At 32.7% G+C, this 51,703-nt stretch carries 39 protein-coding genes and 1 tRNA gene; 25 read left to right on the plus strand and 15 right to left on the minus strand.

Translation table 11 applies throughout. From position 1 onward, the window contains the following. Positions 1-220: 220 nt before the first annotated feature. From YW9_RS0104145 to YW9_RS0104200, 11 genes are all read left to right on the plus strand, one after another. Positions 221-760: a hypothetical protein gene (locus YW9_RS0104145; RefSeq protein WP_018278926.1), complete on the plus strand. Its 540-nt coding sequence runs from the start codon at positions 221-223 to the stop codon at positions 758-760. Positions 761-1,247: 487 nt separating this feature from the next. Then, entirely contained in the window at positions 1,248-4,988 is a 3,741-nt protein-coding gene (locus tag YW9_RS13630) for a YecA family protein (protein ID WP_018278927.1), read from the plus strand. 481 nt (positions 4,989-5,469) lie between these two features. Beyond that, entirely contained in the window at positions 5,470-6,393 is a 924-nt protein-coding gene (locus YW9_RS0104160; RefSeq protein WP_018278929.1) for a DNA adenine methylase, read from the plus strand. Then, positions 6,377-7,210, plus strand: coding sequence for a type II restriction endonuclease (locus tag YW9_RS0104165; RefSeq protein ID WP_018278930.1), 834 nt, complete (start codon positions 6,377-6,379; stop codon positions 7,208-7,210). Before YW9_RS0104160 ends, YW9_RS0104165 begins: the two co-directional genes overlap by 17 nt. A 15-nt stretch (positions 7,211-7,225) precedes the next feature. Continuing rightward, positions 7,226-8,617 (plus strand): reverse transcriptase/maturase family protein, encoded by a 1,392-nt coding sequence (locus tag YW9_RS0104170; protein ID WP_018278931.1) that lies wholly within the window; start codon positions 7,226-7,228, stop codon positions 8,615-8,617. 151 nt (positions 8,618-8,768) lie between these two features. Further along, positions 8,769-9,368 carry an SLATT domain-containing protein gene (locus YW9_RS0104175; RefSeq protein ID WP_018278932.1) on the plus strand — a complete coding sequence of 200 codons (600 nt, stop codon included), beginning with the start codon at positions 8,769-8,771 and terminating at the stop codon, positions 9,366-9,368. A 7-nt stretch (positions 9,369-9,375) separates the two neighbouring features. After that, positions 9,376-10,182, plus strand: coding sequence for a DNA-methyltransferase (locus YW9_RS0104180; protein WP_018278933.1), 807 nt, complete (start codon positions 9,376-9,378; stop codon positions 10,180-10,182). 358 nt (positions 10,183-10,540) lie between these two features. Further along, positions 10,541-12,733 (plus strand): helicase associated domain-containing protein, encoded by a 2,193-nt coding sequence (locus tag YW9_RS0104185; RefSeq protein ID WP_040353733.1) that lies wholly within the window; start codon positions 10,541-10,543, stop codon positions 12,731-12,733. Next, positions 12,730-12,909 (plus strand): DNA modification system-associated small protein, encoded by a 180-nt coding sequence (locus YW9_RS0104190; protein WP_018278935.1) that lies wholly within the window; start codon positions 12,730-12,732, stop codon positions 12,907-12,909. The genes YW9_RS0104185 and YW9_RS0104190 overlap by 4 nt, the downstream gene beginning before the upstream one ends. Beyond that, positions 12,906-15,017, plus strand: coding sequence for a DNA sulfur modification protein DndD (gene dndD, locus YW9_RS0104195; RefSeq protein ID WP_018278936.1), 2,112 nt, complete (start codon positions 12,906-12,908; stop codon positions 15,015-15,017). The genes YW9_RS0104190 and dndD overlap by 4 nt, the downstream gene beginning before the upstream one ends. Continuing rightward, the gene (locus YW9_RS0104200; protein WP_018278937.1) at positions 14,998-16,575 is read left to right on the plus strand and encodes a DndE family protein; all 1,578 of its coding nucleotides are present in this window, start codon (positions 14,998-15,000) and stop codon (positions 16,573-16,575) included. Before dndD ends, YW9_RS0104200 begins: the two co-directional genes overlap by 20 nt. Before the next feature lie 364 nt (positions 16,576-16,939). Here the strand turns inward: YW9_RS0104200 and YW9_RS0104205 are convergent. From YW9_RS0104205 to guaA, 6 genes are all read right to left on the minus strand, one after another. After that, positions 16,940-17,024, minus strand: a tRNA-Ser gene (locus YW9_RS0104205). A 183-nt stretch (positions 17,025-17,207) separates the two neighbouring features. Beyond that, positions 17,208-17,723, minus strand: coding sequence for a hydrolase (locus tag YW9_RS12535; protein ID WP_155848725.1), 516 nt, complete (start codon positions 17,721-17,723; stop codon positions 17,208-17,210). Then, a complete protein-coding gene (locus YW9_RS0104215; protein ID WP_081615887.1) occupies positions 17,716-19,134 on the minus strand; it encodes an exonuclease domain-containing protein in 1,419 nt (472 codons plus the stop codon). The genes YW9_RS12535 and YW9_RS0104215 overlap by 8 nt, the downstream gene beginning before the upstream one ends. Before the next feature lie 200 nt (positions 19,135-19,334). Further along, the gene (gene rplS, locus YW9_RS0104220; RefSeq protein WP_018278940.1) at positions 19,335-19,682 is read right to left on the minus strand and encodes a 50S ribosomal protein L19; all 348 of its coding nucleotides are present in this window, start codon (positions 19,680-19,682) and stop codon (positions 19,335-19,337) included. Between the two features lie 116 nt (positions 19,683-19,798). Further along, on the minus strand, positions 19,799-21,724 hold the full coding sequence (locus tag YW9_RS0104225; RefSeq protein ID WP_018278941.1) for a LysM peptidoglycan-binding domain-containing protein: 1,926 nt from the start codon (positions 21,722-21,724) through the stop codon (positions 19,799-19,801). Between the two features lie 200 nt (positions 21,725-21,924). After that, a complete protein-coding gene (gene guaA / locus YW9_RS0104230) occupies positions 21,925-23,454 on the minus strand; it encodes a glutamine-hydrolyzing GMP synthase (RefSeq protein ID WP_018278942.1) in 1,530 nt (509 codons plus the stop codon). Positions 23,455-24,165: 711 nt separating this feature from the next. Between guaA and YW9_RS0104235 the strand changes: the two genes are divergently transcribed. From YW9_RS0104235 to YW9_RS0104245, 3 genes are all read left to right on the plus strand, one after another. Continuing rightward, positions 24,166-25,524, plus strand: a complete 1,359-nt coding sequence (locus YW9_RS0104235) for a sigma-54-dependent transcriptional regulator (protein ID WP_026193798.1) — start codon at positions 24,166-24,168, stop codon at positions 25,522-25,524. Positions 25,525-25,601: 77 nt separating this feature from the next. Beyond that, the gene (locus YW9_RS0104240; protein ID WP_018278945.1) at positions 25,602-26,153 is read left to right on the plus strand and encodes a thioredoxin family protein; all 552 of its coding nucleotides are present in this window, start codon (positions 25,602-25,604) and stop codon (positions 26,151-26,153) included. 153 nt (positions 26,154-26,306) lie between these two features. Beyond that, on the plus strand, positions 26,307-27,470 hold the full coding sequence (locus YW9_RS0104245) for a sigma-54-dependent transcriptional regulator (RefSeq protein ID WP_018278946.1): 1,164 nt from the start codon (positions 26,307-26,309) through the stop codon (positions 27,468-27,470). 76 nt (positions 27,471-27,546) lie between these two features. On the opposite strand, the gene rodA is transcribed toward YW9_RS0104245, so the two are convergent. The 7 genes from rodA to YW9_RS0104280 form a co-directional block, all read right to left on the minus strand. Continuing rightward, positions 27,547-28,830 carry a rod shape-determining protein RodA gene (gene rodA / locus YW9_RS0104250; RefSeq protein WP_018278947.1) on the minus strand — a complete coding sequence of 428 codons (1,284 nt, stop codon included), beginning with the start codon at positions 28,828-28,830 and terminating at the stop codon, positions 27,547-27,549. A 107-nt stretch (positions 28,831-28,937) separates the two neighbouring features. Further along, a complete protein-coding gene (locus tag YW9_RS0104255) occupies positions 28,938-29,189 on the minus strand; it encodes a DUF6327 family protein (protein WP_018278948.1) in 252 nt (83 codons plus the stop codon). Continuing rightward, complete coding sequence (locus tag YW9_RS0104260; RefSeq protein WP_018278949.1) at positions 29,173-29,547, minus strand: hypothetical protein; 375 nt, start codon at positions 29,545-29,547, stop codon at positions 29,173-29,175. Before YW9_RS0104260 ends, YW9_RS0104255 begins: the two co-directional genes overlap by 17 nt. Positions 29,548-29,649: 102 nt before the next feature. Continuing rightward, positions 29,650-29,976 carry a YtxH domain-containing protein gene (locus YW9_RS0104265; RefSeq protein ID WP_018278950.1) on the minus strand — a complete coding sequence of 109 codons (327 nt, stop codon included), beginning with the start codon at positions 29,974-29,976 and terminating at the stop codon, positions 29,650-29,652. 69 nt (positions 29,977-30,045) lie between these two features. After that, a complete protein-coding gene (locus YW9_RS0104270; protein WP_018278951.1) occupies positions 30,046-30,363 on the minus strand; it encodes a YtxH domain-containing protein in 318 nt (105 codons plus the stop codon). A gap of 65 nt (positions 30,364-30,428) precedes the next feature. Beyond that, positions 30,429-30,746 carry a YtxH domain-containing protein gene (locus YW9_RS0104275; protein WP_018278952.1) on the minus strand — a complete coding sequence of 106 codons (318 nt, stop codon included), beginning with the start codon at positions 30,744-30,746 and terminating at the stop codon, positions 30,429-30,431. Positions 30,747-30,750: 4 nt separating this feature from the next. Further along, positions 30,751-32,211, minus strand: coding sequence for a hypothetical protein (locus YW9_RS0104280; protein WP_018278953.1), 1,461 nt, complete (start codon positions 32,209-32,211; stop codon positions 30,751-30,753). 87 nt (positions 32,212-32,298) lie between these two features. Between YW9_RS0104280 and YW9_RS0104285 the strand changes: the two genes are divergently transcribed. The 5 genes from YW9_RS0104285 to YW9_RS0104305 all read left to right on the plus strand — a co-directional run bounded on the left by YW9_RS0104285 (position 32,299) and on the right by YW9_RS0104305 (position 40,569). After that, complete coding sequence (locus YW9_RS0104285) at positions 32,299-33,063, plus strand: MBL fold metallo-hydrolase (RefSeq protein ID WP_026193800.1); 765 nt, start codon at positions 32,299-32,301, stop codon at positions 33,061-33,063. Between the two features lie 155 nt (positions 33,064-33,218). Continuing rightward, on the plus strand, positions 33,219-34,307 hold the full coding sequence (locus YW9_RS0104290) for an efflux RND transporter periplasmic adaptor subunit (protein ID WP_394356337.1): 1,089 nt from the start codon (positions 33,219-33,221) through the stop codon (positions 34,305-34,307). A 301-nt stretch (positions 34,308-34,608) separates the two neighbouring features. Then, positions 34,609-36,000, plus strand: a complete 1,392-nt coding sequence (locus tag YW9_RS0104295) for an efflux transporter outer membrane subunit (protein WP_026193801.1) — start codon at positions 34,609-34,611, stop codon at positions 35,998-36,000. Between the two features lie 413 nt (positions 36,001-36,413). Further along, positions 36,414-37,181: a DUF6261 family protein gene (locus YW9_RS0104300; protein ID WP_026193802.1), complete on the plus strand. Its 768-nt coding sequence runs from the start codon at positions 36,414-36,416 to the stop codon at positions 37,179-37,181. 259 nt (positions 37,182-37,440) lie between these two features. Then, the gene (locus YW9_RS0104305; protein WP_018278958.1) at positions 37,441-40,569 is read left to right on the plus strand and encodes an efflux RND transporter permease subunit; all 3,129 of its coding nucleotides are present in this window, start codon (positions 37,441-37,443) and stop codon (positions 40,567-40,569) included. A 111-nt stretch (positions 40,570-40,680) separates the two neighbouring features. Here YW9_RS0104305 and YW9_RS0104310 read toward each other — a convergent pair whose 3' ends face one another. Continuing rightward, the gene (locus tag YW9_RS0104310; RefSeq protein ID WP_026193803.1) at positions 40,681-41,259 is read right to left on the minus strand and encodes a porin family protein; all 579 of its coding nucleotides are present in this window, start codon (positions 41,257-41,259) and stop codon (positions 40,681-40,683) included. 216 nt (positions 41,260-41,475) lie between these two features. Here YW9_RS0104310 and YW9_RS0104315 point away from each other — a divergent pair, with 216 nt between their 5' ends. The 4 genes from YW9_RS0104315 to YW9_RS0104330 all read left to right on the plus strand — a co-directional run bounded on the left by YW9_RS0104315 (position 41,476) and on the right by YW9_RS0104330 (position 47,793). After that, entirely contained in the window at positions 41,476-44,598 is a 3,123-nt protein-coding gene (locus YW9_RS0104315; RefSeq protein WP_018278960.1) for a SusC/RagA family TonB-linked outer membrane protein, read from the plus strand. A gap of 18 nt (positions 44,599-44,616) precedes the next feature. Next, on the plus strand, positions 44,617-46,533 hold the full coding sequence (locus tag YW9_RS0104320; RefSeq protein WP_018278961.1) for a SusD/RagB family nutrient-binding outer membrane lipoprotein: 1,917 nt from the start codon (positions 44,617-44,619) through the stop codon (positions 46,531-46,533). 190 nt (positions 46,534-46,723) lie between these two features. Next, positions 46,724-47,050 (plus strand): DMT family transporter, encoded by a 327-nt coding sequence (locus tag YW9_RS0104325; RefSeq protein WP_018278962.1) that lies wholly within the window; start codon positions 46,724-46,726, stop codon positions 47,048-47,050. 47 nt (positions 47,051-47,097) lie between these two features. Further along, positions 47,098-47,793, plus strand: a complete 696-nt coding sequence (locus YW9_RS0104330; protein ID WP_018278963.1) for a metal-dependent hydrolase — start codon at positions 47,098-47,100, stop codon at positions 47,791-47,793. Positions 47,794-47,921: 128 nt separating this feature from the next. Here YW9_RS0104330 and YW9_RS0104335 read toward each other — a convergent pair whose 3' ends face one another. Beyond that, positions 47,922-48,167, minus strand: a complete 246-nt coding sequence (locus YW9_RS0104335; protein ID WP_018278964.1) for a hypothetical protein — start codon at positions 48,165-48,167, stop codon at positions 47,922-47,924. Positions 48,168-48,679: 512 nt separating this feature from the next. Between YW9_RS0104335 and pckA the strand changes: the two genes are divergently transcribed. Further along, a complete protein-coding gene (pckA, locus tag YW9_RS0104340; RefSeq protein WP_018278965.1) occupies positions 48,680-50,260 on the plus strand; it encodes a phosphoenolpyruvate carboxykinase (ATP) in 1,581 nt (526 codons plus the stop codon). A gap of 161 nt (positions 50,261-50,421) precedes the next feature. Continuing rightward, positions 50,422-51,444 (plus strand): hypothetical protein, encoded by a 1,023-nt coding sequence (locus YW9_RS0104345; protein ID WP_018278966.1) that lies wholly within the window; start codon positions 50,422-50,424, stop codon positions 51,442-51,444. Positions 51,445-51,703: the final 259 nt, after the last annotated feature.

A 51,703-nucleotide genomic window follows, 5' to 3' on the forward strand; every position in this document is an offset into this window, starting at 1 on the left:
ACTCCTCATAATTAAAAATATTCTCGATATCTAACCTTTTATACTCTTCTATGGAATCGGCTACTGTCATTTTAAGATTGATGTTTTCAATGTTTGGCAAAGGTAGGGTTTTGGTTTTAATAAATAAAATCATCAGGAAGATTGGTGGAAGATGTGTATGAAATAAGTGAAAGTTGTATATTTGGGTGTTGAAATTATTTACGAAATATCCATATACAAAATGATAAACGAAAAATTTATATCAGACATCAATATCAGGTTAGAGACCATTGCTATAATTAATTCATTTACTAACGACAGCAAGACATATTATATAGCTTTGCTTGACAAAGAAGAAAATAGCATTACGTCAACTCTAAGGAAAAATTTCAATGCCAGCAGTTGGACTTTTGAAATAAGAGAGGTGTTGGATGATTGGAAAACAGTTTTGAAAAATGAATTATTAGGTTATTTTGGGCAATATATTTTGCAAGCAAAAGCACATTATATTAGGAATGAATATGAGGGTAAAAGCAATGATGAATTTGACAAGATTGGCAAAAAAATTATTCTGGAAAGTGATACTAGTTGTGAGTTTTTGCTTGATACTTTTCTCTCTGACATTCAAAAAATTATTGGTGATAAATTTTTATTCAACAAATTGAAAGTCAATTGGGACACGCCAGATGGGTATGAAGTATGGTATGAATGTTATGAAAACGACTATCTGTTTGATTTAGGAGATAAAATTTTGTTTTTACATTTTGGAGGGAGCGATTAAAATTGTATTTAGTTAACTAAAATTTATAAACATTTGAGGGTTAAAAGTCTTTTTTCTATAATTGTTTTTCTCGAAAGAAAATGTCTATATTTGCGTACTCAAAATGGTAAATAAAATCAAAGTTCTTCAGATAAATTAGTTTGGAGAAAACAGTTAAAGTTATTCCTAGTGGAAGCTTATGCTGAAAAGATTAGAGAATTGATTAGTGCTTTTATCGATATGGTTGCTCTGATGACAGAGACAACAAGTGAAATTGGTAGACTTTACTAAAATTTAGCAATGCAATACCTAAAAAGCAATACGTATCATTACAAAAGAGGTAAAATTCAACAAACTAATTGTTAGAAGGTTTTATGAGTACCTTTGAAGAATCATCAAAAGAAACAGATGTTACCTATCATAAAAGGAGATAAGTATTCTGGCTAGCAAAATTTTCGAGACAAAATTTCCCCCTTGAGATAATAACGAATAAACAGCGTAAACGATAGTGAGTAATAAAATTGGCAGAAACGACCCGTGTCCTTGTGGAAGTGGAAAGAAATATAAAGAGTGTTGTATTAATTCTAACAAAAAGTTTGGATTTACTCATCCTAAACCAAACAAAATAGAGAATAAAACCTTTGAATTTATTGAATTAAATAATTCGCACCAATTATTAAATTTTATTATTGGTCTGCAAATGCAACCCAATAATCACGGCAAAAATGTGCGAATGGAAAAATTAGCAGCACACATTGTTACTAATTTTAACAGCAATCCAAATGGAAATTTAAAGTTGTTTAAACAACATCTTGACACAGAATTTGCATCCAATTATTTGGAAGACATTCCCGAAAATCTTTTTAGCGAAACCATAGTTTTCTATGGAGGAAACTATACTGTTTTTTCAGGAATTTGCGGATATGCAATTGAAATATTTAGAAATTTAACCGAAACAATTTTTACACAAGAAAACGATCTGCCCAAAGAATTTAAAAATCACGTTTATAGTGGTGTCGCTCTAATTTTAGAATTAGGAAAAATTCTTTCTACAAAATTTAAAATTGAAGGGAATATTGAAGGAGCGCAAGGCAATAGAAAATTTGTTTATTCATCTAACGAAATTGACACATCTTTTAATAAAGATGATATAATTCAAATTTGTCAAGAACATCAAATTGACCCGCGAGTCATTGATGATTTTATTGTTCAACCGAATGACTCAGGATTTTCAAATAACGACCCAGACAAAAATCCTTTACTGAAAAAGCCAATTATCAAGTTTGAAGACAAATATTATTTTGTTCTTATTTCTAACCAAGTAAATGCTTTGAATGAGTTTATCATAAGATTAGGCAATGAGTATAATTGCAATCAAAAATTGATGGAATTATATCACGCTAAACTATGGCATGAACAATGGGGAGCTTGCGAAAAAATGGGATGGAAATTAACAGATATAGAACTACCTCTAAACAATGTACCAACTATTTTAAAAGAACGTGTTTTTCAATTTGATATAAATAGGCTAGCGTATGTTTGTTATGTTCACAATGATAAAGACGAAGAATATTTTTTGAACAAAAATTTAGATTTAGATAAGCGAATTACTGAAGTAATAACAGAGTTTAAGAAAAACCCATCGATGAAAGACTATAAATTTCTTTCATTAGTTACGTATGATTGTATGGGACGAAAGATGTTTATTGGAATTGATGCACCTCAAAAAGATGAACTTCGTTTATCGTTCTCAATGCATCAATTCAACTTCCTTTGTTCTTCTGAAAAATGGAATAATTTAAGCTTATGGAAATTCGCAAAGTCTTATGAAATTTTTTCTAAGACCACAAATTCGGTATCTACCGATACTTTGGATATGTATTCAATCTACAAAGCCAAAGACGAAAGTTTTTATTTCGGAGACGATACACGACCTAACTTTTTTACAGTTGTTCCAAGTGACGGCAGTCGCTTAATAAAAGAAGCGAAAATTAAAAAAAAGATTCACGGTATTTTAAATCAAATAAATGAACAAAGCGTTTTCATACCCTCTACAAAATATGCCAACTATGCACCGTTATACAAACCATTAAACGATTTGGGATATTATACCATTTGTTTAAAAACTTTTGATTTTCCTATTTGGCTGACCAACCACCAAGTTAAAGACAAATCAATGATAAAGCAAGTGCAAAATTTTGCGGAAGCTATCGGTTTTTGGCTTTATAAACTTCAACCAGAAATCGCTAAAATTTTAAATCGAGCTATTTCAAACTTCTTCGAAATACACATAATTCTTGACCAAAAACTTTTTGAAGACACGCAAACAAAAGATATTGTAGAAAGCAAAGACACTGATAATTATTCTTTCTCATTAAATGAAAACATTTTAGGGTTTTCAATCCCATTTTCAAAAATGAAAACCTTTACAGGGAGCAGTAATTTTGGTGAACGAGAAATGATGAAAGAGATATTAAATGCTTTCAACTTGGTTCAAGGTATTAGTTTTTCGGAACAAGACATAGATTCTTTCATTGATAGATGCATTCCGTTGGGGCAAGCCAAAATGATACTGTCATTAGATTGCCATAAAGACCCTTTAATTGACAATAGATGGCTCATAAAGCCTTTCTATATTAGCGATTCGGAAGTTGATATATTACTAGATGAAGTTCCTTTGTTGATTGAACAAACAACTGAAATTCCTAAAAATATTGACAACGAAGAAGACAAGAAAAAACTTTTTAACACAGCAACTGCACTGTTGTTGGATACATTAAACAAGGAAATTCAAAATTTTGAATTTGAATTTTTGTTGCGCGTTCTCTTAGAATTACACGAAACATTAGTATGGAAAAGAGAACATAACAAAACAATGATTCCTGCTCAAATTCTTTGTTTTGGAGATTTAGAAGGAGAACTAAAAGAAATTTTGGAAAAAGACAACAAACTTGTAAAAACATCATTAGCGACAAGATGTCTAATAGAATACATTGCAGCAAAACCAACAAAAGGCAGTATTAAAGTTAGTCTTGACGATGTTGACAGACTTTTGGTTTTAATGCACGAAATAGTAAATTATGGTTTTTTAAGCGATGCAATTCATTTTAAACTTGCGAATCCAACTGTTGGAAAATTAGACTCAGGCAGAATTGGAATTTCAAGAGAATTTTTTGATGATAAACTCAAACTTTTTGCAGAGGCAAACACAAAAGAAGAAGTTAATAGATACATAGAGAATTTTGACAACAGATTTGAAATTGCAGAGTTTTTGCAGGAAGAAAAAGAACTAGAAGACGATAAAGAAGTTAAAGAAATTGATTCTGCGTTTTTAGAAGATTGGGGAATTGGTTACTTAAATATCTACAAATTCTGCTTTAACTGTTTTATCATTTGTATTGAAAAACAAAGTTCAACCTGCTCAATGAATGAATCTGAATTTATCGAATTAATCAAGGATAAAGCTAAAATTGATGAAAAAGAAATAATCGCAGGTATTGAACGATTTTCAATTACACAAAGAGATGAGTATCTAAAAGCACCTAAAGGCTATATTGACAATGAAGTTTTTCCTTGGAAGTATAATCGTGAATTTAGTTTTGCAAGACGATTTATTGTGAAATATAAAAACGACAAAGATGAAACGATTTTGACTTGGGGTTTTAGAAATGCAATTTCTGCACAAAAACAGTTGAATTATTTGTTGTTTGAAGGAAAGCTAAACAATGGCGGCAAGAAAATAGAAAAACTTCTTGGGGCTTTCCGAGAGAAAAAAGGCAAAATATATCGTAATGAAGTGAAAAATTGGCTCAAAACAAATCCCGATTTAACTGTAATTGATTATGAGGTAAAAATTGATACGAACGGACATCTTGTAGCAGACAAAAATTATGGCGATATTGATGTTTTAGTGCATAACACAAAAACAAATACTGTTTACAGTCTTGAATGTAAAGACACGAACAAGGCAAAGAATATCCACGAAATGAAAAAGGAAATGGATAATTATCTTGGACGCGAAGGACAAAAAGGAATGATTCAAAAGCATGTTGAAAGACATGACTGGCTAGATTCTAATAAAGAAAAACTATGTGCGTTTTTAAAAATTGATAAGGAACCAAAGGTTACATCATTTATGCTAACATCAGAATTGATTCCTGTAACCTATCTAAAAGCAGAAGCATTACCTTTGCCAATAGTTTCTTTTCAGAATTTAAAAAAACAAGGTATAGAATTGTTAGAATCGTAGTTAAAAATTTTGAAAGATCAAAAATGAAAAAAAAATATTTAACTACATAAAAGCGGTCTTAATGTTTATTTATGATAGAACCTATCTTGATTCGCTGAAAAGTTTTTATCCCCAGCAAGTATTAGAATATAAAAAGAGTGAAAAACCAAATCATAAAACAATAACCACAAAAGATATTTTTTCAGAATTTGAGAAAGTTTGAACTGATCTAAAAAATGACACAGAAACGCTAACAAAACTTCTTGATTATTATTTGAAAAAAACTTTGTCAAAGTTTTCGATGAAATAATAGACTGTGGCAAAATTTCTCTTAATTTAATTATTTGACACATAATCAAAAACTTAATATGAAAATATTTGGAAATACTAAATAATGTTTGTAAGAGACCGCACTAGAACTGATGTTATGATAAATCTGGCTTAAGGCGACTTCATTTAAAATAAAATCGTAATTTTGACGCTCGTAAAAAACAATGATTAAATGGCTGATAACAAAACTACCAAACCATTCTTGAAATGGGCAGGAGGAAAAACGCAACTGATTTCGGAGATAGAAAGAAATTTACCTTCAAAACTTGTGCAAGGTAATTTTACCTATGTCGAGCCTTTTGTGGGAAGTGGGGCAGTTTTGTTTTGGATGTTGAACAATTTTCCGAATTTGAAAAAGGTAGTTATCAATGATATTAACCAAGACCTTATCAATACTTATAAAACAATAGCTTTGAATCCTAACGAACTTATTTCTATTCTCGAAATTTTACAAAGTGAGTACCACGATTTAGACGGAAACGACGAAAAGAAAAAACAGTATTATTACGACAAAAGAACCTTGTACAATACTAGAAAGGAAGAAAAAACCAGTCATTCGGCATTGTTTATTTTCTTAAACCGAACTTGTTTCAATGGCTTGTATCGTGTCAATAGGAAAAATGAATTTAATGTACCGATGGGAAGCTACAAAAAGCCAACCATTTGTGATACAGAAAATCTTTTGGCGGTAAGTGAGGCTTTGCAGAAAGTAGAAATTTTATGTGGCGATTTTGAGCAAACACTATCTTATGCAGATGAAAAGTCGTTGTTTTATTTCGATCCTCCCTATAAACCGCTTAGTGAAACTTCGAGTTTCAATTCGTATGCAAAAGACGAATTTAATGATGATGAACAAATTCGTTTGAGAGATTTTTGCAATAGATTAGATGCTTTAAACCATACTTGGATTTTGAGCAATTCGGATGTAAAAGGAAAAAATGCAGAAGATAATTTTTTTGATGACCTTTATGCTGAATTTTCAATCCAAAGAGTAAATGCCAAACGAAGTATAAATGCTAACCCTGAAAAAAGAGGTCTTTTGACTGAATTGTTAATTACAAATCAAATTACACCCGAATATGCGAACACCCTTTAACGAATTTCTTACTCAACTTGCTGAAACGAATGCTACATTGGATTATTTTGTTGCATTTGAAAAAATCAGTAATAATGTAAGCAAAATAGAAATGAAGCTTAATCAATTGAATTATTTGATTGGGAAAGATGACTTAAAAAAGGCTGTTCAAGAACTTTTTGAAGAAAACCCAAAAGCCTTTGAAGTGTTGGATATTTTGATTGCAGTTCGGAATTCCAAATCAGCAAAAACATTTAACAGTAAGGGCGAAATAGTTTTGCTTACCACTTATTTTACTTCTTCTGAACTGATTTTAGAATACATTGAAGAAACAGGATTAGGCGAAATATTCAGAACCAAAAAAATTACTAATTTAGTAGATTATGTTTTTGGTATCGAGGTAGGCTTAGATACCAATGCTCGAAAAAATAGAGGAGGTTCTAATATGTCAAAAGCGGTTGCTTCAATTTTTGACAAGGCAGGGATTTCGTATAGAACGGAAGTTAATCATACAATATTTCCAGAAATTATGAGTTTGGGAACCGATGTAAAACGCTTTGATTTTGTAATTGAAACTCCCGAAAAAACTTATTTGATCGAAACCAATTTTTATAATACAGGCGGTTCAAAACTCAATGAAGTTGCAAGGGCTTACTCCGATGTTGCTATGAAAATTAATCAATATCCGCAATACGAATTTGTTTGGATTACAGACGGACAAGGTTGGCTTTCTGCAAAAAATAAGTTGGAAGAAGCTTATAACATTATTCCGAGTGTGTATAATTTGACCACGCTTGGTGAGTTTGTAGAGAAAGTGAAAAATGAAAGTTTAATTTAAGCTTTAAATTTTGATATGAAAGACATTGTAAGGAAGTATTTTTCACAAGATACATTGAATCATATATTTGATTCTAAAATAGTTAAAAATAAATCAAAAGGGATTGATAAAAAAACTTATAAATTTTACACAGAAAAATCTTGTAAACAAGAATTGATTAGTACTATCGAATCAAAGATAGTTAATGAAAAATATCATTTTAGTCCTTATCTTGAACTTTTGAAAATAAAAAGAAGAAATACCCCCCCAAGAGTGCTTTCAATTCCTACTGTTAGAGATAAAATTGTGCTTCAAATATTGAAAAACTATTTACATGATGTTTTTCCAGAAGTAATAAATAAAGAGCAACCAAACAGTTATATCCGAAAAATAAAAAATTTTATTAGACATCATAAAAACAATAAAATATATTGTTTAAGAACGGATATTAATCAATTTTATGATACCATAAGCAGGAGTAAGCTAAAAAAGGCTGTTAAAATAAAATCTAAAAACAGGTATATAAATAAATTTTTATTTTTATCAATCGAAAATCCTACTGTTCCGCATGATTATAAAAGAAATAATATATCTCAGTATAAGTTAAAAAAAGGTATTCCGCAAGGATTACCTATTTCTAATATTTTAGCTCAAATATATTTACAAAATCTTGATACCTCTATTAATGGAATAATTGATGAAAATACACTTTATTTGAGATATGTAGATGATATCTTAATCCTTTCTACAAAAAATTGCTCTGATTATTTAAATCGTATTAAAACAGAATTAAAAGAATTGGGATTGAAATTGAATTCTGACAAAACTTTTGTTGGTGAACTTTCGGAATCAATATTTTATTTGGGGTACTTAATCAAAGATACAAGTATTTCTGTTTCTAAACAAACAATAGAAAACCAAGTGAACAAAATAGCAGGAAAAGTTACTTGGTTTAAAAAAGGTATTGAAAATACAAACTTTATGCCAGCTAGATATAAGAATAATCCAAAAGAGTTTTCGGAACAATTCATTAAAGAAGTAAACGAAATAATCACAGGTTCTAAAAATGAAAATAAAAATTATGGTTGGTTATTTTACTACATTGAGATTGATGATGTTTCAGCATTATATAAGTTGGATAATATAATTAGAAAGATGATACAGAATATACCTTTTTTCCAAGGAAAAATACCTCATCAATTAAAAAGCTTTGTAAAGGCTTACAATGAAATTAAGTATAAACCAGAAACTAGTGAATATATAAATGATTATACAAAATACAAAACGATGGAACAAAAGAAGGAATTGTTAAAAGAATTTTCTCAGTTGGAAGAACAAAAAGATCATTCGAATGAAGAAATTGATAGCTTATTTGAAGAATTCAAAAATAATAGATTAAACTTTTTAAAAGAGAATATTGTGTATTAAAATATTAGGAGGGTTGACTTTCAAGTTTATCAAACTTGAAGACTTTCGGTAGAACGAAAGTATAAGTAATATAATTAACAATTATGTTTCCTTATTTAGGAAAATTAGATCTAGAATTGTAGCCAGCCCTCCTTTTTAAACATTTTAGGTTATGAGTTACGCTGAAAATTTATATAATAAAATATGGAAAACAAGAGGGAGTAGATTTATTGCTCACAAAAGATTAGAACGCTTAAATGAACTTTCTAATTATTCAATCGCAATTAATTCGATTTATGTAATTGTATTGAGTATTTTATCTCTCGAACAATTCAGAAATTTATCAAAACTAGATGCTAATCATCTGTCTTTAATAACCTTCTTTCTATCAATATTAATACTTGTAATCAGTTTGATAGAAAATTCTAAGGATTATAAAATAAAAGCAGAATCCCACCATCGATGTGGAAAAAAATTAAGCAGAATATACGAAAAACTTATTCAGATAAAAGATAAATCCAACGATCCCAGCATTTTTGCTAAGATTGAAGAATTAGCTACTGAATATCAAAATATAATAGATGAATTTCCATACAATCATTCACCTATTGATTATAAAAAATTTACACTAAAAGAAAATATCGATAACAAAAATATATTTTCTAAAAAAATTAAGCTACTATTCCTTGATATTGAAATTTATTTTATAATTTCAGCATCTATAATAGCTCCATTATTATTTATCCTTATCTATGTAATAAATTTTAACTAAACTAGGGATGCTCACCCCTTACTACATATCAAATAACAAAGACTTTTATCTTCTGCACGGAGATACAATGGAGCTTTTGCCTCAGTTCAATCGTGAGTTTGATATGATATTTGCTGATCCACCTTATTTTTTATCCAATGACGGACTTTCTATCCAAAACGGACAAGTTGTAAGCGTAAATAAAGGTAAGTGGGATAAATCACAAGGATTTGAATTTATCAATGATTTCAATCGTCAGTGGCTTTCTTTGGTTCGCGAAAAAATGAAAGACGACGCCACCATTTGGATTAGCGGAACGATGCACAATATTTTTTCAGTAGGGCAAATCCTTACCGAATTGGGCTTTAAAATCCTCAATATCATTACTTGGGAAAAGACCAATCCGCCACCTAACTTTTCGTGTAGGTATTTTACCCATTCTACCGAGCAAATCATTTGGGCGAGGAAACACGAGAAAGTTCCGCATTATTTTAATTACGAACAGATGAAACAACTCAACGGCGGAAAGCAAATGAAAGATGTTTGGAAACTCCCTGCCATTGCCCCTTGGGAAAAATCGTGTGGTAAACACCCTACACAAAAACCCCTTTCGGTTTTAACGCGACTGATATTGGCTTCTACCCAGCCCAATGCGTGGATTCTCGACCCATTTACGGGAAGTTCTACCACGGGCATTGCGGCAAATCTTTTCGGAAGAAATTTTGTCGGTACCGACAAGGAAAAAGACTTTTTGGAACTCAGCAAAAACAGAAAGGAGGAGATAGAAAATCCTGAAATAGCTATCATTTACAAGCAAAAAATAAATGGCCTTTAATAATAAAAAAGTTAAGTCCTTTTCCAGTCAAAAAATAAGAAGCTGAGTATAAAACTGAAATAAATTTCAAAAACAGAGAGAACAGTTAAAATTTAGACATTAGCTTCATTTTTTTACTTATACAATTTGTTTTTATTTACTTACATTTCTTAACTTTGCGTACAAAAACTTAGTTGGATAAATTAGATTATGACTTTTTTATACACCATTCTATCAATACAAAAATAAGTACAGAAGTTTGTTTTCTTAAAACACAAGACAATGTACAGAATAAGAAGAAAACTACCTTTTTGTGAAAAATAAAAAGTGGTAGCTCAATAATAGAAAAATTAAATTCATTTATTAATTATACCAAGAGATGACTATAGATGAAATTTATAACAATCAAGAAATAAGTGTTCGATCATATAATGTCTGTATGTATAGTGGTCTGAATACTGTTACTGAGCTAATAGAATATTATTTAAGGTACAATAATTTTTGTAAACTACGTAATTGTGGACAAAAGTCCAATGAAGAATTAGTAAGTATTTGTAATAAGTATCAAGCTTTTATCGAAAAAGGTGAAATTATTAGAAATATAAAAAATCCTTTAGAAGAGATACTAGCAAGTTTAACTAGAGTTCAGAGAGAAGTCATAAATAGTTTTATAGTTATAAATGCCAATAACCTTTCAGTAAGAAGCAGGAATGTTATATCGAAATTACTGACAGACAATTTTAACATTAGGAATTTTTCCGATAAAATTTTATTAAATAAAAATTTTACTCTTTCTACTATTGATAACATTGGGAAAAAAACTATTCCAGAACTTGAAATCTATATTGATATAGTAAGAGATTTCATTTTCAATATAAATAAAAATGCTAGTGAAAAACAATTAATTGCATTAAAAAATCATTTTTTAATACAACAAACCTTTTCTATTCCCAAAATTCCAACGGAAATTTTACAATCTGAATCAATTTTTAAAATAGTAGATTTCTTACTCAAAAAGAATGCTTTTTTTAGTGAAACTCATAATTCAATAATCCAAGAAACATTGAATATCTATCAGTGTCATAAAAAAAAGACTCTTGAAGAAGTAGCTATGGAGTACAATTTGTCAAGAGAACGAATAAGACAAATACGAAAAGATTGTATTAATGAATTATCTGAAAGATTATCTTTCATTAAAAATTTTAATGACGATTTATCCTCGAAATATGGTATAGAATCATCTTCAAGTTTGATTAAAATAGACGAAAATCTAGCAAAACAAATTAACATAAGAAATGAAACAGATTTTTCAAAAGAATTTATATCATGCATCCTTGCTGTGTACTTGAATGATAATTTTATTGTCATAGGAAATGTTGAGGATATATTACAGCCAAAATATTCCAATAGTAAAAATCGACACAATTGGAACAATATTTATATCATCAACAAAGAACTTCCAAAAATTGACCTCATATCATTAGCAAATGATATCAATAAAAGAAAAAGTGAAAAAATAGAAGAAACTTATTCTTTTAATTTTAAGAGTTATTTGTCTGTATTTATGGATGATATTAATATAGAATCAATTAATTTAATTTATCCTATTGTAGAAAGGATAGTTAATAGTGAATTTAATTTATCCCTTAACATAGAAGATAATCTGATTTTCAAGAGAAATACTATTAAGCAAGCATTTGAATATTCTTATGAAGCTCTTGAAATATTAGGTAAACCCTCTAGTATTGAAGAAATAGCTCAAAAAGTTTTTGAATTATATCCTGACTACCAAACAGATGAGAACAAAATCCGTGCTTCGATGAGAAGAAAAGACGGTTTTGTGCCAGTAGGGAGAAATAGTGTTTTCGGTTTAAAAAAATGGGAAAAAGAATTGGAAGACTTCAAGGGAGGTACAATAAGAAGTATAACTTATGATTTCCTAGAACAATTCAGCACTCCAAAACATATTACAGAAATTACAGAATACGTATTAAAATACAGACCTAATTCTAATGAAAAAAGTATCTACTATAACCTTAAAATAGATGAATCTGAAACTTTCAGTTTCTTTAAAAGCTCTTATATTGGACTAAATAATAGGATTTATACTGAAGACTTTGAAATACTGAAAGACACTGATATTATTGAGCGAAACTCTTGGGAAGAGAGATATGATGATTTACAAAATTTTCTTTTACTTGAAAATAGATTGCCTTTTTCTAATGGAGTTCCAGAAGAAGAAATACGGCTTTACAGGTGGCTTAATGTTCAAAAAGGAAAACTAAAAACAAAAAAATTGGATGAACAGAAGGGAAAACTAATAATTGAAATTTATGAAAAATTTCCTCCAATAAATGGTAAAAGAAGATTAAACTCAACAGAGAAATATGATGAGCTTATTGAATTCATTAAACGTAATCAAAGATTGCCAAGTGCAGACAAGCAAGGAGAAGAAAATCTTTATAAATTCTTTTACAAACAAAGAAAACTATATAATAATGATGAGCTGAATAATAATGAAAAATCTTATTTTTCAAAAGTATTTGAAATATTGAAAAATCAAAATTTATGAAGGTAAAAGACAACAAAATACACCAAAGTGAAAGACTAAAAGAGATTTGTTCTACTAAAGGGGTTGATTACAAATCGTTGGAATCTTTGTTAGATTCTGTAAAAGCAAAAAAAATAAAACGTATTAATTATCATCAACAAAAAATTGTTGATGTAATCGAAAAAGCTGTGAAATGAAATTTTCCAATATAAAAATCGACAATTTCAGACAGTATTATAATTCTGTTGAATTTGATTTATCTACTAATGAGGATAAGAATATTGTAGTCATTGGTGGTAAAAATGGATATGGTAAAACCAACTTTTTACTATCAGTTGTATGGTGTTTGTATGGTGAAAAAATTTCTCAAATAGACGACAATTTCAAAAAAGAAATTCAAAAAGAGAAAAACTACTCCTCCTTCATACAGCAATCAATAAATTGGTCTGCACAAAAAGAAGGAATTAATACTTTTTCAGTCAGTATTTTGGTTGAAGAAATCGAATTACCCGAAATTTATAAACTATCATCGAATTATGATAAAGTATTAATAACTCGATCAAGAAATACGTCAACAACAGAAGAGAAATTGTCTATAGTTGATCCAATATCAAACATAGAATTTTTTGACAACGAAGAAGATAAATTTAATTTTATTAATGATTATATAATTCCTATAGATGCCGCAAAGTTCGTATTTTTTGATGCTGAAAAAATTGCTGAAATAGCTAATTTATCAATAAAAGATGAAGGAAGTTTTATAAATGATGCACTTGGAAAAATATTAGGGTTAGACAATTACGAAACCTTAATTGAAGATTTTGAGTTTTATATAAATACTTTAAAAAAGGAAGGAGCAACAAGAAATCTTCAGGAGCAAATTATAGATAAAGAAAGAGCTATTGACTTATCAAATTTAGAAATTGAAAAGCTTGAAGAAGAAAATGCAGAAAAACTCAAAGAGATAGATGAGTTAAAAAAGGAAATTAGAAAGTATGATAGTTTAATTTCACAAAATAGTAAACAAGGAAGTTCTAATTTTGACAGAGAAGTTATTCTTACTGAAATTGAGAAACTAAAGACGAAAGAATTAAAACTTAGCGAACGGTTTACTGAACTAAGCGAAATTATTCCTTTGACAATTTTGACAGGAAAACTTGAAGAAGTTAAAAAGCATATTTCAATTCAAGAAACAAACAAAATTTCTCAAAAATCATCAAAAGAAATTTTAGAGAAAATAGAAAATTTCATTGAACTACTTTTCAATAGACCTCCTGACCCAGAAAATTCGACCATGTCTTTTAAAGATAAGGCATTTTATTATGAAAAAGCAAAACGATTAGGAAGTGAACTATACAACATTGAGGATGAATATCAAGAATTAGAATTTGAACACGATCTAAACAATGCTGAAAAGAACTTGATTTTTGATACAATTAGTCTTATAAACTCTCAGTCAAGCGACTTATTTCAAAGTACTATTGAGGAATTTAATATTGTTAATTCAAGAAAGTCTGAATTGATAAAAACCCTTAGCAAAATTGATGCAGATTTAGTTGATGATATAGTCTTAGATTATTTAGCTAAAAAAGAAACCGCCGAAAACAAAACCACTGAATTTAATAGAAGAATCGGAGAAAATTTTCAACTAATAAGCAAAATAAAAAAGGATATAGGTCGGTTCAATCAAGAGCTTGTAACACTTAGAAGTAAAGTTGAAATTAATACCCAAAACAAATTAAAAATTAAAGAAACTGAAAAATATATTGGTGTGCTCAATTCATTTCTGGAAGAGCAAAAGAGTAAGCACAAGGATAGTCTAGAAAAAACTATTCTCACTGAATTAAAAATTTTAATGCATAAACTTTCAAGTAAAGGAAACTACAATAAATTCATAGAAGATGTAAAGGTGACTATTTTGGCTTCAGGGCAAGGAATGAAAATCACCCTACTCGACCAAGATGACAATGAGATTAGGAAAGAAAGTTTATCGTCAGGAGAAAAACAAATTTATATTTCGTGCTTAATTAAAGCCATTCTCAAAGAATCTATTCAAAGTTTACCGATTTTCATCGATACTCCCTTGGGGAGACTTGACGAAGAACACAGAGATACGATTACTAAAAAATATTATCCTACATTATCGGAACAAGTTGTGCTTTTCTCAACAAATAGTGAGATTACACCAAAACGATTTAAAGACATTTCAGAAAATATTGCCAAATCATATCTATTAGAAAATGATGGGGCAAACACTATATTAAAAAACGGCTATTTCCATAATTATGAGAATAACATTAAGTAAAGAAAATGATGAAATTCTATATAAACTGAAAGGGTTATATGGTTTTAAAAATGAGGGAATTGTTCCTCGTATCGCATTTGCATTGAGCCTACAAACAGGAAAATGTTTTAATCTAGAAAATGAAAATATTCCAAAATCCGATGGAAAAGAATTTAGAGATGATAAAGCTCTTTTCGGAACCTTCATAAATAATACACCCAATGTTATTATTTATAAATCAATATTAGATCAACATTATAACAAAAATACTTTTGAAGATGAATTTGTAAAGCTTTTTAAGCTTCACTTGAATCATGGTTTGAAAATATGGGATAAAAATGTGGAAGATGGAGATATTACAAAAGGAAACCACATAAATTTCCTACTAAAAGCAATAAAAGAAGGATTAATCCTAAGATCAAGTGTTACTAATATTTCCGCAAACACTAAAAAATTAGAGGTTAAAGAATTTCAGGAATTATTGTCATTTGAAATTGGACAATCAGATAATAATGAATCTATTGTAATTAAAATCAATGATCTTAGGGAGTTTGATAATAGAAATATTGCAATAGCAGGAATGGCTGGTTCAGGGAAAACCCAATTAATAAAAGACATCCTTTACCAAATTTGTAAAAACTCAAATGGTGAATTGAAGTTTATATTTTTTGATTACAAGGGTGAAGGAAATCCAGAACAATTAAAACCTTTTTTAGAAGCGACAAAAGCTGAATTTGTTGATGTTGTCAATGATGGAGGGATTGATTTCAACCCTTTCCTATCTATTAATTTAGATGAAAGACAAAGACCTTTTAGTATTCGTGCATTTGTTGATACAATCTCTACATTCGTTCCAAAAATGGGAGTCAGTCAAGAAAATATTTTGATAAGTTTAATTAATAGTTTACTTAATAGAAAAAATGGATCATATCCTAGTATTAACGAGTTATTTGAAGATCTAGAAATTTATTATGAAGAAAATTCAATTAAACAAGACACTTTATACTCTGTGATAAGAGACTTATCTACCAATATCTTTGACTGTGTTTCAACTACCCCAGAAGTTTTAAGTAAAAGTTTATATTTAAACTTACCTCCTGCTCTTTCAGATACATTACGTCAATTGATTGTATTTCTCCTGTTGAGATATTTTAATTCATATTTCAGCTCTACAAATGATTGTGAACCAAAGGGTCATATTTTTCCGCTTCGATATGTAATTGTGATTGATGAAGCTCATATTTATTTAAAGAATAAGAATGCTAGAAAGGCATTGGAAGATTTATTAAGGCTTCTAAGATCAAAAGGTGTTATTGTAGTTATGTTATCGCAAGGTGTTGAAGATTATAAAACAAAGGACTTTGATTTTGCTTCACAGGTTAAATTGCCAATATGCCTAAATATTCAAAACAAAGACTACAAGTCAATAAGTAACTTCATAGGGACACCTACTAGCAGATATAAACTTGAATCAGAAATCAAAAAACTAGATTCAGGAAAAGGGCTGGTAAATATTAAAGAACCTAAGACAATTGAACTCAGACAATGGTGGAAAACTAAAAAACATGAAAATTTGTAACAATTTCAATTTTGTATTTTTATATTCAATATTTTAATCTAACAAAAAGTGGAAGAGAGCTATAAGATACCATTCTAAAAAATAGAAAAAGACCTAAAACCATCCTTCTTTGGAAATAATTCTAAAGAGGTTTATTTTTTATTCCAATTCAATATTTCAGTTAAAAGATGATTGTAAAAAGTAGTTTATAAAAATACATCTTTAAAATAAAGAAGATTCGTCTCTCCGTTATTAGGATACTTCCTTAGGCACAGATTGCTCCTATATAAGAGATTTTTTGTAAAGAATGTAGAATGATATTAGCACCTATTTTAGCACCCCAAAAAACAAATCCCTGTAAGTTAATTACTTACAGGGATTTTTGCGGAGAGAGAGGGATTCGAACCCCCGGACCTGTTACAGTCAACGGTTTTCAAGACCGCCGCATTCGACCGCTCTGCCATCTCTCCAATTAATGCATCAGTTATTTCACTTATGCGGTTGCAAATGTACAACAATTTCTGACATCTGCAAATTATTTTTTAAAATTTTTATTTCTTTTTTTATGATTCTTATTCAAAAAATTGTAAATCAATGATGTAAAATAATACATTGATGTTTTTCAAGAATAATCAATTCAATAAAGATGAGAATTATTCGTTTGTATCTGAATAAATCAGGTCATCAAATACAATAAAATTGATTTTCTTATCGTCGTTAATCTGATATTTAATGAGTAATTCTCCCCAATTTTCGCCATCAGAAAAATCACAAATAAGCCACTTATTATTTAAAACTTTAACTTTATTTATCTGAAACGAATCATTTTGAGACTTAAACCGAATTAAAGAATACTGTTTTTTATCTGTGTTTGTTTTCAAAATGGCTGAGGTTACTAACTCCGTCGGATTTTTTATTCCCATTTTTGCAAAATAATCTCGAGCGTAGGTGTTATCGTCAAGATTGAAGTACTTTAATTCGCTTTTTTCGATAGTTAATTTTCGGATAGAATCAATCAAAATTTCTTTTTCATTTAAAGAAAGAGATTTATCTAAATGATTTTCCGATGTTTGTACTTGTTCATTCGTTTTTTTCTGTTTCGTTGTAAGTAAAATCAGGTTCAAAATTGCTGAAAGTACGAAGAGTACAATAAAAATATTTTTATTCATTATTGAAAGTTTTTTGTTTATCAAGATTTATGATTTTCAATATGTTGTGATTTCTCAAATAAGAATGCAAAATATGTCTGTTTATCAGTGAATTGGGTAGGGGAGTTATCAAATTTTCTATGATTTCCAATTGTGAAAGCTGATAATTTAGGTTGAAAAAACCATATCCTTTGATATTTCCATCGAGGATAAGAATTATGCTTCTCTCTCCAGTATTTCTTCCCTTATCAACAATAGCAATATTCTGATTTACAAAACCATATTTTTTTAAAACGTTTTTTGCTCTTTCATTATATTGTTCAACAGGTTCAAGTTCCACACAAGCTCCGAAACATTTTCCCACAGTGTAGTTGTAACAATTTTTTCGTGCTTGTGAAAGATTTTGGAATTTAGGACACAATTGAAACTCCTCAGTTATTTGATACAGAAAATTTTGAGCCTGATGTTGTGTTTCAAAAGTGGTAATGAAGTTATCATTGGTTTCAAGCAATTTCGTTGAGAAACAAAGGTAACCCGCTTTGTTAAGATGTGTTGTTAAGATGTAGTTGATATTATCTGTTTTGTACTTATTTCTTCGATTGAATTTTGGGTTGTTTTGCCGAATTTCTTCGATTTCTTTAAGTGTTGCAATTAACTCATTTCCAGTTTCTTCGTATGTTGCAGAATACGTGTTTCGTTGTAAAAATTGATTTTTTTTGGTTGCAGAAGTAAATATTTGATTTACTCGTTTTTTTATATTTTTGTGTTTTCCAATGTAAATGATTTTTCCCTCCTTATTGTGCATATAGTACACTCCAATACGTTCAGGTAGTTCGTTTATAATGCGAATATGTCTGGAAGTCATTTCCTGTTGAAAATCATTTCTTAATGAGCTGGTTATGATATTTTTTTTTGAGTCTTTTTCCAGAAGATATTTAAAGAGCTTTATTGTAGCCAAAGCATCTCCTGAAGCTCTATGTTGTTCACTCACAGGGATTCCTAACGAACGAGTCAGCTTTCCCAAACTATAGGATTCTTTTCCTGGAATGAGTTGTTGAGAGAGTTCCACCGTGCACAAAGAAGTTCTCGAAAATTCATATCCTAAGCGGCGAAATTCCGTTTGCAGTATACGATAATCAAAACTAGCGTTGTGGGCTACAATGGTGCAATTCTCTGTGATTTCTACAATTCGTTTGGCAATTTCATAAAATTTGGGAGCATTTTGTAACATTTTGTTGTTAATTCCTGTAAGTTTTGTAACGAAAGGCTGAATTTCTCTTTCAGGGTTAACTAAGGAGATGAACTGGTCAACCACCTTATGACCATCATAACGATAAATGGCAATTTCTGTAATGCCTTCTTCGTTATATTTTCCTCCCGTGGTTTCTATGTCCAGAATTGCGTACAAAGATTTGTGAAGCTTTCTTGAAATTTAAAAGTTAGTTGTCTTAATTACAAAAAGTATGTGCAAATATAGGTAAAAATATTGAAAATGCAGTATTTTGAGAGTTTAGTGATGTTTTTTGATTTTTTAAAGAATTTTTACCTCATCTCATCTTTCATCAAAAATTTTAGATAACAAAAAAGAGCAAGATTTTGTTCCTGCTCTTTGTGTTATTTTTATAGTACGTATTATCTAATTTCTTTAATACGAGCTTTTTTACCAGTAAGTCCTCTGAAGTAATAGATTCTAGCACGTCTAACTTTTCCTCTTTTATTAACTTCAATTTTTTGAAGAGCAGGCATATTAAAAGGGAAGATACGCTCAACCCCAACTGTTCCTGACATTTTACGAATGGTAAAAGTTTCAGTCGCTCCACTTCCTTTGCGTTGAATTACAACTCCTTTAAAAAACTGTGTACGCTTTTTGTCTCCCTCTTTAATTTCATAATACACTGTAATAGTGTCTCCTGTTGAAAATTCAGGAAAATCCTTCTTTGCTACAAAGTTATCCTGTACATACTTTAATAAAGATTCCATAAAAAAATAAAAATATTATTAGTTAACATTGGGCAACATATCACGTCTTTCGCCAGAGGTTACTCCAAATCGGGTGCAAATTTAGATATTATTTTCGGAAAAACAAGTCTTTCTGATTATTTAACTTCTTTAATTTCCATATTTTCGTACTTAACAATGTAAACCCCCTGATTTTCATATCCTCCACCTCTGTAAGGATTTCGCAGATAAGCAAATTTGTTCTCAAGAAAAGAAGTTTCGCCCAATTGATTGTTCGAATCGTTGAAATTGCCCGTAACTCCCAATCTCAGGATAGTGTCCATTGTAATATCAAACCCTCGAATAGCATATTTATTTGGTAAAATTCCATATGTTTTTAAATATCTTTTTGAAAAAGTGTCACCACCATTGGAATATTTGTTGAAGGTAGGAAACGTGAATTGCAGGTCAGATAATTGATTGTTAGATAGGCTATTAGAGTCGTAAACACTTCCTTTGTCGGTTGTCATAAGGGTGATTTTGGGAGAAATATTATCCTTTTTGTTTTGCATTATATTATGCAAAACTCTCACCGCATTGGAAACAAAACCAATTTCGTTAGATTGAATAATGGCAATATTTTCACGTGAATAGTCTAACGCGTTTGGAATAGAATTCACTGTAATCTCTGTAACTACTTTGGCGTGAGGGAAACTCTGTTCCAATTTCTCACGAACAGAAGCATTGTTTGCGTCTGCCAAAATTAAAATATTTGCATTGGCATAATTCTGTGAGATAAATTGTATCATTTTACTTTGTTGAACACTCTCAGTAGGCAAGGTTTGATAAACGTTTGGCTTTAGCTCTATATTTTTGTTAGAAAGTGGAGCCAAAATAGCCACATTGGGGTTTGAAATTGAAGCAGAAATTGTATTGAAAGATTTTGCTGAGAAAGGACCAATAATAACCTGCGATTTTTGGATGTTTTCATTCAAAGCCATTCTTTGTATTTCTTTTTCAGTTTTTTCACTATCAAAAACATTTATACGGAATTTATAGCCCTTTTTTTGCAATGAATCAATGGCAATTAAGGCACCTGAATAAAAATCTGTAGCAATAGGGGTTACTCTATTATCGCTCAAACGTCCCTTTAAGGTAGCCATTTTATCAGCTTCACCAACGATGTCAGAAATTCTAAAAGGCAAAATGAAAGAAATTTCCTTTACGTTTTCAGCCGATGAAATGGAAAATATTTTCTGAGTGGAATCTTCAAATAATTGACTTTCCATAGTAAGAATTTCTCCCTGTTTGTATCTTTCAAAATTCGCTTTCGGAATCCAGATTTGAGAATCAGATTTTAACCCATCTTTTAATTCTGGATTAAGTTTGATGATTTCAGCTTCAGAAATTCCAAATTTGCGTTCCAAACTATAAAAACCTTCCGCTTTTTCAACAGAATACAGGACAAGGTCTTGATTGTTAGTGCTTTTTGGAAGAGAAGGAGTGTGTGTTTCCGATGCTGGAACCCAAATTTCTTGTCCTTCACGCAAATTTTCGGCAGTAATTCCAGGATTCATTCGCTCAAGTTCCTCCTGGCTTATGTTGTGATTTTTTGAGATTCTCCAGATTGTTTCCTGAGGCTTTACTACATATTTTTTCTGTCCTTGAATTCCCTTTTGAATCATCTGTGAGGCTTTCTCGAAAATAGGAATAGAAATAGTTTCTCCTTCCAACAACCCTCTGTTGTAAAGGTCGAAGTTATAACGTTTTAAGTCATCAATTGAGATATTGTATTTTTGTGACAAACCGAAAAAAGTTTCTTTTGGAGCCACTGTATGTGACTTATATCCCAATGGCTTTTGTGTACTGTAATATTTCACTTTTCCCGATGGAATATAGATAACCATATCTTTCTTCAAGCCGTTTTTTAGCTCAGGATTTTTCTTGATAATGTCAGAAGGTGAAACTCGATACGTTTTTGCAATACTTTCAATATTTTCATTTTCTTTTACATTATGAGTTTGTTGCTGGGCAAATCCTATACCAAATAAAAAAATAAATCCTAATATCAATAAATTCTTCATAAAGAGCTTATAATTAAATTTTTATGTGCTATTTTTGATTTGGAAAAACAAATAATCCAAACCACAAATATACTAATTAATTGTAAATAGAAGTACTTATCTAAAAAAATAGCATATTTTTAAGTTTTCTGAAGATATAATAGAAAATAAAAATGAAGGAAAATATTGTTAGTTTTCCTTCATTTTTATTGAAAATTCATTTATTCCCATTCAATTGTTGCTGGTGGTTTCGAGCTGATATCGTAAACTACTCGGTTTACGCCTTTTACTTTGTTTATAATTTCGTTTGAAATTTTCTGTAAGAATTTGTACGGCAAGTCAACCCAGTCAGCAGTCATTCCATCAACACTTTCCACTGCACGTAAGGCTACCACTTTCTCATATGTACGCTCATCGCCCATTACACCTACACTATTGATAGGTAGTAAGATAGCTCCAGCTTGCCATACTTTGTCGTACAAACCGTGCTCCTTAAGTCCATTGATGAAAATTGCATCTACTTCTTGTAAGATACTTACTTTTTCAGGGGTAATATCTCCCAAAATACGAATAGCTAATCCAGGTCCTGGGAAAGGGTGTCTACCCAATAATTCATCATCTATGCCAAGTGCTTTTCCTACACGGCGTACCTCGTCTTTGAAAAGCATACGTAGGGGTTCTACAACTTTAAGTTTCATAAAATCAGGTAATCCACCTACGTTATGATGCGACTTGATAGTTGCCGAAGGACCTTTTACAGATAAGGACTCAATTACATCAGGATAAATTGTTCCCTGTCCTAGCCATTTCGCATCTTCTATTTTATGTGCTTCATCATCAAATACTTCTATGAATACACGTCCGATTATTTTTCGCTTTTCTTCTGGGTCAGATTTTCCAGCTAAGGCATTTAAGAAACGCTCAGAGGCATCAACTCCTTTTACGTTCAAGCCCATACCCTCATATTGTTTTAGAACATTCTGGAATTCATTTTTACGAAGTAGTCCATTATTTACAAAAATACAATGCAATTGATTTCCAATTGCTTTGTTTAGCAAAACAGCAGCAACTGTCGAGTCCACCCCCCCTGAAAGCCCCAAAACAACTTTTTCATTACCAACCTGTTCCTTTAAGGATTTTACGGTCATTTCTACGAAATTATCAGAAGTCCAAGTAGGTTTTATTTTTGCAATCTTAATCAAAAAGTTTTCTAAAAGTTTTTTTCCATCAATGGAGTGTGATACTTCGGGGTGAAATTGAATTGCGTAAGTATCTTCGCCTTCAATTCGATACGAAGCATTTTTTACATCGGCTGTACTTGCTAAGCAAATTCCACCAGTAGGAAGTTCCTTAATTGTGTCACTATGACTCATCCAAACTTGGCTTCCTTGCGAAATTCCATCGAAAAGAGGTTCATTTCCTTCAATGAAAGATAAATTTGCTCGTCCGTATTCACGTATTTTTGAAGGAGTTACACTTCCACCATTGAAGTGTGCCAAATATTGTGCTCCATAGCAAACGGCTAAGAGTGGTTTCTTTCCTCTGATTTGTGATAAATCAGGATGAAGAGCGTCTTCACTTCTTACAGAATAAGGTGAACCCGAAAGAATTACAGTTGAAAATTCATCTAAATTCTCAGGTAAATGATTAAAAGGGTGGATTTCACAAAAGATATTAAGTTCTCTGACTCTTCGTGCAATCAATTGTGTATATTGCGAACCAAAATCTAAAATTAAAACACTATTATTCATTGAGTTATAACTTGTCTGTTAAATGTAATTCAGTTAAAATATCGGCAAAAGTATGAATTAATGTTGAATTATGGTAATATCAGAGTATTTATTTGTGAGATGCTTTCAAGAATGTGTGTGATAAATTTTACTCTGAAACAATTATTGTGTATTTAAAGTGTGTAAAGTTTACACATTAAAAATTGTTTTACACACTTTGTTACACAATGTTTAATTTCTTTCAAAAATATAAAATATTTTGTTTTATTCTGATTGTCAGTTTCTTGTGTGTTAATTATTGAGTTGTATCAAAAATGGCACGTTATTTTCTATAATGAGAGCGTAACTTTGTTATGATAATGTGAGTTACAACAAAAAATTAGAAAAACTAAATTTATAAATTGCTATAAGAAACATTGTTTAGATGAGATTATTCATTAGAACATAGTTATGAAAAAACAATTACTTTAGGTAAAATCATTTATTAAACTATTCAAAGTCATTAGGACTGAATTTTATGAAAAAAACTTACTTTTTTGAATAGTTAAATGATTAAATGTAAATAACTTTGGAGTTAGTAGTAGTATTTATATGCATTGTGAAAAAGGACTTTTTCGTGAGAAAAAGTCTTTTTCGTTTTAACATACTTTTTGCTTTGAAATTTGTATATTTGCCTCCAATTAAAAATCAGAAACTTATAGCAAATTTTTCACACTTAAAAATTTAATGAATATGAATCCTATTCTTTTGGTTGAGGATGATATTACGTTTGCAAAAATGTTAACTCGCTTTTTGGAACGAAATGGATACAAAGTGGAAGAATGTGGCACTTTGGAAGAGGCCAAGAAAAAAATAAGTCCTTTTACAAAAATGGTTTTTACGGATTTGCGTCTTCCTGATGGAGATGGAATTGTTCTGCTTAAAGAGATTAAAGCCTCCTATCCTGAGATTCCCGTGATTGTAATGACAGGATATGCTGAAGTTTCTACCGCTGTTGAAGCTATGAAGTTGGGTGCTTTTGACTACATTTCAAAACCTTTTCAACAAGAAGATGTATTAAATGTAATTAAGAATGCAGATAAGTCAAAATCTCCAAAAATAATAACTCCTTCTGTACCGAAAATCAAAGAAGAAAAAGAATTAAAAGTTCCTGAAAGAGAAACTTCTTTTGTGAAAGGAGTTAGCCTTGCATCAAAAAAATTAAACGAATTTATCAGTTTGGTTGCTCCCACAGATATGTCAGTTCTGATTACAGGGGAAAGTGGAACAGGAAAAGAGGTTGTTGCAAAGTCAATTCATCTTAAAAGTGAAAGAGCAAACAAGCCTTTTATTGCAGTTGATTGTGGAGCTATCCCTAAAGAAATCGCATCAAGTGAATTTTTTGGACATATAAAAGGTTCGTTCACAGGTGCTATTAGTGATAAAAAAGGACATTTTGAGGAAGCCAATGGTGGAACAATTTTCCTTGATGAAGTTGGTAATCTAAGTTATGAAAATCAAATTCAACTATTAAGAGCCTTACAAGAAAGAAGAATAAAACCAATAGGAAGTTCCAAAGAAATTGAAGTGGATATCAGGGTTTTAGCTGCAACAAATGAAGATTTACTCACAGCTGTTGAAAAAGGACAATTCCGTGAAGATTTGTATCACCGATTGAATGAGTTTTCCATAAAAGTACCTTCATTACAAGAGCGTAAGGACGATTTGATGATTTTTGCTTCTCACTTTCTGGAAGTTGCAAATCAAAAATTACGAAAACAAATCTATGGATTTTCTGAAAAAGCAGTGCAAAGAATGCTTTTGTACCCTTGGAATGGAAATTTGCGAGAATTGTCCAATGTGATAAAAAGAGCTACATTACTGGCACAGGGAAATTATATCACAGAAGATGACTTACCAGAAGAAATAGTTTCGGAAACGCATAATGTTATCGCTGAAAAAATATCTTTTTCGACAAAGGACAATGAGAAAGAGTTAATCATAAGTGCATTGAAGGAGTCACAAAATAATAAAACAGAAGCAGCTAAATTGTTAAATATTACTCGTAAGACACTCTATAACAAGCTTAAAGCATACGATATAGATTTATAATGATATAAAATTTAATTCGTGGCATTATTTTTGATAGAGGAGGATTATTAATTTGTTTAACTATTTTTTAGAACACTATGATTAAAAAAATTATTGCAATTGCAGCTTTTGTTTTGATAAATGTTAATTTGTTATCTGCTCAAGAAATAAAATGGATGACTTTTAATGAAGCTATTGCAGCTCAGAAAAAGAATCCTAAGAAAATTTTTATGGATGTTTACACAGTTTGGTGCGGACCTTGCCAACAGTTGGAAAAGAAAACCTTTAATAACAAAGATGTAGCAAAGTATATCAACGAGAATTACTATGCAGTTAAATTCAATGGCGAAGGAAATGAAGTAGTAAATTATAAAGGTCAAAAGTTTGAAAATAAAGGATATGACCCCGCTAAAGCTCAGCGTAGAAACGCACCTCACCCATTTGCAAATTATTTGCAAGTTCAGGCGTACCCAACAATGATGTTTTTTGATGAAAAAGGTGAATTTCTTCAGCCTCTTGTGGGGTATTTTTCACCAACTCAAATAGAAATGTTCTTGAAATTATTTGCTAAAGATGATTTTAAAAATATCAAATCTCAAGAAGATTTCCAAAATTATCAATCTAACTTTAAAGGCACATTTAAAGAATAAATACTTTTTCATAGTTTATTGCAAAAGCCCTTGAACAATTTCGTTTAGGGGCTTTTTTTAAAAATAAAAATCATATACGTTGAAAAAATAGTTTTAATTATCAATATATTGAAATTTTTTTATCTTTCGCAAAAAAATAGATAGTAGTAGAATATGCCAAAAATATTAATAATTGAAGATGAACCAGCTATCAGAAGAGTACTCAAAAAAATTCTGTTAGATGAAAATAAAGAGTACGAAGTAGAAGAAGCCCCTGATGGAGTAGAAGGTTTGGAAAAAATCAAAAAAGAAGATTTTGACTTAGTTTTGTGCGATATAAAAATGCCAAAATTAGATGGAATGGAGGTACTCACTTCCACAAAGAAAATTAAACCTGAAATTCCGTTTGTGATGATTTCAGGGCACGGAGATTTAGAAACTGCCGTCAATACAATGAAGTTGGGAGCATATGATTATATTTCGAAACCACCAGATTTGAATCGTTTGTTGAATACGGTTCGTAATGCGTTAGATAGGAAAGAGTTAGTTGTTGAAAACAAACGCTTGAAAAAGAAGATAAATAAAAATTATGAAATGATTGGTAAAAGTGATGCTTTGCAACAAATCCGCCAAATTATTGAAAAAGTAGCACCCACTGAAGCCCGTGTATTGATAACGGGGTCTAACGGCACGGGTAAGGAGTTGGTGGCACACGCTTTACACGAAAAAAGTGAACGTGCGTCTGCTCCGATGGTTGAGGTCAATTGTGCAGCAATTCCTTCTGAATTAATTGAAAGTGAGTTGTTTGGTCACACAAAAGGAGCATTTACATCAGCAGTAAAGGATCGTGCAGGAAAGTTTGAAGCCGCTCATAACGGAACTATTTTTTTAGATGAAATTGGTGATATGAGTTTGTCAGCACAAGCTAAAGTATTGAGGGCTTTGCAAGAAAATAAAATTTCACGTGTTGGAAGTGATAAGGATATCAATGTAGATGTTCGTGTAATCGCTGCTACAAACAAGGATTTGAAAAAAGAAATTTCAGAGGGGCGTTTTCGGGAGGATTTATACCATCGACTTGCTGTTATTTTAATAAAAGTTCCTTCATTGAATGAGAGACGTGATGACATTCCTCTCCTGATAACTCATTTTTCAGAAAAAATCTCTCAAGAACAAGGAATTTCTCCTAAAAAATTCAATAAAAAAGCAATTGAGTTATTACAAAAACAAGATTGGACGGGAAATATTCGTGAACTTCGAAACGTTGTGGAACGTTTGATAATTCTTGGAGGTAAGGAAATTTCGGAAGATGATGTGAAAAGTTTTGCCGGAAAATAGCCAAAAAGTTAGTTTTTCAAAAAAGTACAGAAATTTTAAAAATCATTTAAAAATTCTGTACTTTTTTGATTTATCATTACCAATTATAAATTCGATTGGCGTCCAGCCTTAGGAAAATAAATAACAAAATTGTAAAAGCCCACAATCCAGAACCGCCGTAACTGAAAAATGGAAGAGGAATTCCGATGGTGGGAATCAGACCGATAACCATTCCAACATTTACACAAAAATGGACAAATAAGATAGAAACTACACAATAACCATAAATCCTGCTGAAACTTGATTTTTGTCTTTCTGCCAAAAAGATAAGCCGTAAGAGCAAAAACGTGAATAAAGCAATCACAGTTAATGTACCCACCAGTCCCCATTCTTCTCCCAAAGTGGTGAAAATGTAGTCAGTATGTTGTTCAGGAACAAAACTTCCTTTAGTGCGAGTTCCTTCCAAAAATCCTTTTCCAAAGATTCCTCCAGAGGTAATTGCCGATTCGGACATATAAGTATTGTATCCAAAATCTCTCCGCATTTGGCTGATTTTATGTGGGTCTTGTTCCAAACGCAACCATAGACTTAATCTATTTCGATGGTGTTGTTTCAGGACATTATCAAAAATAGGTTTCGTTGATAATGAAGTGATTAAGCAAATTAATGATAAAATAAATATATTTTGAAATGGAATTCTGTTGGTACGCTTTTTATGCCAAAATCCGTATAACCAAATTAGTAAAACAGTGACAATAATAACAAAAATACTTCCAAATTTGAGTGTAGCAACAAAAATTAAAGCAGTGATACTTAGGTAAAAAAGTAATGAAGAAGGCATTCCTTCGCGATAAAGAACAAAGACTAATGAGAAGAAAACCAGTAAGCTACCAACATCGGGTTGTAGCAAAATTAATATAGCGGGTACGATAAGTATGAGTAAAGCACGAAATAGGTCTTTAATTTGCTTAATATCAGTATGAATATCGCTCAAATATTTAGAAAAAAACAAAGCTGTGGCTACTTTGGCAAATTCGCTTGGCTGAATTGTTACTGAACCTATGGCATACCAGGATTTTGCCCCGTTAGTTTCCTTCCCAAAAACGAACAATCCTGCAAGTATCACAAGGCTGGATATGTAAAAAACAATTGAAAAGTTTTCGTAAAATTTTGGGTCGATTGCCAAAATAAATATAATTAGCAAAAAACTAAGCCCTATGAAGAGGAATTGTTTGCCATAGAACTGATTGATGTCAAAAAGAGAAGTAGCATTAATCTCATTATAAGTTGTTGAAAAAATGGCAACCCAACCAATACAAACCAAAAGTAAATAACACAAAATGGATAACCAGTCCAGATTTTTTATAAGGCTTCGCTTCATTATTTGAATTGAAAAATTATATATCGTTTATAATACAGAAAATTTGATGATTTGAAAAAGTTTAGTTTTCAAACCATCAAATTATTATTTTAAAAGTTATTAATTTATTATCTTCTTCTTAGTAAAAAGTATATTGCATAGTTCATAATCAAGTTTATCCACCTTGTTTTAGGATTCAAAAAAGAAAAACCTATGTTAGTGAATGTACTTGAAACAATATTTTTTACGGAAAGATTATCCTTTAAATCCGAAACATTGTTCTTCAGATACAATCCGTCAATTTGTTTTTTTAATTTCAGGATTTTAAGGTCAGTTTCAATCTCTTCAAATGATTGATATTTTTTATTCTTCGTAATCATCTTCGTCATCCGATTTAAAATAAGCCTCTGAAAGTCTGTTAAGTAAAGGTTTTTCAATAAGATTTTTCTTAAAAATGAATGCGATAAATGCTACTAAGGAATAAAAAGCTCCCATAGCAAGAAACCCTAACGCAAAACTTTCCAACCAACTCCCGATTGCAAAAGCTGCCGCAAATGATAGGAAAAAAAGTACAAGTAAACTTACCAGACCTATCAAAAAAATATTAATCAAACCATAAGACGACTTCGCTATAAATCTGAAAGCAAACAGCTTATAGTATGACACGTTAGAGTCCAGAGCCTCGCCAGTTCTTGTTGAAATTTCTCTGAAACTTTCTTTGATACTGTTTTTAGACATAATTTATATTTTACTTCTTACAAAGCTCACTGATTGCACAAAAAAATTATGTGAAACTTACTTTCAAAAGTACAATCAGTGAAATGTATGCAAGAATTTTAATTATTTCTGTAATTTAGCGTTTGCTTCTTTTAATGCAGCTAATTTTTTTTCTAAAACAGTAATAACATCTTCAGCTTTGTGGCTTGATTTGGATACTAGGTTCTCAACTTTGTCTTCCAAAGAGCCCTTGAATTCTGAAGATTTTTCTTTCATCTCTTGACTTAAAGCGTCGATTTTATATTTCAATTTTGAAGTAGTATCATCAATAGAATCCTTGATTTTTCTACGAGTATTTTTCCCTTTGTCTGGTGCGAACAAAATTCCAGCCCCAGCTCCGATAGCAACTCCTGTTACTAACGCTAGTAAAACATTTCCTGTTTTTGCCATAATTCTGATTTTTCTAGTTTGATAATTTTAATAAAATAAGTGTGAAATTGATAATTAAATCCTTAATTTTTAGGACTTAATGTTTTTCTTTAAATCGTTTAGTTTTTTGTCTAAAAGATTGATAACTTCCTCTGTTTTGTATTCTGATTTAGCTAACAAACTTTCGATATTATCCTCTAAAGTACCTTTTATTTCAGAAGATTTTCCTTTTACTTCACGAGCTAACTTGTCCATTTTCTTTTTCAGTTTTGAAGTTTTTTCATCAACTGAATCTTTAATTTTTTGACGAGTATCCTCACCTCTGTTAGGAGCGAATAAAATTCCAGCTCCAGCCCCAATAGCAACACCTGTTACCAACGCCAATAAAACATTTCCTGTTTTTGCCATAATCTTGAATTTTAATTTAATAATTTAATAATGTTTGAAATCTTAATAAGTCAATCCTTTAGAACTTAGGATTTAACTGTTTTTTTTAAATCGTTTAGTTTTTTGTCCAAAAGTTTAATAACTTCATCTTTTTTGTATTCTGACGTAGCCAACAAGCTTTCGATATTTTCTTCTAAAGTGCCTTTTATTTCAGAAGATTTTCCTTTCACTTCACGAGCCAACTTGTCCATTTTCTTTTTTAATTTTGAAGTTTTTTCATCAACTGAATTTTTAATTTTTTTGCGAGTGTCCTTTCCTTTGTCTGGAGCAAATAAAATTCCAACTCCTGTTCCAATAGCAACTCCTGTTGCTAACGCTAACAAAATGTTTCCTGTTTTTGTCATAATATTACTTATTTTTATGTTTAATAGTTTGATTATATCCGAATAATTCTTTTTTCATAATGATTTCCGCAACTCCCTCAGGAAGTAACTCTTGCCAACCTGAATCTCCTTTTTCAATCATTGAAAGTATTTCTTTTGAAAATATATTTAGGTGTGTTTCATCATAATCCTTAATATCTACAACTTTTCCGTTAAATTTGAAAAATTTGTATAATTCTTTCATACGTGGGTGAACTTTCAAATTTTCGCTATTGATAATTTCACCAGTATTTGGGTCTTTCATAGGGAATAGGTAAATTTTTATATCCCGATAGAACAGCTTCCCGAAAGCTTCTAAGATTCCACCACTCAAATGTCGGTAATATTTTTCATCAAAAATGGCAATTAAGTTGCTCACTCCCATTGCCAATCCCATTCGGGAATTGGTATAATTTGAAAAATATTCAACCACACGATAATATTCTTTAAAATTGGAAATCAGTACCTTTTGTCCCAAAGAACATAACAATCTGGCTCTGTCCATAAAATCCTGCTCATCAAGTTCGCCTCCAGAAATAAGATTAGAAAGTGTAATTTCAAAGATAACCTCAGTACGTGCTGGATTTACTTTATTCTCACTAAGGAACATTTCTAAGGATTTTTGGTACATATCCATATTCACCTTAGTTACAGGTCTGAAACTACCTCGCAGGGTAAGGATATTTTTCTTGTAAAGTTGTTCCGCTGGGAGGATATTTTTCCCATCAGGACCGAACATCACAGCCTCCGTCATCCCATTTTTAATGAGTTGTAGGCTAATTAACCTATTATCAACATCTTTAAAGTCAGGGCCAGAGAAATTAACCATATCAATCTCAATCAAATCTTTATCGATGTGGTCATATAAATATTTCAATATTTTTTCAGGCTTTGAGGTTTTATAAAAAGCCCCATAAATTAAATTTACACCTAAAATTCCGAGAGTTTCCTGCTGAGCTCGAGCTTCATTCTGATGAAAACGAATGTGGATAATTATTTCATTATATTCACCTTGTGGTTGCGTCTGAAAACGTATCCCAACCCATCCATGTCCTTTTTTTCGTTTTGAAAAATCAATCGTAGTTACAGTATTGGCGTATGAAAAAAAAACTTTATTAGGGTGATTTTTTCTTGTTAGGCGAGTTTCTATCAACTTGATTTCATAGTCAAGCATCTTCTTTAACCTACTTTCAGTAACATATCTGCCATCTTTTTCAATTCCATAGACCGCATCACTTACCTCTTTATCGTAAGCACTCATCGCCTTGGCAATAGTACCAGAGGCTGCACCTGCTCTGAAAAAATGCCGCACGGTCTCTTGACCAGCTCCAATTTCAGCAAAAGTGCCGTATATATTTTCGTTTAGATTGATTCTTAAGGCTTTTGCTAAGGTCGAAGGAACATCTTCAATAGGAATATCTCTATCTCCTTGGATAATGACGCTCATAGTGGAATGTTTCGTATTTCGGAAAAAAATTTTTACAAATATAAGCTTTTATTTTTTAAAATCCTAATTTTGCAGAAAAAAAATACTTTGAAAATCACTTTTTTAGGTACAGGAACATCTCAAGGAGTTCCAGTTATAGGGAGTAATCATCCTGTGAGTTTGAGTAAAGATAAGAAAGACAGGAGATTACGTGCTTCGGTATTAATTTCGTGGGAAAATACAAATTTGGTTATAGATTGTGGTCCTGATTTTCGTCAGCAAATGCTAACGAACAAGGTTAATCATCTTGAAGCAATTTTGTTTACTCACGAACACGCCGATCACACCGCTGGGATTGATGACATCAGACCTTTCGTATATCAGCAGGGCGATATGCCTATTTATGCGTTGCCTCGCGTAATATCTGAACTCAAAAAACGATTTGAATATATTTTTAGAACAGAAAATCGTTATTTGGGAGCACCTTCCGTTATTGTTAATGAAGTAGAGTGTGAAAGTTTTGATCTTTTCGGAAAGAAAGTTATACCAATTCAGGTGATGCACGGAGAGCTTCCTATATTAGGCTATCGTATTGAAGATATGGCATACATCACTGATGCAAAAACAATCCCAGAAAGTGAGTTCGTTAAACTAAAGAACTTAGATGTATTGGTGCTGAATTGCCTACGTGAGCAAGTCCATCCGACGCATTTGAACCTTGAAGAGGCTCTTGACATTATAGAAAAAGTAAAACCGAGGCGTACTTTCTTTACACACATAAGCCAAACTTTTGGATTTCACGAGGAAGTTTCCAAGAGGTTGCCCTCCAATGTTTTTTTGGCATACGATAACTTAGTAATTGATATTCCATAACTTTTGTAGCTGGTTTATCGAATAAAATACGTAATTATTTTTTTTAGTAGATTAAACCTTTTAGATATTTTGACGTCTTAAAGGAATTACAAATAGATTTATACAATACGTTATACAGATTTCAAACTATAAAAATCATAATAAAGATGAATAGAATGCTATTTTCAATAATCATAGCTGGTTTATTTACAGCGTGTAAGGATTCAAAACAACAAGCACCACAGGGAGTGAAGTCTTATCCTGTAATTACGATAAGCGAGGGTGAAGCAACTTCCTATTTGTCATATCCTACAAATATTGAAGGTAAGGTAAATAGCCCTGTACAAGCAAAAGTTACGGGTTACATCACGCAAGTATTGGTCGATGAAGGGCAATTTGTGACTAAAGGGCAGCCTCTTTTCAGGTTGGAGACGCAAACACTCAACCAAACTGCACAAGCTGCCAAAGCCTCAGTAGAAGTAGCTCAGGTGGAGGTAAACAAGCTCCTTCCGTTGGTGGAAAAAAACATTGTAAGCCCTGTACAGCTCGAAACAGCTAAGGCAAATCTGCAAAGAGCTAAAGCCGCTTATAGTGAAGTGACATCTAATATGGATTTTGCTGTGGTAAAGGCTCCTGTAAGCGGGGTAGTGGGAGCGATACGCTTTCGAGAGGGGGCGTTAGTAACGGCAGGAAATACGATGCTTACCAGCGTTTCTGATGTGAGTGAAGTGTACGCTTATTTTTCTATGAACGAGAAAGAATACATAACCTTTTTGGAGCGTGTGTCTGGAAAAACTATAGCCGATAAGCTCAAAAGTTTTCCGCAGGTGGAGCTGACATTAGCCAACGGAGCTACATATTCCCAAAAGGGTACTATACAAGCCGCTACGGGACAAATTGATGCTTCTACAGGGAGTATTCGGTTCAGGGCTACATTCCCTAATCCTGATGGGTTATTAACTAATGGGAATAGTGGGACTATACGAATTCCGCAACACTTTAGCGATGCGATTATCATTCCGGAAGTAGCTGCCTTTGAGCAACAAGGAAAAGTATTTGTATATAAAGTTGAAAAGGATACCATAAAGCAGTCTGTTGTGAAAGTACGTAACCGAAGTGCTAATGCAATGGTAGTTGAAAGCGGACTAAAAGCAGGAGAAGTTATCGTAGTTCAGGGGATTAATGGGCTTCGTTCAGGAATGGTTATCAAACCAGAAGCTGTACAAATGGATAGCATCATCAAACAGATACAACCTATCTTTTAGAAAATAGCTGATAATAAGATAAGTTCTTTTATAGTGTGAGTTTAACATCCCCCTAACCCCCTTAAAAGGGGGAATCTTGAAGCGTTATAGAGCCATTTTTAATAAAAGTTCTTTTATTTTGTAAAATAGAGATTTTCTTCACTCTTTTAAAAGGGGGAATCTTGAAGCGTTATAGAGCTGATTTTACTAAAAATTATTCTTATGAGTTGTATAAAGAAAGTATTAGGATGAGAAATTCCCCCTTTTAAGGGGGTTAGGGGGATATAAAATAAATAGATATATAGTATAAACTAATTTGACAATGAACATATTTAAAATAATAGGAATTGCGACCACTATGGCACTGCTAACTTCGTGTGCTGCTCGTAAATCGTATGAGAGACCACAGGTGGTGGATAGTAAATTGTTCCGAAGTGAGAACATTTCAGCAGATAGCCTCAGTTCGGCGGTGGTGTCGTGGAAGAATATTTTTACTGACCAAGTGTTGCAGCAACATATTAGCAAGGCTTTGACCAGCAATCTGGATATTAGAGTTGCTATGCAGAATGTAGCTTCAGCACAAGCCTATTTAAAACAAAGCAAAAGTGCCTTCTTGCCATCAGTTTCAGCATCAGGAAGCTATACGCATAGCACAGCATCGCTCAATGCAAATCCATTGCTAAGGGAAAGAACCTATAACGATTTGTGGGACTTGACAGCTAATGCCTCTTGGGAAGCTGATATATGGGGAAAATTGAATGCACAAGCTAAGGCAAGTTATGCTTCGTACTTGGCTACAACTTCAGCACATCAGGCGGTACAATCCGAAGTGGTGGCTACCTTAGCAACAGCTTATTATCAATTGCTGATGTATGATAAGCAACATAAAATACTTCAGGAAACTATTAAGCTGCGTGAAGCCAGTTTGCAAACTACTCAAGCTCTTAAAGATGCAGGAATTACCACAGAAGTAGCTGTGCAACAAACACAAGCCTTATTATATAATGCACAATCGCAATTAGTTTCTATAAAGAATGCTATCTGGGCTTTGGAAAATAGCATAGCTGTGCTATTGGCAGAAAGTCCACAGGCTATTGAAAGAACAAATCTGGAAGAACAGCAGTTTCCTACAGATTTTAAACAAGGATATGCCATCAGTTTACTTGAAAACAGACCCGACGTGAAACGTGCAGAGTACAATTTGATAAATGCCTTTGAGCTAACCAATGTAGCACGTGCAGGATTTTATCCGTCGTTTACCCTTACAGCTCGTGCAGGTATTACAAGTACTGATATTGAGCAATGGTTTTCTGTCAAGTCCATATTCGCAAACTTTATTGCAGGGCTTACGCAACCCATACTCAATCGCCGACAAGTACGCACACAATACGAAGTGAGTGAAGCTAACAGACAAATAGCTTTATTAGGATTTCAAAAAATATTACTTACAGCAGGAAAGGAAGTTTCAGATGCTATGCAGAATTTTACTTCACAAGATGCCTTTATACACCTAAAGCAAAAAGAAATGGAGGCTTACCAGAAAGCAACAGACTATTCAAAAGAATTATTCAATAGTGGAATGGCAAGTTATTTAGAGGTAATAACAGCTGAGGTTAATCGATTGAATGCTGAACTTGCCCTTGCGAACGCTCAGTTTATGCGAATGCAGTACGGAATAGCCCTTTATAAAGCTCTGGGTGGTGGTTGGCGATAGATTTTATAAGTAAGTAAATTTGAAATTATAATATAGGTATTGCGTAGGAAATGCTAAATAAAATTAGTTAGTGTAGTTAGGTCTTTCTTATAGGTTCAAATTTTTAAAGTTGCTGTATTGAGGGCATTTTTATTGATATTTTATTTTTTAGTTAGTGTGTTGAGGTCTTTATGATAGATATAAGTTTTTGAAATTATAGTAAAGAGTAATCTATCATAACTAAAAAAAATAAAAAGTAATTGTATCGACCTGTATCTATTAGCTAAAAATATTTGAAAGTATTGTAAATAGTAAGATATATTGATTTTGATTATCAAAAATGGATTGATATAGAAATAATTTATAAATTTTGCTTTTTAGAAATATGTAAACTATATTTATTTCAGTGAATAATAATTTTAAAATAGATAGTTATGAGCGTATTAATGGACATTTCGTTGCCGAATCTTGTTAAGTTAAACAATGATGAGTATGCCCAATTTATAAAAGGGGTAGTGAATTTGATAGATGAAAGTGCTTTGGATAAACTGGCTGTAAAGCAAGAGCTATTTGCATCTATTCAAAAAAATTTGGATTTGCTAACAGAGGCATCTCGCCAAAGTCGTTCAAGCAAAGAGTCTGAAAGTATCAATCGATTGGACAAACAGCGTACGGAGTTGCTATCCTACATAACGTCATCTTTCAGGTTGGCAAGAAAAAGCTCGATGGACTCGCATAAGGAATCAGCTCAGGTGCTTAGCAAGGAGTTTAAAAACTACTCGGGTGTAGCATCATTGCCTACGCGTCAGAAGTCACAAGCTATCGATGCACTGCTTAAAGATTTGGAAAAGGCTGAAATCGCAAAGCATTTGAAGGTTTTGAGCTTATCACACGCGGTCTCTACACTGAAAGAAGTTAATGCAAAATATCAGGAGCTGGTAGGAGTGAGGGCAGAAACACAGGCTACAACACCGCTAATCAATGTGAAGAAGGTGCGTAAGGAAACCCATTTGCTTTACAGGGAGTTGGTCAGATATGCTTTCTCCAACAATGTGATTAATCCATCTGACGAAAGCCAAAGTTTTATCAGGTTGCTTAATAAATTGATGGACGACACGATGAATGCCTATAAGCAACGTTTAGGGCAGCTTAATGCTAACAAAAATGCATCTGCTAAGGAGGAAAATAAACCTGCAATGTAACAGAATGTATTAGTTTTATGATTTATTAGCTTACCGATTTGCATAAAGTTGGTAAGTAGTATTTTTTTTGGCTCATTAAAAATAGTACTATCTACTAAATTAAATAGAAAAAAGTTATTGTAAAGTTTGTAATATGAATAGGTTGGCTATTCTTATTCTATAGAAAAATAAAAATTGTTATGCTATGATAATCAAAAGCTATTAAAAATAGTTGTGTGTTATGATTACATAATGATTTATATATTAGGAATTAAAAAATATGATAAAAAAGTTTATTGACAGACCTGTACTATCAACAGTTATCTCCATCTTGATAGTCATTTTAGGTATTTTAGGGATAATTGCACTACCTGTATCCCAATATCCTGATATTGCTCCGGTAACGGTAACAGTTTCGGCAAATTATACTGGTGCGAATGCGGAAACGGTACTAAAATCTGTTGTTATTCCTCTGGAGGAACAGATAAATGGTGTAGAGAATATGGATTATATCAGCTCTACAGCCAACAATAGTGGTTCTGCGAATATCTCAGTTTATTTCAAACAAGGAACTGACCCAGATATTGCTGTGGTTAATGTGCAGAATAGGGTTGCACGAGCCAATGCCATATTACCTTCGGAGGTTACGCAGTCGGGAGTTATCACCCAAAAACAAAACTCGGGGGCGTTGATGTTCCTAACGTTCTACTCTGAAAATCCTGAGCTTGATGATATCTTCATTCAGAACTATATGAATATTAATGTAGTTCCTGCCATTAAGCGTATCAACGGGGTAGGAGATGCTTCAGTATTCGGAGCGAAGGATTACTCAATGCGGATATGGCTCGACCCCCAGAAACTTTCGGCGTATAAACTAAATCCGTCCGAAGTTACTTCTGCAATTACCAGCCAGAGTAGGGAAGCAGCAGCCGGAACCTTAGGTCAGAATAGTGGAAGCATCTATGAATATACAATTAAGTACAAAGGAAAGTTCAACGAGGTAAGCGAATATGAAAATATAGTCATCAAAGCGATAGATGGCGGTAGGGTACTACGCTTGAAAGATGTTGCAAAGATAGAGTTAGGGGCACTTTCTTATACTGGGTTTGCTAAGAATAACGGAAATCCTGCCGTTTCGATGGGTATTTTCCAGACGCCTGGCTCCAATGCACAGAATATTATCAATGATATTAAGGAATATCTGCAAAATGCAAAGCCTACCTTTCCTGAAGGGATAAGCTATACTATCAATTACGACACCAATGAGTTCTTGGAAGCCTCCATATCAAAGGTACTTACTACACTTTTGGAAGCCTTCTTGCTGGTGTTTTTAGTTGTTTATATCTTCTTGCAGGATTTCCGTTCTACGTTAATTCCTGCTATCGCAGTGCCTGTATCTATTGTAGGTACGTTCTTCTTCCTAAATCTGTTTGGTTACTCGATTAATATGCTTACGCTCTTTGCCTTGGTACTGGCTATCGGTATTGTTGTGGACGATGCGATTATCGTTGTGGAGGCAGTTCACGCTAAAATGGAGAATACTGGACGTAAAGCAAGGAATGCAACCATTGAGGCGATGCACGAGATTTCAGGAGCGATTATCTCAGTTACTTTGGTGATGGCAGCGGTGTTCATTCCAGTGACCTTCATAGGAGGAACAACGGGTGTATTCTATAAACAATTTGGGGTAACACTCATTGTAGCTATTGCAATATCAGCAGTGAATGCCCTTACACTTAGTCCTGTGTTATGTGCTTTGTTCCTAAAAACACATCAGCATAAAGAATATCAGGATAAATCTTTCGTACAGAAGTTCTTTCATAAGTTCAACATTGCCTTCGATGCAGCTACTAAACGATATGGGCAAACCTTTACCTTCTTTCTACGCCATAAGTGGGTAACTTTAGTATTATTTGCCATAGCTGGAGTAGGGTTTTATATGGCTAATACTAAAATGAAGACTGGTTTTGTACCTACGGAAGATAATGGATTGTTATTTATAGATGCACAATTGATACCAGGAGCATCAATGGAACGCACGGCAGCCGTGATGAATGAAGCACAGGAGAAGCTACGAAAAATTCCAGGGGTGAGTTCTGTTACAGCTATTACAGGTAGAAGTTTTATTTCAGGGGCAGGAAGTAACTATGGTATGGGCTTTTTGCGATTAAAGCCTTTTGAAGAACGTTTGTCAGACCCTAATCAGTCAATACAAGCTATCACAGCTCAGGCTTTCAGAGCGGTATCGGATATTCCAGAGGCTCGTGTTATCTTTTTCCAACCACCAGCAGTTCCTGGATTTGGTATGAGTTCAGGTTTTTCGATGGTATTGCTTGACAGAGCAGGAGGAGAGATTAAAGATTTGGAGCGAGTATCGCAGGAGTTTATAGGAAAGCTAATGCAACGACCCGAAATACAATATGTACAGACTTCATTCAATGCAAATTACCCACAATATCAAATGACGCTTAATGTAGAACGTGCAGTACAGGCGGGAGTGAATGTAAGTAGTATTCTATCTTCTCTTCAAAGCTATATAGGAGGTGTTTATGCTACTGATTTCACCAAGTACGGAAAGCAATTTCGTGTGATGGTTCAGGCACTTCCTGATGATAGAAAGGATATAAGTAACTTAAATGGGTTGATGGTAAAAACAGCATCAGGTGAAATGACTCCTATTTCACAATTTGTGAGCTTGGAAAGGACTTTCGGACCTCAGAGCTTAAACCGTTACAATCTTTTTACTGCTGTGAATCTTTCAGGAGCTAATGCCGAAGGATATAGTACAGGTGATGCTCTTCGTGCTGTGGAGGAAGTAGCTACTGAGAGTCTCGGTGCTAATTACAGCATTGATTACACAGGAATTACAAGGGAAGAGCAAGGTTCTGGCTCACAAACGGCAATCATTTTTGTACTTAGTTTGATATTTACCTATTTCATTCTTTCAGCTCAATATGAGAGCTACATTCTTCCTCTGGGGGTTATCTTCTCGCTACCCTTTGGAATAATGGGAGCTTATCTGGGACAATGGTTATTTGGCTTGGAGAATAATATTTATTTCCAGATTTCGCTCATTATGCTAGTTGGACTTTTGGCTAAGAATGCTATCTTGATTATTGAGTTCGCTGAGCAACGCAGACATCACGGCGAAAGCCTGTCGCGTTCGGCTATCAATGCAGCGATGGCACGTTTGCGACCTATTTTGATGACTTCATTTGCTTTCATTGTAGGATTATTACCCTTGGTATTTGCATCAGGCATTGGAGCAGCTGGTAATCGTTCGGTAGCAACAGGGGCGGTGAGTGGTTTGCTTATTGGAACTTTCTTAGGACTGATAGTAATTCCAGTTTTGTTTGTAATCTTTCAGCATTTACAGGAAAGGTTTGTAGGAAGAAAAGTACGATTGTAGTCGTTTCGTATAGCTATTGTTTATTTAAATAGATATAAAGACTTAATTATTATAAATAAAAATCCCAGTAATTAGTGTATTACTGGGATTTTATTAATTTTGGATAGTTGGTTAGAACTTCAATCCAACTCCAACTTGAATTTGTTGTGTTTTAGCCTTTTCCTTTCCAAAGTCGCTAATATCATAGAATCCCCAGACGTAGCGTCCGTAAATGAAAAAAGGCCTTAAGTTAATTTCAGCTCCTGTAACGAAAGAAAAATCAGAGCTTTTGAAAAGTTTTTCTCCATTTTGCCACAAATTATCATTGCGATTTGTTAAGATACTGAATTGCGGTCCTGCTAACAAGGAAATAAATCCATTTTGATTGAATTTTAATAGAATAGGAACGTTCAAATAATTAAGTTTCTTTCCTTTATCGAATTTATCATTCCAGATGGAAGTGTAAGAATCCTCAAGAGTGGTATTTGTTTGGTCGAATAAAATTTCTCCTTGTATTGCCAGTTTATCAAGAAGCCCAACGCTCACGAAACCACCTAATTGATACCCCAATTTGAATTGGTCTTTATAGGCTACACCATCAATTTTACCCAAATTGGCTCCAGCTTTTACACCAATGTTAACTTGTGAAAATGCATTTGCAGAGAAAAGCAAAGCAAAAATGACTGAAAATGTTAAAATTGTTTTTTTCATTTCTGTAAAATTTAAAATTTCCGAAAACGATAGGGCAATAACCATACCAAATTACAAAGTTTGTTATCTGAAAAAGAAAGTCGAAAATATTTATATGTTATAAAATGTAGTTTTTATTTGAGAAAAATAAAATTTTAATGTAAAACTTTCATAATATAATATTATCTTGTACTTTTGTATCCCTTTTGTAGAATTAACTTAATAAACAAATAATATATGAACAAACGAGTTTTATGTTTACTTGTGTTACTTGTAGTGAGTTTTCCTCTTTTTGCACAAGTAAAAACCGTAACAGGTACTGTTACAGATGAAGCGGGTAGTCCATTACCTGGAGTAGGCGTTCTGATACAAGGAACGAAAAGGGGTACATCCACTGATTTTGATGGGAATTATACCTTGCAGGTTAATGAAGGAGGTGTTCTTGAGTTTTCCTATATCGGATTTATGACTCAAACTAAAAAAGTAACAGGAGCTGGTAATTCTTTGAAAATTAATGTAGTAATGAAAGAAGAGGCTCAGCAACTTGGAGAGGTTGTTGTTACAGCTTTGGGAATCAAGCGGGAAAAGAAATCTTTAGGATATGCCTTACAAGAAGTGAAAGGAGAATCTTTAGTAGAAGCAAGAGAAGCAAATATAGCAAATGCTTTTTCAGGAAAAGTAGCTGGTTTGCAGATTGTTAGAGGGAGTAATGGTCCTGCGGGTTCTTCTAAAATAGTACTTAGGGGAAACAATTCATTGACAGGAGATAACCAACCTTTAGTAGTTGTAGATGGTGTTCCAATGGATAATTTCACAGGAGCTTCTAACAACGATTTTTGGAACCCTTCTAACGATATGGGAAATGGATTGGGTGATTTGAACCCGAATGATATTGAAAGTATGTCAGTGTTGAAGGGACCCGCTGCTGCAGCGTTATATGGTTCTCGAGCTGGTAACGGGGTTATACTTATTACTACAAAAACGGGTAAAGCACGTGAGGGATTGGGAATTACATATTCTTCTTCTGTAGGTTTTGAAAATGTTTTTATAAGACCCGATGTTCAGGATATCTTTGGTCAAGGACAAGATGGCGTTTATGACCCTCTTTCTTTTTCAAGTTGGGGACCTAAAATTGAAGGACAGATAATTACCAATTGGAATGATAAAAAAGTTCCGTTGCGTACTTATGATAATGTTAATTCATTTCTGAATACAGGTGTTGATATTCAGCATTCTTTGTCTTTTCAGCAACAATTGAAAAATGGGACATCTTTGTATACATCCTTAACACACGTAGACAATCAGAGTACCATTCCAGGTTCTACTTTGGAGCGTCTGAATTTAATAACCAGAGCTGTGTCTCGATTTGGAAAAGATAATAAGTGGACAACAGATTTCAAAGTTCAGTATATTAACTCTAAAGTAAATAATCGTCCTATCAATGGTAACCGAAAAGACAATCCGTTTTCAACATTGATTAATCTTCCTTCTACGATTGATATTTCTGAATTTAGTTCAGGAATTAATTCTAACGGATATCATATTTGGTTTCACCCGAAAGATGGTTTGAATCCATATTGGGCAACTAAATACAATTTGAACAACGACTCTCGCGATCGTTTTTTACTGAATGGTTCTGTAAAATATGAGTTTACAGATTGGTTAAATGCCGAAGCAAAAGTTGGAACAGATTTGTATACAACCAATTTGGAAAATAAAACTTATGGAAAAGGACCTCTAACATCTACAGGAAGATATAGTATTGGAAAGAGAACATTTAATGAAACTAATATGAGCTTCTTGTTGAGTGCCAACAAAAGTAATTTATTTGGTAAGGTGGGAATGGCAGCTACCTTTGGAGGTAATTTGATGAGTCGCAAACATACCGAAATGGGAATCACAGTTGGAGAATTGGAAGTACCTAATTTGTTTTCGGTTAACAATTCCGTGGGGACACCTTCTGTAAGTCAGGATTACAAACATCATAGAATTAATTCATTTTATGGGACTTATCAAATTAGCTACAATAGCTATGCATATTTAGATTTTACAGGAAGAAATGATTGGTCGTCAACATTAAGTAAAGCAAATCGCTCATTTTTCTATCCTTCAGTAAGTGCTTCTGTGGTGTTTACAGAGTTACTAGATAAGGAATTTAACGTAAAACCTTCTTGGTTTGATTATGGAAAAATCAGAGCTTCATATGCTGCGGTAGGAAACGATATGGGGCCATATCAATTGTATAATTATTATACAATAGGTTCTGATCCTAACGGAAATACAACAGGTAGTACCAATTCTGTTTTCTTTGATTCCAATGTAAAAAATGAACTTATAAAGTCTTGGGAAGTGGGCTTGGAAACCAAAATGTTTAATAATCGATTAGGTGTTGACCTTTCTTTCTATAAATCAAACGCTGTAAATCAATTATTAGATATTCCTTTAAATTCAATGAGCGGACGCACTGCGAAAAAAATAAATGCAGGAGATATCGAAAACAAAGGTTTTGAATTGATGCTTACAGGACAACCTATTCGTAATGAGAATTTTGTATGGGATACGAATTTGAATGTTTCTAAAAATATAAACACAGTTAATGAACTTGCCGAAGGAGTTACACAATATGCTTTGGGAGGTTTTGAAAATGTTAAAATTTTAGCAGCAACAGGACAGCGTTATGGGGCGATTTATGGTAGCAAATTCTCTCGCGTTGAGGATACTTCAAGTCCGCATTATGGTAGAATTATTGTTGATGCTAATGGTGTTCCAGAAGCAGCAGAGGGAACTCACTACTTAGGAAATCAGCAACCAGATGTTATGGTAGGGTTTACCAATACGTTCACGTACAAAAATTTAAGTCTAAGTATCTTGGTTGATGGACGTTTTGGAGGTAAAATATTCTCAGGGACTAATCACGGATTAAAAACAAGCGGTCGTTCAGCAGCTACTGTGGTAAATGGAGAAAGAGCTGATATTGTTTATAATGGAGTTGTATCAGATGGTAAAGGAGGATATACAGAAAATACCAAAGCTGTTTCTTCTCAAATTTTTTGGACAACTCTGGCTGGAAAGTCTAACCAAAATTTGGGGATTACAGAAGATAACTTGTATGATGCAACTAATATCCGTATCAGAAATATTCAGTTAAATTATAGATTACCAGATTCTTGGGTGAGAGGCTTCAAAGCTCAGAATGCGAAAGTAGGGTTTTCTATGAATAATGTTTTGATGCTGAAGAGTCATTTGAATGGCATCGACCCAGAATCAGTTTACGCTACAGGAAGCAATGCTGTTGGTTTTGAATATTTTTCAGCACCTACAATGCGTTCATATTATTTTAATCTAACAGTGAGTTTCTAACTTTTAAAGAATAAAAAAATGAAAAATAATAAATATATCAAAACGGGAATATTAGCATTGGCATTAGCATTATTTTCTTGTGGTAATTTTGATGAAATTAATGTGAATCCTAATGTGTCGAATAATGTTGAACAAGTTCAGATAGAGTATTTCATAAATAGTTCAATTTTGGGAACACAGCAAAATCCACACGTAGCTGAAAGGGCTTTCATTTTATATTGGAAAGCTGCAGGAAGAATGGATAGGGTCAATTCCTTGCCAATAGGAACTGCTAATGATGGCTGGAGTACTGATTATTACAATTCTTTAGCTAAGTGGTTAACGGATATCAATACTGCTATAAAGGTACACAAAGAAAAAACAAGTTTAGGATTTAGTGAAAATTATTACAATAATTTGCTACAAGTTGCCCGAATTTGGAGAGTTTATCTGCTAAGTGAAGCTACAGATAATTTTGGTCCAATGCCTATTAACGGATTTCAAGATGAAAATCCAAAATATAACAGTGTAGAGGAAGTTTATAACTATATGCTTTCAGAATTGAAAGATGCAACTTCAAAAATGGATTTAAGCGTGGGTAAAGTACCAAGTAAGGTAGCTAAGTTAGACCTTGCTTATGGTTATGATTTTGCTAAATGGAAAAAATATGGAAGTTCGTTACGTATGCGTTTGGCAATGCGTTTATCTGAAGTGGCTCCATCTGTGGCGCAAAATCATTTTGAAGAGGCTGTAAGTACTGGATATATTGCTGAACTGAGTGATGATTTTGAAGTACAGGAAAAACCAGGTTGGGACGATTTAACAGGAGTGATGTCACGTGAATGGAATATGCAGTATCTCTCTCCAACGTTAAATAACTTGTACATAGGCTTGGGAGGTATAAAATCTTCTACTCAACTTACTAAAGAAAAGGCTGTAAAGAATATAAAACCAGCTGATTGGCTTGGGGTTCGTTATGAAAATCACATAGCAACCAAAACGAATAATCCTGTGGCTGGATATTGGTTTGATGGTCTTCCAAATGCTATGGATCCTCGTGCGTATGCACTTTATCCTATTCCAGGAGATTTTGAAAATGAGCAATTTAATCTATACCCTTCTTGGGCTACTTCTCAAGTAACGGATACTAAGAGAAAGTTGAAAAAAGATGATAAAGAAGATTTGGTAGAAATTGAAGCTGCTTTTACTTGGAATGCTCACACTTTAGGAAGTTGGGGTGCAAAAGGAAGCCTTAATCAAGTTTATAGTTGGCCTGGAGTTACTCCACGCTTACGAAACAATCTACGAAATAGTACTGCAAAACGATTATTCTTCGGTGCTTGGGAGTCTTACTTTCTAATTGCTGAAGCAGCTGTAAGAGGTTGGAATGTGCCAATGACCGCACAGGAGGCTTATGAAAAAGGAATTAAAATGAATTTCACTTATTGGGGAGTTGATGGATATTATTCAAGTTACATAACTTCAGAGGATTACAACCGCGTAGGTACTTCAGTTAAATGGTCACACACTTCTGAGCCTACTTCTGTAGTAATGAGATATAAAAACGGTTATACAAATGCTGAGGAAACGACCACATATCAGTATCCTGTAAATCATTTATATAAAAATGGAACCGTGCGTAATGATGCCTTGACTAAAATTATTACACAAAAATTTATTGCTCAAGTACCTTGGTTACCTCTTGAGGGATGGAGTGATCATCGTCGTTTAGGACTTCCGTTCTTCGAAAATCCTGCAATTGAGAATCCATTGGTCGGAATTCCTTCACTTACTGATGCCAACTATATGGAGAGTAAAGTTGAGTTTTTTCCGCAACGATTGCCATATCCAAGTTCTTTAAAAAGTAATGTTCCAGAAGGTTACAAACAAGCTGTGGAACTTTTAGGAGGAGAAGATGGGGTTCACACACCTCTTTGGTGGGCTAAGAAAAAGTAATAGTCTAATAATCATTGAAAAACAGAATGCTTTTTAACATTCTGTTTTTTTATTTTTAAAAAGTTCTTTTTTCTGTTTAAAAAATGTTTTTTGCTTATTTAAGACGCTTAAACTATATTTGCACTAAATGTAGGTAAATACAACAAAGTGAAAAGGTGTTTATTTTTGATCATTTTTTAAGTTATAAAAGATGAATTGGATTCTTCTGGTTATTGCAGGGTTGTTCGAGGTGGCGTTTACTTTCTGTTTGGGAAAGGCAAAAGAAAGTATCGGAGCAGAAACATACTTTTGGTATGGAGGGTTTGTCGTTTGTACCATAATAAGTATGACCTTACTAATGAAAGCCTCACAGCACCTTCCATTGGGGACAGCTTACGCTGTTTGGACAGGTATTGGAGCAGTAGGAACTGTTTTAGTAGGAATATTTATCTTTAAAGAACCTGCTACTTTTTGGAGGCTATTTTTCATCACAACGCTTATTGGTTCCATTATTGGTTTGAAAGCGGTTTCTAATTAAATTTATGAAATTTTTAAATTTGTAACTTAAAATAAAAAGATATAATTATGAAAGTAACCTATTTAGGACACGCTTGTGTCAATGTCGAAATTGAAGGAAAATTTTTCCTTATAGACCCATTTATTTCAGGCAATTCGTTAGCGAAACATATTGATATTAAATCCGTGAAGGCAGATTATATTTTGCTCACACACGCTCATTTAGACCATATTTTAGATGCTGAGGTTATTGCCAAAAATACAGGAGCAAAACTTATTACGAATCCTGAAATAATGGCACATTACAGAGACTTGGGATTAGATGGCTACGAAATGAATATCGGAGGAACGCAACGCCTTGAAAATGGGGAAGTAGAAATCAAAATGACAAAGGCTGAACATTCATCTGCTTTTGCTGACGGAAAGTATGGAGGAAATCCAGCAGGGTTTCTTATAACAAACAAGGGGAGAACAATATACGTGTCAGGAGATACAGCTTTATCTTTAGATATGAAACTTATTTCGTATCAATATAATGTGGACTTAGCAATTCTTCCAATAGGTGATAATTATACAATGGGAGTTAAAGATGCTTTATTGGCTGCAAAGTTTGTGGATTCATATCACACATTAGGAGTTCATTATGATACTTTTGATGTTATCAAAATAGATAAAGAGTCTTCTGAAAAAGAGTTTTCAAATTCACATCGTAAGTTACATTTATTACCCATCGGCGATACAATTGATATTAACGCTCTTAGTTAAAATTATTTCTATAGAAATGGATAAGTATTTTATCCATTTTTTTCTTTTTGAATGAAACAAAAATCGGTAAGTGAGAAATCACTTACCGATAAAAAATTAAACTAAAAAATCGTATAACTAAAAAACCATTAAGCTTTCGCCTCTGGAGCCCAAGAAGAGCATAGCATTTCTGAACTAGCTTTCTGAGGATGAGCACATTTATCAGTTTTAAAACGAACACAAGTTCCGCAACTGATAGCTTCTTTTGCAGCAACAGTCATATCAAAACTGTCACAAGTGTACTTTGCTTCTACTTTTGTTTTGTGAACGCTGCAAATGTTGTCTTTCTCTAAATTTTGGCAGTTTACGCAACCGCTTGTTAATCTGATAGCCATAATCGTATATTTTTTGATTAATAAATTATTTTATTTTTTACACTGCAAAGATAAGGGTAGAAACACTTAGAAACAATTTAAATAGCTGAAAATGAGTTATATGTATTTAGATTAACTCTATGCTAGTGCTATTTGAAATAGGAATAAATTAATCAATTGCCTATGAAACGAGTCTGTGTAACGTATCTCTATTTTTTTGTTTTTATGATTAGATGATTTTAGGAAATTTGTGTTTTTAAAATCGGATGAAAAGAGTTTTAAAATGGAAAGTGTAGTGGTTTTTGTACTTTGATTCTTATTTTTGCTAGTTCTCAAATTTGATTAAAAACATATCAATCAGTATTACAATTAGTTTTGTCTTCCAATGTTATGTAAGTATTAAATTTTCATTTTTAGGGCAAAAAAAATGTGAATTTGATTTTTTATTTCAAGTTTTATTTGTACTTTTACATCGCCAAATTAAAAAGGGGATTATTTAGAATTAACAATATAATAATTATAAAATCAAAATTATGAGTAAATCAAAAACAATTTCAGTTGAGAATTACGGAATCAAAAATGCAAACGTACGCTACCAACTTTCTGCCGACGAGTTGCACAAAGAAGCTATCGCAAAAGGTGTAGCTGAAGAAGCTAACTCTGGAGCTTTATCTATCAAAACAGGGAAATTTACAGGACGTTCTCCACAAGACCGTTTCATCGTAAAAGACGACATTACAAAAGACCGCGTATGGTGGGGAAAAGTGAATATTCCTTTCGATTCAGCAAAATTTGACGCTCTTTATGATAAAGTAATGGCATATCTTTCTGGAAAAGAATTGTTCGTTCACGACGGATATGTTTGTGCTGACCCTAACTATCGTACAAATGTTCGTACTATTGCTGAACTTCCTTGGAGTGCACAATTCGTTTACAATATGTTCCTTCGTTTGGAAGACAGCGAAGTAGAAAACTTCAAAGAAGAGTGGTTGGTAATCAACGCACCAGGATTCTTGGCTGACCCAGCTGTTGACGGAACTCGTCAATCAAACTTCGCTATTTTGAACTTTACTAGAAAAATTGCTTTAATCGGTGGAACAGGATATCCAGGAGAAATGAAAAAAGGTATTTTCTCTGCACTTAACTTCGTACTTCCTGTATTCAAAAACACAATGCCAATGCACTGTTCTGCAAACGTTGGTAAAGGCGGTGATACAGCGATTTTCTTTGGGCTTTCAGGAACTGGTAAAACAACGCTTTCAGCTGACCCTAGCCGTCACCTAATCGGAGATGATGAACACGGATGGACTCCTGAAAACACAGTGTTTAACTTTGAAGGTGGTTGCTATGCAAAAGTAGTTGATTTGACACCTGAAAAAGAGCCTGAAATTTTTGCGGCTATCAAAAAAGGAGCTATCCTTGAAAACGTGATTATGCACAACGGAGAGGTTGATTTTGCAGATACTTCAATCACTGAAAATACACGTGTTTCGTATCCAATCCACCACATAGCTAATATTCAACCTGGTTCAATAGGTAAGAATCCTAAAAATATATTCTTCTTAACTTTTGATGCTTACGGAGTATTGCCTCCAATCTCTAAATTGACTCCAGAACAAGCTGCTTATCAGTTCGTTTCAGGATATACTTCAAAAGTTGCAGGAACAGAGGTAGGAATTACTACACCACAAAAAACGTTCTCAGCTTGTTTCGGAGCAGCATTTATGCCACTTCACCCAGCTGAATACGGAAAAATGTTGGCTGAAAAAATCGAAAAATCAGGTGTAAACGTATGGTTAGTAAACACAGGTTACAACGGAAAAATGAAACGTTGCAGCTTGAAAGATACTCGTGCTTTGATTACTGCTGCCCTGACAGGAGCTTTAGACAAAGTTGAGTACAAAGAGTTACCAATTTTCGGCTTTGGAGTGCCACAATCTTGCGAAGGTGTTTCTGACCAAGCTATCTTGAATCCTGAAAATACTTGGGATGATAAAGCTCAATTCGCAGCTAAATCAAAAGAATTAGCGGAAGCATTCTTACAAAACTTCAAAGATAAAGGATTTGAAGAAGGAGCTGATGCACAAGTACTTAAAGGAGCGCCAAAATTATAATTTAATTAGAGATTAAATTTATTAGGTCATATATTTTGTAAAAGAAGATTATCTATTTTTATAGATAATCTTCTTTTTTATCAATAAATTTTAATTTATTAACATAATTGGGCATAATTTTTGTCGTATAAAATATATTAACATTTAAAAACAAATAAAAAATGAAGAAAAAAAATTATTTTGGTTTGCTTTTTATTTTTACAGTACTTTTAGTAGGTTGTAAAGATAATGATGATGTAAAGGAAAGCGACGTTGTTGCTGTGCCTAATGCCTCAAATTTTCAAAATTTGAGAGAGACTGCATTGAATAAATTAACTCAAACAAAAGAATTTGAGGTTGATGGAATGGGTGATATTGAGTTTACATCTGAGAAAGGTGTAAAGGTTCGTATCCCAGAAGGATGCTTGGTAATTAAAGGTAAGCCTGTACAGGGAAAAGTAAAGTTTGATTTTATTGAGTTGTTTGATAAATCTTCATTACTTACTACTAATATTGCTACAATGGGGTGGGATAGTAATGAAAAAGTTGCTAAATTTTTGGTTACAGGTGGAGCGTTTAATTTGAAGTTAACTCAAAATGGTCAAGAAATTGAAAGTCTTGATTATTGTAATTACGAGCTGGAAGTTCCAGCGAAGCTTACGGGGAAACTTGATGATACTATGAAATTGTGGTATGGTAATTTAAACGAAAAAGGAAATTTGGTTTGGGACGAAGTTATAACAGAAAATTGGAATCCTGAAACTGGAGAGGGGTGGAATCCTGAGGTGCCTATGCCCGGTTTGATATTCCTAGACGAAAAGTACCTTGTTATAGCTAATAAGTTTGATTGGATAAATATAGACCGTTTCTATGATAATGAGTCACGCGAAGTAACGCCTGTTACTGTCAAAGTGCCGAGTGAATACGATGGAAAAAATTCTGCAGTCTATATGTCTTATAAAGAAGTACCAGGACTTGCTACAATTTATTATAACATTGACAAGAAAATTTTTACTACAGGGAATTATACCTTACCGATTGGTTTGGAAGTTCACGTAATTTTTGCTTCTGAAAGCAACGGAAAATGGGCGTATGCTATAAAGAGTGCAAAAATTACAAAAGACCATCAGGTGGAATTCTTAAAGTCTGAGTTGAAAGAAGCTACACAATCTGAATTTGAAGCTGCAATAAAAGCTATTAAATAGAAGTTAGTTATTAATAAAAAAGCTCGAAATTTGTTTCGAGCTTTTTTTATTGTAAAACCTGTCTAAACTTTTTTGAAGGAAAAGTAAAAGTTCCAAGAATTTTTAGCATTTTTGTTTTGCATAACAAAATGAAAATCAAGGAACTTTGAGCAAAGATATAATAAAAAAATGGATTATTTCCCATTTGAGTATCGGAAAAAGAGGATTTAAAACAAAATTTGATTTATCATTAATTTTTCTTCTGATAGTCAAACGATTA

The sequence above is a fragment of the Capnocytophaga cynodegmi DSM 19736 genome, from assembly GCF_000379185.1.
Classification (GTDB): Bacteria; Bacteroidota; Bacteroidia; order Flavobacteriales; family Flavobacteriaceae; genus Capnocytophaga; species Capnocytophaga cynodegmi.

What these genes read in the sequence shown, in the direction of transcription:
- YW9_RS0104145 (WP_018278926.1), top strand. Translation starts at nt 221, where the DNA reads ATGATAAACGAAAAATTTATATCAGACATCAATATCAGGTTAGAGACC.
- YW9_RS0104160 (WP_018278929.1), top strand. Translation starts at nt 5,470, where the DNA reads ATGGCTGATAACAAAACTACCAAACCATTCTTGAAATGGGCAGGAGGA.
- YW9_RS0104165 (WP_018278930.1), top strand. Translation starts at nt 6,377, where the DNA reads ATGCGAACACCCTTTAACGAATTTCTTACTCAACTTGCTGAAACGAAT.
- YW9_RS0104170 (WP_018278931.1), top strand. Translation starts at nt 7,226, where the DNA reads ATGAAAGACATTGTAAGGAAGTATTTTTCACAAGATACATTGAATCAT.
- YW9_RS0104175 (WP_018278932.1), top strand. Translation starts at nt 8,769, where the DNA reads ATGAGTTACGCTGAAAATTTATATAATAAAATATGGAAAACAAGAGGG.
- YW9_RS0104180 (WP_018278933.1), top strand. Translation starts at nt 9,376, where the DNA reads ATGCTCACCCCTTACTACATATCAAATAACAAAGACTTTTATCTTCTG.
- YW9_RS0104185 (WP_040353733.1), top strand. Translation starts at nt 10,541, where the DNA reads ATGACTATAGATGAAATTTATAACAATCAAGAAATAAGTGTTCGATCA.
- YW9_RS0104190 (WP_018278935.1), top strand. Translation starts at nt 12,730, where the DNA reads ATGAAGGTAAAAGACAACAAAATACACCAAAGTGAAAGACTAAAAGAG.
- dndD (WP_018278936.1), top strand. Translation starts at nt 12,906, where the DNA reads ATGAAATTTTCCAATATAAAAATCGACAATTTCAGACAGTATTATAAT.
- YW9_RS0104200 (WP_018278937.1), top strand. Translation starts at nt 14,998, where the DNA reads ATGAGAATAACATTAAGTAAAGAAAATGATGAAATTCTATATAAACTG.
- YW9_RS12535 (WP_155848725.1), bottom strand. Translation starts at nt 17,723, where the DNA reads ATGAATAAAAATATTTTTATTGTACTCTTCGTACTTTCAGCAATTTTG.
- rplS (WP_018278940.1), bottom strand. Translation starts at nt 19,682, where the DNA reads ATGGAATCTTTATTAAAGTATGTACAGGATAACTTTGTAGCAAAGAAG.
- YW9_RS0104225 (WP_018278941.1), bottom strand. Translation starts at nt 21,724, where the DNA reads ATGAAGAATTTATTGATATTAGGATTTATTTTTTTATTTGGTATAGGA.
- guaA (WP_018278942.1), bottom strand. Translation starts at nt 23,454, where the DNA reads ATGAATAATAGTGTTTTAATTTTAGATTTTGGTTCGCAATATACACAA.
- YW9_RS0104235 (WP_026193798.1), top strand. Translation starts at nt 24,166, where the DNA reads ATGAATCCTATTCTTTTGGTTGAGGATGATATTACGTTTGCAAAAATG.
- YW9_RS0104240 (WP_018278945.1), top strand. Translation starts at nt 25,602, where the DNA reads ATGATTAAAAAAATTATTGCAATTGCAGCTTTTGTTTTGATAAATGTT.
- YW9_RS0104245 (WP_018278946.1), top strand. Translation starts at nt 26,307, where the DNA reads ATGCCAAAAATATTAATAATTGAAGATGAACCAGCTATCAGAAGAGTA.
- rodA (WP_018278947.1), bottom strand. Translation starts at nt 28,830, where the DNA reads ATGAAGCGAAGCCTTATAAAAAATCTGGACTGGTTATCCATTTTGTGT.
- YW9_RS0104255 (WP_018278948.1), bottom strand. Translation starts at nt 29,189, where the DNA reads ATGATTACGAAGAATAAAAAATATCAATCATTTGAAGAGATTGAAACT.
- YW9_RS0104260 (WP_018278949.1), bottom strand. Translation starts at nt 29,547, where the DNA reads ATGTCTAAAAACAGTATCAAAGAAAGTTTCAGAGAAATTTCAACAAGA.
- YW9_RS0104265 (WP_018278950.1), bottom strand. Translation starts at nt 29,976, where the DNA reads ATGGCAAAAACAGGAAATGTTTTACTAGCGTTAGTAACAGGAGTTGCT.
- YW9_RS0104270 (WP_018278951.1), bottom strand. Translation starts at nt 30,363, where the DNA reads ATGGCAAAAACAGGAAATGTTTTATTGGCGTTGGTAACAGGTGTTGCT.
- YW9_RS0104275 (WP_018278952.1), bottom strand. Translation starts at nt 30,746, where the DNA reads ATGACAAAAACAGGAAACATTTTGTTAGCGTTAGCAACAGGAGTTGCT.
- YW9_RS0104280 (WP_018278953.1), bottom strand. Translation starts at nt 32,211, where the DNA reads ATGAGCGTCATTATCCAAGGAGATAGAGATATTCCTATTGAAGATGTT.
- YW9_RS0104290 (WP_394356337.1), top strand. Translation starts at nt 33,219, where the DNA reads ATGCTATTTTCAATAATCATAGCTGGTTTATTTACAGCGTGTAAGGAT.
- YW9_RS0104295 (WP_026193801.1), top strand. Translation starts at nt 34,609, where the DNA reads ATGAACATATTTAAAATAATAGGAATTGCGACCACTATGGCACTGCTA.
- YW9_RS0104300 (WP_026193802.1), top strand. Translation starts at nt 36,414, where the DNA reads ATGAGCGTATTAATGGACATTTCGTTGCCGAATCTTGTTAAGTTAAAC.
- YW9_RS0104305 (WP_018278958.1), top strand. Translation starts at nt 37,441, where the DNA reads ATGATAAAAAAGTTTATTGACAGACCTGTACTATCAACAGTTATCTCC.
- YW9_RS0104310 (WP_026193803.1), bottom strand. Translation starts at nt 41,259, where the DNA reads ATGAAAAAAACAATTTTAACATTTTCAGTCATTTTTGCTTTGCTTTTC.
- YW9_RS0104315 (WP_018278960.1), top strand. Translation starts at nt 41,476, where the DNA reads ATGAACAAACGAGTTTTATGTTTACTTGTGTTACTTGTAGTGAGTTTT.
- YW9_RS0104320 (WP_018278961.1), top strand. Translation starts at nt 44,617, where the DNA reads ATGAAAAATAATAAATATATCAAAACGGGAATATTAGCATTGGCATTA.
- YW9_RS0104325 (WP_018278962.1), top strand. Translation starts at nt 46,724, where the DNA reads ATGAATTGGATTCTTCTGGTTATTGCAGGGTTGTTCGAGGTGGCGTTT.
- YW9_RS0104330 (WP_018278963.1), top strand. Translation starts at nt 47,098, where the DNA reads ATGAAAGTAACCTATTTAGGACACGCTTGTGTCAATGTCGAAATTGAA.
- YW9_RS0104335 (WP_018278964.1), bottom strand. Translation starts at nt 48,167, where the DNA reads ATGGCTATCAGATTAACAAGCGGTTGCGTAAACTGCCAAAATTTAGAG.
- pckA (WP_018278965.1), top strand. Translation starts at nt 48,680, where the DNA reads ATGAGTAAATCAAAAACAATTTCAGTTGAGAATTACGGAATCAAAAAT.
- YW9_RS0104345 (WP_018278966.1), top strand. Translation starts at nt 50,422, where the DNA reads ATGAAGAAAAAAAATTATTTTGGTTTGCTTTTTATTTTTACAGTACTT.